This is a genomic window from Stenotrophomonas sp. Steno-Z4, from assembly GCF_056393145.1.
This window is the reverse complement of the sequence record NZ_JBWJPC010000007.1, coordinates 114,428-172,098: the sequence shown is the minus strand read 5'-3', so window position 1 is coordinate 172,098 and position 57,671 is coordinate 114,428. Positions and strand designations below refer to the sequence as shown.

The following is a 57,671-nucleotide window of genomic DNA, read 5'->3' as shown; positions in this document are numbered from 1 at the left end:
GGTGTTGGTTTCGCCGGTCACCTTGAGCACGGTGATGGTCAGGCTCTGCGGCACTTCCGGGCGGCTGGTGAACCACTCGGCATCGGCCCAGCTCTGCAGCACGCCCTGGGCGTTCGCGTTGCCGGCCTTGGCCTTTTCCTGCACGTCGTGGAAGGCATCGAACACCAGCAGGGTGTTCTTCAGCGCGGTGGCGGCGATCGCGCCGACCACGGCGTCGTCCAGCAGCTGCACCAGCGGCGCGACGTTGTAGCCGCCCAGCATGGTGCCCAGCAGTTCGGTGGCGCGCTCGCGCGAAATCAGCGCGTTGGTTTCGCTGCCGAAGGCAATGGCGGCCAGGTACGAGGCCTTGACCTTGGCGGCGTCATCGACGCCGGCCGGCACGCGGTGGGTGAGCAGGTCGAGCAGGAACTCGGCCTCGCCCGCCGGCGGGTTCTTCAGCAGCTCGATGACGTCGGCCGTCTGCTGGGCGCTCAGCGGCAGCGGCGGGATGCCAAGCGCGGCGCGCTCGGCTACGTGGTGGCGGTAGGCTTCCAACATGACAACTCCCGGGGAATTCTTTGAAAAGACTTCGGTTGAATACGGCGGTTGAGTTACGGGCTCAGGCTTGCGGCACGATCAGCTTCAGGCCCTTGAAGTAGTCGCGGTAAAATTTGTCGTTCCAGGTGATCAGGCCGTCGCACTGCAGCAGTGCGTGCGCGCCGACCATGAAATCGTCGATGCCACGCCTGCCGGTACCGCGCTGGCGGTGGCGGCGGTGCATTTCACCGGCACGCAGCGCCGACTTGGCTTCCAGCGCGTTGAAATGGACCCCCATTTCCTCCAGCGCCTCCAGCACCTCGGCACCGCCGCGCAGCGAGGCGCAGATCTCCGCCAGCGTCGCGCCGCACACCACCACCCGGCCACCCACCAGGCTCTGGCGGAGGCAGGCCTCGACGGCGTCGGCCTGCGGGCCGTTGCTCAGCAGTTCGACCAGGACCGGGGAATCGACGGCGATCATCACGTCTTATTCCTCGTCGCGCACCGCGCGGACGGCGGCCTCGGCCGAGTCGAAACCGTCCAGGGCGAACTTGCCGCGGGCGCGGGAAATGGCGTCATCCACGCTCTTGCGCAGGATGATCCGGCTGCCTTCCAGCTCCACTTTCAGCTGGGTGCCCTTGGTCAGCCCGAGCGCGTCCCGCACTGCCTTGGGGAGGGTGATCTGGCCTCGCTCTGCGACGGTGGCTTCCATACATACGCCCTGTTCGGTATGTACGAATTATACATACTTTTCGCACCATACCGCTACCGGCCCACCCGCACCCCAGAGATACGTACAGCCTCTTCTCAGGTTTCTAACCCGGTGCGGGCGAGCATGCTGCCAGGTCGAGCGATGACGGGGGTCACCGTTGCATGTTCCGGAGTGCCAGACATGACCGTCAATACCACCCACTACGACCACATCGGCATGGCGTTCGAGCCGCCCGCCATCTATGCCCCGCCCCGCTTCCACCGCAGCCAGATCGTCTACCTGCACACCGTACGTCCCCTGCCTGAAGGTGCCCGGCTGGACTACCTGTTGAATGGCGAATCCGGGCCGGTGGATGGCCTCAGCCTTCTCGTCACTCCCGAGGTGGTCAGCGTGTATTGCGCTGCTCTTTTCAAAGAAATGTATCGCGGTCCGTGGCCGGCGCTGATGGAGGTGCGCTACCTCAAGAACGACCTGCCAGCAGACCTGGTGCGGCTCCCCATACTGGACCCGGAAACCGCAGCGGCGACAAGCATGCGGGTGCACGTAGTGGGGAGTCCGGCTGCGGTGCCGCCGCAAGGATCTGAGGCCTACGTGCAGATCACGCCGCGACTGTTTGACTCGGACCTCGTACCGCTGCCTTTCATGTATGGAACTGATATCCAATTGCTGGATGCAACCGAGGGCATCGTATTGGACGAGAACATCCTCCGCGTCACCGACCAGGCCGTGCCGGGCGACTACCGCGTACAGGTTTCGACCCGGTGGGGGCTGGAACAGACGTTGACCATCCAAGTGAACTCGGCCCGTTGACCTGGACTGGGTGAGCAGCCTGGACCCGGGTTCGCCAGAACAGCTGACGCCCGGCCAGGCTGCCCTTCGCAGTGACGTAACAGGGATGCGGCCAGCATCGCTCGGAGGTCGAACGATGACGGGGGTCACCGTTTAACGTTCTGGAGAACGTCACATGACCATCCAAGCCTCGAACCACGACCATATCGGCATGGCGTTCGAACCGCCGGCGCTGTATGTGCCGACAAATCTCTTCGGAAGTGAGCTCGCCTACCTGCACACGGTGCTGCCTGTTCCAGAGGGCGCAGAGTTCGAATTTCTGCTGAATGGCGCAGAGGGACTGTTCCCCGGGCTCAGCCTGATTGTCGTCCCGACCGCTGTGGCTCTGCGCGTCGATCACCGGTTCCTGGAAAATTACGTCGGCCCCTGGCCCGCCGTCGTCGTCGTGCGTTACTTGAAGGAGGGAAGACCGGCCGATCTTGTGCAGGTACAGCTTCGAAATCTGCTGACCGCTGATGTTGCTACCCTGCGCGTCGATGTCCTCAACAGTCCCGCCACCATTCCGCCTGAGGGACAACTTGAGTTCGTGCAGACCAATCCGCGTGTATTCGATGCGGACATGATCCCGTTGCCCTTCGGCTACGGAACGGAAATACGTTTCCTGGACCATGCCCACGGCATTTACCAGTCCGATAATACTTTCGCGATCGATTCAGAGGCGACACCGGGAAGGTATCGGGTACAAGTCACCGGACCGAAGGACCTCGAACAGATCGTTGAATTCGTTGTACGCGGCGCTGGAGAGAAGTGACGTCGCGGGACACGGGCCTGAAAATGTGACGGAGGCGCCTGACGGCCACGCCCCGGGTGGCTGGAACGTCGGGACCGGCCGAACGGCCGGTCCTGAACACCGCATTGCTCAGACAAGGACATCCACGATACGCGCAACCGTTCTTACTACGGTGTCGTCCAGATCAGCCGTGACACGAAAACTACATACGAATGTATAACCTTGTGTTCCGGGCCTGCGGCGCTGGGCCCGCCCGGCATCGGCCATACTGGTGACCTGCCGGGCTGGGCACGGCGCCCGCCGGCCATCGCAAGCCGGCCTGGAAACGGGCCAGTGCAAGCCATTCGCATGAGGAGTTTTCCCGCATGAGCGATTCGTTCTCCACCCGCAGCCAGCTGGACGTCGGTGGCACCACCTACGACTATTTCAGCCTGCCCAAGCTCGGACAGCAGTTCGACATTTCCCACCTGCCCTATTCGATGAAGATCCTGCTGGAGAACCTGCTCCGGCACGAGGACGGTGGGGTCACCGTCGGCAAGGATCACATCGAAGCAGTGGCGCGCTGGGATCCCAAGGCCGAGCCGGACATCGAAATCGCCTTCATGCCCGCCCGCGTGGTCCTGCAGGACTTCACCGGCGTGCCCTGCGTGGTCGACCTTGCCGCCATGCGCGATGCGGTGGTCAAGCTGGGCGGCCGCCCCGAGCAGATCAACCCGCAGATCCCCTCCGAACTGGTCATCGACCACTCGGTGCAGGTCGACGTGTTCGGCACCCCCGACGCGCTGGATCTCAACGGCAAGATCGAATTCCAGCGCAACCAGGAGCGCTACGGCTTCCTGCGCTGGGGCCAGAAGGCGTTCGACAACTTCAAGGTGGTGCCGCCCAACACCGGCATCGTCCACCAGGTGAACCTGGAAAACCTCGCCCGCGTCGTGATGACCGCCGACAAGCGCGGCAAGCAGGTGGCCTATCCGGACACCGTCTTCGGCACCGACAGCCACACCACCATGATCAATGGCATCGGCGTGCTGGGCTGGGGCGTGGGCGGCATCGAGGCCGAGGCGGCCATGCTCGGCCAGCCCTCCTCCATGCTGATCCCGCAGGTCGTCGGCTTCAAGCTCACCGGGCGCCTGCCCGAAGGCGCCACCGCCACCGACCTGGTGCTCACCGTCACCCAGATGCTGCGCAAGCACGGCGTGGTGGGCAAGTTCGTCGAGTTCTTCGGCGAAGGCCTGCAGCACCTGCCGCTGGCCGACCGCGCCACCATCGGCAACATGGCGCCGGAGTACGGCGCCACCTGCGGCATCTTCCCGATCGACAACGAATCGCTGACCTACCTGCGCCTGTCCGGCCGCAGCGAGGAACAGATCGCGCTGGTGGAAGCCTACGCCAAGGCCCAGGGCCTGTGGCACGACGCCAACACCGCCCACGCCAGCTACAGCGCCACGCTTGAACTGGACATGGGCGAGGTCAAGCCCTCGCTTGCCGGCCCCAAGCGCCCGCAGGACCGCGTGCTGCTGGAAGACGTCAAGCAGAACTACCGCGACAACCTGGGCGGGCTGACCACCAACCGCGACAAGCGCAACGAAGAGATCTCCACGTTCGTCAACGAAGGCGGCGGCGCCGCGGTCGGCAACGAGCAGCTGGCCAAGGGCTATGCCGATGTCGAGCATGACGGCACCCGCTACCGGCTCAAGGACGGCGCGGTGGTCATCGCCGCCATCACCTCCTGCACCAACACCTCCAACCCGGCGGTGATGATCGGCGCCGGCCTGCTGGCCCGCAACGCGGCCGCCAGGGGACTGGACCGCAAGCCGTGGGTGAAGACCTCGCTCGGCCCAGGCTCGCGCGTGGTCACCGACTACCTTGAGAAAGCCGGCGTGCTTACCGAGCTGGAAAAGGTGGGTTTCTACGTGGTCGGCTACGGCTGCACCACCTGCATCGGCAATTCCGGCCCGCTCCCCACCGAAGTCAGTGCCGCCATCGCCAGTGGCGACCTGGTGGTCACTTCGGTGCTGTCGGGCAACCGCAACTTCGAGGGCCGCGTGCACCCCGAAGTGAAGATGAACTACCTGGCCAGCCCGCCACTGGTGGTGGCCTACGCCATCGCCGGCACCACCGACATCGACCTCACCACCGAACCGCTGGGCACCGGCAGCGATGGCCAGCCGGTGTACCTGCGCGACATCTGGCCGAGCAACAAGAAAATCGGTGATGTCATCGCCGCCACCATCGGCCCGGAGATGTTCAAGCAGAACTACGCCGACGTGTTCAAGGGCGACAGCCGCTGGAACACCATCCAGTCGCCCGATGGCGACCTGTATGAGTGGGATGGCAGCTCCACCTACATCAAGAACCCGCCCTACTTCGACGGCATGACCATGCAGGTCGGCCACATCGAGGACGTGCACGGGGCGCGGGTGATGGGCTTGTTCGGCGATTCGATCACCACCGACCACATCTCCCCGGCCGGCAACATCAAGAAGGATTCGCCCGCAGGCCGCTTCCTGCAGGAGCGCGGCGTGCAGCCGGCCGACTTCAACAGCTACGGCAGCCGCCGCGGCAACGACGATGTGATGGTGCGCGGTACCTTCGCCAACATCCGCATCAAGAACCTGATGTTCGGCGGCGAGGAAGGCGGCAACACCCTTTACTTCCCCAAGGCGGGCGGCGAGCCGCAGAAGCTGGCCATCTATGACGCGGCCATGAAGTACAAGGCCGAGGGCGTGCCGCTGGTGGTCTTCGCCGGCAAGGAGTACGGCACTGGCTCCTCGCGCGACTGGGCGGCCAAGGGCACCAACCTGCTGGGCGTGAAGGCGGTGATCGCAGAAAGCTTCGAGCGTATCCACCGCTCCAACCTGGTCGGCATGGGCGTGCTGCCGCTGCAGTTCCAGGCCGGCGAGAACGCCCAGAGCCTGGGCCTGGACGGCTCGGAAACGGTCGACATCACCGGCCTGGCCGATGGGGCCAGCAAGACCGCCACCGTGACCGCCACCAAGGCCGATGGCACCGCCAAGACCTTCCAGGCCCACGTGATGCTGCTGACCCCGAAGGAAGTGGAGTACTTCAAGCACGGCGGCCTGCTGCAGTACGTGCTGCGCCAGCTCGCAGCCGCCTGACCCCAGCCTGCTCCCCAAGGCGCCGGCCCCTGGCCGGCCCTCCCCGGAACCCCGCGCCACGCGGAGCTTCCGGCGGCCGCCACGCCCGATTTTCACGAATCCTTCGCGTTTTCCATTCGGCCCGGTATGCTGCCGGGGACCGAATCGACGGATACTCTCCGTCAGCATCACACCATCAACGTTTCCTGGAGGGGGAATAATGAGTCTGGAACGTCCCTGGCTGCAGAGCTATCCCAACGGCGTACCCGCCGAAATCGACGTCAACGAGTTCCATTCGGTGTCGGCCGTGTTCGATGCGTCGGTGGCCAAGTTCCGCGACCGTCCCGCCTACTCCAGCTTCGGCAAGGTCCTCACCTACGGTGAAACCGATGCCCTGGTCGAGCAGTTCGCCGCCTACCTGCTGGGCGAGCTGAAGCTCAAGAAGGGCGACCGCGTCGCCCTGATGATGCCCAACTGCCTGCAGTACCCGGTGGCCACCTTCGGCGTGCTTCGCGCCGGCCTGACCGTGGTCAACGTCAACCCGCTGTACACCGCCCGCGAGCTCAAGCACCAGCTGGTCGATTCCGGCGCCGCCGTCCTGGTGGTGGTGGACAACTTCGGCGACACCGTGCAGCAGGTCATCGCCGATACGCCGATCAAGCAGGTCATCACCACCGGCCTGGGCGACATGCTCGGCCTGAAGGGCGTGGTGGTGAACTTCGTGCTGAAGTACATCAAGAAGATGGTGCCCAACTACACCCTGCGCGGCGCGATCCGCTTCAACCAGGCGCTGAAGCTGGGCAGCGGCCACACCCTGCCGAAGGTGGAGCTGGACCACGACGACGTGGCCTTCCTGCAGTACACCGGCGGCACCACCGGCGTGGCCAAGGGCGCCATGCTGACCAACCGCAACCTGGTGGCCAACATGCAGCAGGCCTCGGCGTGGATCTCCGCGTCGGGCATCGAGATGGGCAAGGAGTGGATCATCACTGCCCTGCCGCTGTACCACATCTTCGCGTTGACGGCGAACGGCCTGGTCTTCATGAAGTTCGGCGGCTGCAACCACCTGATCACCAACCCGCGCGACATGAAGGGCTTCGTCAAGGAGCTCAAGGCCACCCGCTTCACCGCCATCACCGGCGTCAACACGCTGTTCAATGGCCTGCTCAACACCCCCGGCTTCGACGAGGTGGATTTCTCCTCGCTGAAGGTCACCCTGGGTGGCGGCATGGCGGTGCAGCGTGCCGTGGCCGAGCGCTGGAAGAAGGTCACCGGGGTGACCCTGGTCGAGGCCTACGGCCTGACCGAGACCTCGCCGGCGGCCTGCATCAACCCGCTGAACCTGGCCGAGTACAACGGCGCGATCGGCCTGCCGATCCCGTCCACCGACGCCTGCGTGAAGGACGACAACGGCGTCACCCTCGCTCCGGGCGACGTCGGCGAGCTGTGCATCCGTGGCCCGCAGGTAATGAAGGGTTACTGGCAGCGCCCGGAAGAAACCGCCAAGGCGATCGACGCCGACGGCTGGCTGCACACCGGCGACATGGCGCGCATGGACGAGCACGGTTTCTTCTACATCGTGGACCGCAAGAAGGACATGATCCTGGTGTCCGGCTTCAACGTGTACCCGAACGAAGTCGAAGACGTCATCGCGATGATGCCCGGCGTGCTGGAAGTGGCCGCAGTCGGCGTGCCGGATGAAAAGTCCGGCGAGATCGTCAAGGTGGTCATCGTCAAGAAGGACCCGAACCTGACCGCCGAGATGGTCAAGGAACACGCCCGCGCCAACCTGACCGGCTACAAGCACCCGCGCATCGTCGAGTTCCGCAAGGAACTGCCGAAAACCAACGTCGGCAAGATCCTGCGCCGCGAACTGCGCGATACACCGGCCGCGTAACTGCCGACACCAAGCAATTCCGGAACGCCCGCCTAGCGGGCGTTCTGCTTTCTGCCTACCGCGCTCACTGATACCCCAACTCACCCGTCACCCGCGAGCAAGCTGGGTCCGTATCCACATGGAACGACTCGGCGCCACCTGCAAGCCGCTGGGCGCTTCTCTCCGCCAGCAAACGGACAGAGAAGCCGCGCCCCGAACCTCCAACGTCTTCAGCATCAACCGCGTATGCGGTCGCATCCCACCCGCGTGTTCGCTTCACGTAATCACGAACAGTCTCCAGGCACTGCTCCGGTATCGCTGGCGTCGCCCGCCCCCTGTCACCCTCGGCAAGCGCTTGCGCAACCGGCAGGTTGAGCAACACCATCCCAATCATCCACCTCAGTGCGCACATCGCATCCTCCAACCATTGGAGCCAAGCCCGCTCGTCCCGACTTGAGCGCTGACCCGCATCGCTTGGGGGATCCTAGCATCGCCCGCTGGAGTGCCAATGGAAAGCGTCGACCGGGGCCTGGCGGTATAATTGGATTCGTGAACGCACCCAGCCGGCAGCGTACTGCTGGCTGCGGCTGAAAAAGCTGCCACTTCCGAGCAGGACCCGCGCAGATGCATCGAACTGCTTCCACATCTCTCACCATCGCAGACATCCTGTCAGTCGCGACCCCGTCAGAGTTGAGAATGCTGGGGCACTTCAATGTGCTGAAAACGTCACTCAGCGCATTGCTTGGCCTGACAATCGCGCCGCGCAGCTGGCAGTCGCTCTACCGCTTCGTTGGAGATCTCCAAGCGGTCATTCAAAGTGATCCGTCCATTCGCTCCCCTGGTCCGCATCCCGTCTCCGAGGCGGCAAGAACCAAGCTGTCGACCGTCCTGATGAGCGTAACGTCGGTCCGGATCCCCGCCGCGGATCCGGAGGCAGCCCTGTCGCACGCTGTTGCAACGCTTGTGGCTGCCGCCCGCGACCCTGCCGCTATGTACCAGGCCACGCGCACACGCAACTTTCATCACAGCTCCCGGCTCGAGGGCATAGACATGCGCAAGTCGAAGCCGGCGCAATCCCTGCAGACTGTACTCAACAGGTATCGAAAGCGCTGAGATGGACCTGTATGACGATGTAGACGACAAGTACTGCATTGGCGACTCAGGCGTCTTGAAGAACAAGCTGGGCATTACCCGGATGGACATTCTGGAAGCGGCCGAGCGCGACATCACGGCCGTCACGCATAGAACCATCCAATACTCGCCCCCGCCGTACAGCCTGCAGTCTCTTCAAGACATTCATCGAGCGCTGTTCGCCGACCTGTACGACTGGGCCGGCGAAGTACGGAATGTCGATATTTCCAAGGGCAGCACGCGCTTCTGTACCCATGGCCGGATCGGAGCCGAGGCGCGACGCTGCTTTGATGCCATGGCCGAGGACGGATGGCTGCAGGGACTTGGTCGGGATGCCCTCTGCAGCAAACTGGCCGAGCATTATTGCGAACTCAATATGATTCACCCATTTCGCGAAGGAAACGGGCGCGTCCAACGCATTCTGTTCGAGCAGCTGGCGCTGAGTGCGGGTCATTCGCTGGATTGGTCGACCATAGACCCTGGGGAATGGATCCAGGCGAATCTGGACGGCGTTCGAGTCGATTACCGGGCCATGCAGGCGATCTTCGAACAGATCATCCCCGGATAACAGTTTCATCAAATTCCTATGCTGACCCGTCAGCGTGCCCCCCTTCCGCGCGGCGCGATGTGAATCGCCCGATTCCCTTGCGGCATAAGGCTGAACGAGATTCCGGACGGTATTCTGGAAGCCGCTGGACATTATGCAGGGCGTTTGCATTCCGGCCCGGGTTGGCGGTGTAGGATCGCGGCGTGTGGACCCGTCCGGCCTGCCGCCCACCGTCCTCCCTGCAGGCCAACCCGCCGAGGTAATCCCCATGCAATCCATCGAAAAGCTCCCGTATTCCCACGGCTATGCGACCATCCGCACCGAATCGACCCCCGACAACGCCGCCCACTGGCTCTTCATGCACGCCGATGCCGCCACCGGCATCCGTCCCTGCTGCCGCAAGGACATGCTGGACGAGATGTGGAGCGTGATGAGCCAGATCACCCTGTCTCCTGCTGAGCGCAACAGCGGCAAGCTGCGCCACTTCGTGCTGGCCTCCGATGCCACCGCCTACAACCTGGGCGGCGACCTGGCCCTGTTCGCCCAGCTGATCCGCGAAGGCAACCGCGACCGCCTGCTGGCCTATGCCCAGCGTTGCGTTGAAGGTGTGCACCACCTGCATACCGGCTTCGGCGGTGACGTGCGTTCCATCGCCGTGATCCAGGGCGATGCACTCGGTGGCGGGCTGGAAATGGCGCTGGCCTGCCACACCATCATCGCCGAGGAAGGCTGCGGCATGGGGCTGCCCGAAGTACTGTTCGGGCTGTTCCCGGGCATGGGCGCGTACTCGTTCCTGTGCCGCCGCGTGGCCCCGCAGCTGGCCGAGAAGATCATCCTCGAAGGCCGCGTCTACTCGTCCGAAGAAATGTACGCCATGGGCGTGGTCGACGTGCTGGTGCCCAAGGGACAGGGCATCAAGGCCGCCGAAGACCTGATCCGCCAGCAGCAGCGCACCCCGCGCACCTACCTGGCGATGAACGCTGCACGCAACCTGGCCCAGGCGGTGGGCTATGACGAACTGCTGGAAATCACCAAGATCTGGGTGGATTCGGCACTGGCCCTGGAAGACAAGTCGCTGCGCACCATGGATCGGTTGATCAAGGCGCAGACCCGTCGTGCCCAGTCCGATGCCGCGTAACTGCGCCATCGCAAGCAGGGGGTTCCAGTAAAAAAGCCCGGTTGGAGCCGGGCTTTTTTTCAACGCATGTCGATGCCACCGTCGTCCGTGGACGAGGCACCCGGGCGCCTGCGCTCTTCCAGCGCCTGCTTTCCTTCCTTCACCGCCGTGCGGATCAGCTTCATCCGCTCGCGCCATTCGCTCTTGAGCTGCCAGTCGGCCATGTGCATCACCTCGCCGGCACGGTAAGCCACCCGCACCAGGCCCAGGTTGCTGGCCACGCCCTTGATGGCGTGCGCCTGCTCGCGCAGGTGCACCCAGTCGCCACGTTCGCCCGCTTCCCCCGCCACGCCCACGCACTGCGTGGCGTCGGCCAGGCACTGGCGGATGAACTCCTGCTCGAAGCCCTCGCCCATGCCCAGCGCGGCCAGTTCATCGAGCACGCCGGTATCGAGCACGCCCACGGCCACCGGCGTGGACGGCACCACGGCGGTGCGGGCTTTCAGGCCATCGTTGGCGGCGATCTCGGCGAGGGTATCCAGCAGCTTCACCGGCACCACCGGCTTGCCGAAAAAGGTGTGCGCGCCGGCCTGGGTGCACTGCTGGATCGACTCGGGGGTGACGTCGGCGCTGAGCACCAGCACCGGCGTGCGCGGGGCGCCACCGGCCTGCAGCACGCGCAGCTCCTTGAGCATGTCCAGCCCGCTCATGCCCGGCATGTGCAGGTCGACGATGGCCACGTCGTAGTCGCTTTCGGCCATCGCATCGAGCACCGCTTCGCCGCCGTTGACGCACACCACCTTGTGCCCGGCCTTCTGCAGCAGCCGCTGCAGCACCAGCCGGTTGGCCTGGTGGTCGTCAGCCACCAGCACCTTCATGCTGCGCACGCGAGCGCGGTGGCGCAGGAACGGGTCGGCGAAAGCGATTACATTGTCCTGCGCGCTCTGCAGGCCATTGCCGAGCACGGCCGGGGTGAACTCGCCGGCCACCACCGGTGGCAATGCGAACGGCAGTTCGAACCAGAAGCAGCTGCCCTGCGGCGGGTTCTCGGCATAGCCGATCTGCCCGCCCATGGCTTCCACCAGCCCGCGCGAGATCGAGGTACCCAGCCCGCTGCCTTCGTGGCGGCGGCCCAGGCTGACATCAGCCTGCTCGAAGGCCTGGAACAGGCGCGAACGCATTTCCGGGCCCACGCCAATGCCGGTGTCGAGGATGTCGAAGCGCAGCCGGACCTGGCCGTGGCCCTCCTCGCCTACCTGCGACACCCGGATCTCGATCCTGCCGTGCTCGGTGAACTTCACGGCATTGCCCGCCAGGTTGAGCAGGATCTGGCGCAGGTGACCGAGGTCGCCGCGCAGCAGGCGCGGCACGCCTGCGGCGACCTTGACCTGGTAATCCAGGTGCTTCAAACGCGCCTGCGGCATCAGGATCAGGCCAATCGACTGCACCACGTCGTCCAGCGAGAAGTCTTCGGCCACCACCCGCAGCTTGCCCGCTTCGATGGCCGAGATGTCCAGCACCTCCTCCACCAGCGCCAGCAGGCTGCGCGAGGATGCCTGGATGGTATTGACGCACTCACGCTGCTCTTCATCCAGCGTCGTGGTCGCCAGCACCTCGGTCATGCCTGACAGGCCATTGAGCGGCGTGCGGAACTCGTGGCTCATGTTGGCCAGGAAACGGCTCTTGGCCTCGCTGGCGCGGCGCGCCTCGTCCATCGCATGGGTCAACTGGCGCAGCAGGCTGGCGAAGTACAGCGGCACCGCCGCCAGGCCCAGCCACAGGCCGAAGCCCAGTCGCGCATTGGCCTGCCAGTAGCCGGTGGCGAGCACGGTTACCCCGAAACTGACCAGCGCCATGCCCACGGCGGCGTACAGGTACTTGTTGCCGTAGCGCATGCCGTTGCCCACCGTGACCCACATCACCACGATGTAGACCCACGACAGCGGCTCGCCCATCTGCACCATGCCGGCAGCAATGAGCCCGTAATCGGCCAGCATGCCGGCCACCCGGCGCGGGTCCGAACGACCGGGGCGCGCCAGCAGCCACGAAAACAGCAGCACCGACAGCGTCAGCCCGGTCAGCACGATGCCCAGCACCACCTGGTACTGGTGGTGCGGCAGGTCGTTGCGCACCCCCGGCATCAGCACGTAGCCCAGGATCAGCACGATCAGGACGATGCGTACGATCGCCTGGCCATGCTCGCTGTCAGGGCGGTTGCCCAGCTGGTGCCTGAGCAGCGCCAGGCCCGGGAGCGCGCCAAGCCGCTGCTTCAACACCTGGAACAGACCGGCCATGTCACATCCCCGGGCGGGAGGACGCAACGGAATGCTGCGCGCAGATGTCGTCCAGCTGCACGCGGCCGCGCAGCAGTGCGTCCACGCAGCGCGGGTCGAACAGGCGCCCGCGTTGTGCGTACAGATAGGCCAGGGTGGCTTCCATCGTCCATGCTTCCTTGTATGGGCGCGGCGAGATCAGGGCATCGAAGACATCGGCAACGGCCACGATCCGCGCTTCCAGCGGGATGGCTTCACCGACCAGACCGTCGGGATACCCGCTGCCGTCGTAACGTTCGTGGTGGCGCAGCGCGATCAACGCGCCGACCTGGATGAAACGGTTCTGGCTGCCACTGAGCAGCTCGTAACCGATACGCGGGTGCCGGCGCATGATGGCCAGCTCCTCGTCGTTGAGTTTGCCCTGCTTGAGCAGCACGGCATCGGGAATGGCGATCTTGCCCATGTCGTGCAGGGGCGCGGCCATCTCGATCAGTTTGACTTCTTCTTCCGGCAGCCCGAGCTGCTCTGCGATCAGCCCGGCCACGTGCGCCATGCGCTCGAGGTAGGCACTGGTGCCGGCATCACGGAACTCGATCGCGCGGGCCAGCCGCGACAGCGTCTCGCGCTCGCGTTCCTCGACCTCGTGCATGCTGGCCAGCAGCCGCTGTTCCAGCGACAGCGCGCGTTGCTTCACGTTTTCCGACTGCTGCCGCAGCTGCAGCAGGTTGTAGCAGCGCGCGCGCAGCTCGCGCGGGCGGATCGGCTTGACCAGGAAATCGATGACCCCCGCTTCCAGCGCGGCCTGGCGGATCGGCTCATCGCCGACCACGGTGATCAGGATCACCGGAATGTCGCGGTGCTTGGGCAGGCGGCGGAAACGCCGGGCGAATTCCAGCCCGTCCATTTCCGGCATGCGGTAGTCGAGCAGCAGCAGGTCCACCCCGTGCGATTCGCACCAGGCAAGCGCCGTCAGCGGGTCCCCGAAATCATGCACGCTCAGTTCCGGCGCGATGTCCTCGATGACATGCCGCAGCATCGTGCGCGCGGACGTCTGATCGTCAACGATGACAATATTCAAGGCTGTTTCCGTCGTCTTCCTGGACCACACTGGCACATGCTGCGGTAAGGATACCCCGCCGCTCTGCATACCGGCACCTTGCATGGAACCACCTCCGGTCACGATTCCCCAGTTCATGATCGTGGTCACAGTGTGATGCGCGTGTCACGCATGCCCCGTCCCACCTCATGCTCCATGGCCGGCGCGGATTGCGCCATCTAGGGCCACGGGGAAACCATACGCGTCCGGCCACCGCAGCGGAAGCCCGCCGGGACGGCCCCTGCGGGGCCATCCGGACCTACGTCTCAGTTTTCGGGACGCATGTAGGGGAACAGCAGCACGTCGCGGATCGAGCTGCTGCCGGTCAGCAGCATCACCAGGCGGTCGATGCCGATGCCCAGGCCGCCGGTCGGGGCCATGCCGTACTCCAGCGCACGGATGTAATCGGCGTCGTAATGCATGGCCTCGTCATCGCCACCTTCCTTGGCCGTGACCTGGGCCTGGAAGCGGGCCGCCTGGTCTTCCGGGTCGTTCAGCTCGGAGAAGCCGTTGGCCAGTTCCTTGCCGTTGATGAACAACTCGAAGCGGTCGGTGTAGCCGGGCTGGTCGTCGTTGGCGCGGGCCAGCGGCGAGACCTCGACCGGGTGGTCGGTGATGAAGGTCGGCTGCACCAGGGTGTGCTCGACGGTGGCTTCGAAGATCTCCAGCAGCAGCTTGCCCCAGCCGTAGGACGGCTTGACCCGGATCTTCAGGCGCTCGCAATGGCGCAGCAGTGCCTCGCGGTCGGTGCAGTCGGCCAGGCTGATTTCCGGGTTGTGGTGGCGCACCGCCTCGTCCATCCGCCAGCGGCGGAACGCCGGGGCCAGGTCGATGGTGGCGCCGTCCCACTCCACCGTGGTGGTGCCCAGCACCTTGCTGGCCACGTCACGGATCACGCCTTCGGTCAGGTCCATCACTTCGTTGTACGTGGCGTAGGCCTCGTACAGCTCCATCATGGTGAATTCCGGGTTGTGCCGGGTGCTGACGCCTTCGTTGCGGAAGTTGCGGTTGATCTCGTACACGCGCTCCAGGCCACCCACGACCAGGCGCTTGAGGTACAGCTCCGGGGCCACGCGTAGGTACAGGTCCAGGTCCAGCGCGTTGTGGTGGGTGGTGAACGGCTTGGCCGTGGCGCCGCCGGGGATGTAATGCATCATCGGCGTTTCGACTTCCAGGAAGTCGCGGTTGTCCAACCATGCGCGCATGGCGCGGATGATCCGAGAGCGCTTGATGAACACCTCGCGCGACTCCGGGGTCACGATCAGGTCCACGTAGCGCTGGCGGTAGCGCTGCTCGACGTCGGCCAGGCCGTGCCACTTGTCCGGCAGCGGGCGCAGCGACTTGGTCAGCAGGCGGATGCTGGTGGCCTTGACCGACAGCTCGCCGGTCTTGGTCCGGGTTAGCCCGCCTTCGACGGCGATGATGTCGCCCACGTCCCAGCCCTTGAAGGCGGTGTAGGCATCGCCCAGCGTGCTGCCCTGCAGGAACAGCTGGATGCGGCCGGATTCGTCCTGGATCTGGGCGAAGCTGGCCTTGCCCATCACCCGCTTGGCCATCAGCCGGCCGGCCATCTTGACCGTGCGGTCGGTGGCTTCCAGCGCTTCGGCGGTCCACTGCTCGGCATCGGCGAACTCGCCCTGCAGGGTGCCGGCGAAATCCTCACGGCGGAAGTCGTTCGGATAGGCGATGCCCTGCCCGCGCAGCGCGGTCAGTTTCGCGCGGCGCTCGGCGATGAGGCTGTTCTCGTCGACGGGGGTCTGCGGCGCGGGGATCTGATCGTTCATGGCGTGGGTCTATGTCTGGGGGGATATGGACGGGAATTACGAAACCCGGGGTGCCGGGATGGAGCGGATCGGGCCGCACGTGGCGGCCCGACCGTCAGGCGTCGAGGCGTTTGGAACCGACTTCCAGACCCGACTTCAGGCTGGCTTCGACGAATTCGTCGAGGTCGCCATCGAGCACCTTCTGCGTGTCCGAACGTTCGATGCCGGTGCGCAGGTCCTTGATGCGGCTCTGGTCCAGCACGTAGTTGCGGATCTGGCTGCCCCAGCCGATGTCGGACTTGGTCGCTTCGACCGCATCGCGCTCGGCGTTGCGCTTCTGGATTTCCAGCTCGTACAGCTTGGCGGCCAGCATCTTCATCGCGTTGTCGCGGTTCTGGTGCTGGCTGCGGCCGGTCTGGCAGGCCACAACCGTATTGGTCGGGATGTGCGTGATGCGCACCGCCGATTCGGTCTTGTTGACGTGCTGGCCGCCGGCGCCGGACGAGCGGTACACGTCGGTACGCAGGTCGGCCGGGTTGATGTCGATCTCGATGTTGTTGTCGACTTCCGGCGACACGAACACCGAGGTGAAGCTGGTATGGCGGCGGTTGTCCGAATCGAACGGCGACTTGCGCACCAGGCGGTGCACGCCGGTTTCGGTCTTCAGCCAGCCATAGGCGTAGTCGCCTTCCACGCGCAGCGTGGCCGACTTGATGCCGGCAACATCGCCACCGGACACTTCCATCAGTTCGGTCTTCCAACCGCGCGATTCGCACCAGCGCAGGTACATGCGCAGCAGGATTTCGGCCCAGTCCTGGGCTTCGGTACCACCGGCACCGGCCTGGATGTCGACGAACGCCGGGGCGTTGTCCATCTTGCCGGAGAACATGCGCTGGAATTCCAGCTGTTCCACGTGCTTCTGGTACTTGTCCAGGTCGGCGACCACGGCCAGGGCGGTGTCTTCGTCCTGTTCGCTTTCGGCCAGTTCCAGCAGTTCGCCGGATTCGGTCAGGCCATCAAGGATGGTGGCGATGCCGCCCACGGTCTTTTCCAGGCTGGAACGCTCGCGGCCCAGGGTCTGGGCATATTCGGCGTTGTTCCAGATATCGGGATTTTCCAGTTCCCGGGTTACTTCTTCCAGACGCTCTTTCTTGGCGTCGTAGTCAAAGATACCCCCTGAGCGAGAGCACGCGATCGGTGAGATCGGTGATTCGCTGGCGCACGGGATTGAGCTCGATCATATCGGCGGTAATGAAGGCTTGGGACAAGACCGGAATTGTAGCCCAGAGCGCTTGTTCATGTTGCTGTCGGCGTCGCTGCAGGCTCGGCCGGCGCAGACCCCTGCCCCAGCGCGGCGCGCAGCCCCGGCAGCTGGCGGCGGCTGCACGGCAGCGTGCTGCCATCTTTCAGGTGGGCCCGGGCCTCCCCGCTGTCCAGCGGCTCGATCGAGACCAGGAAGCCCAGGTTGAGCACGTAGCTGCGGTGGATGCGCACGAACCGGGCCGGGTCCAGCTGCGCCTCCAGCGCCGCCATCGTGCTGCGCAACGGGTACTCATGGCCGCGCACGTGCAGGTTCATGTAGTTGCCGGCGGCCTGGGCGTACTCGATGTCGGCGGTGGCCACCAGGAAATCCCGGCCCAGCTTGCGCACCAGGAAACGCTCGGGGCGCTCGACCGGCTCTTCCGGCGGGGCATCGTCGGGCGCGGCCAGCAGGTGCGCCTCGCCCTGCCGGCGGCGGCCGAACCAGCTGAAGAAGTGCTCCAGCGCCACGAAGCTGAAGAACGCGCGCACATCCTTCAGATACTCATACAGGAGCCGGGTCGGCCAGGCCGAGCCGTCGACGTAGTGCTCGCCCACGCTGGCATAGGCCAGGTGGCGCAGCAGCATCATCCCGGCCACGTGCAGCAGCGACCAGCACACGCTGGCCAGCAGGTACAGCGGCAGCCGCTGCTTCCAGGTATCGGCATGCAGCGGCCAGCGCTGGCAGCCCCACCACAGCAGCGGCAGGGTCAGCAGGATCATGCCGGCGCTGCTCAACTCCCAGGTCATCGGCTCCCACAGCGCCAGCACTTCGCCCCGGCGCTGGGCGTCCATCACCTCGACCACGGCATTGGCCACGCCGCTGCCGAGCAGGATGGCGGCCCATACCAGCAGGCGGCTGGTGGGCCGCCAGCGCGGAGAACTTCGGTGTGGCACGTTCGGGTCCATGCAGCGGGCGCCGGGGAATCAGCGCCCGATTCTACGGGCTGCGGCTCAGCGCACGTCGAACTCGCCCACCAGCACGGTGTCGGCACTGTCCTTCAGGCGCAGGGTCACCTGCTGGTCCTGTTGGCGGCGGCTGCCCCAGTGCGTGCTCAGGCGCAGGGTCAGCGTGGTGGCCCCGGTAACCAGCTGCTCGCGGCTGCCGAAGTAGTTCGCCTCCACCTTGTAGCGGCCGGGCTTGGCCTGGCGCAGCGAGAACTGTTCCGGACCGTAGCCGCCGGTGAAGTCGCGCGACATCTGTCCACCCTGGAAGGTCAGCCGATTGCCGTAGTAGGCGCGCTCGCCGTTGGGGTCGGTCACCCACAGGTCCATGTCGCTGTTGTCGCTGTCCCAGCTGAGCACCACGCGCAGGTCCAGCGGCATCGGCCGGCGCAGGCGCGGGTCCACCGCGCGTGCATCCACCCCGGTGCGCGCCACCAGCGTGGTCAGCTCGTCCAGCGCGATCAGCGAGATGCCGTCGAAGCGCTCGTCCCACGGCCGCACCACCACCTCATTGAACGCGGCCAGCGCCGCCTGCGGCTGGTTGTCGGCTTCCAGCGCCAAGGCCAGGTCCCGGAAGCTCTGCGGCTCTTCCTCGCCCAGCGCCAGCACGTCACGGAACACCGGTACCGCCAGCGCCGGTGCCTTGGCCTGCATCAACCGGTAGCCCAGCACGCGCAACACGTGGCGGTTCTCCAGCTGCATCTCGGCCAGGTTGGACAGCACCCGCAGCGCCAGCTCGCGTTGGCCGTGGGCGAACAGCATGTCGGCCACGTCCAGATAGAAGGCACTGCTGTCAGCGTGCTGTTCGCGTTCCTGCAGATACAGCGTGTACACCGCCTCCGGGCGTGCCGCGCGCAACCGGCGTGCGTAGGCCGAATCCGGTGCCCAGGCGGCGACGGCGATGCGCAGGCCGCCCTGGTTTGCCCGGTCATCGGCATCGCCTTCCACCGCCATCTCGGCGGCAGCATCGGCCTGCGTGCGGCGGGCCGCGGTGAGCTCCACGCGATCCAGCGTGGTGGACGCGGCCTCCGCTCGCTCGCGCTGCGCGCTTTCGGCCGCCACCATCATGGCCGGCGCGGGCGGTGCGGGTGCGGCAGCTGGCATCGGCGCCATCAACTGCTTGCTCGACGCCGCCGCTGGAGGTGCGCCTTTCGGCCAGGCCCGGTTCCACCATTGCTCGCGTTCGGCGAACTGCCGGGCCAGCGTGTCCAGGCGCGCGCGGCGGGCGCCGGCCTCGTCATCCAGCTTCACCGCGTGCAGCCGGTCGTAGTCCCGCTGTAACGGTGCAGCCGGGCGTATGCCGTAGCGCAGGTAGTCGTCCAGCGTTTCCAGCACCAGCAGCGAGGTATCGGGGCCCACCAGCCCGAAGCGCTGCGACAGCGCCTGGATGGCGGCACGGTTGCCTGCGGGATCTGCGGCCAGCTCGCGACGGCGCGCGTCTGCCCAGGCATGGGCGACCAGTGCACCTCCAGTATCGCGCGCCTGCCCCAATGGCACCGTCAGCGCCTGCCGGCTACCGCCCGCAGCCGGCACCTGCAACCGCAGCACGCCGTTCGCGTTCTGCATCCGGGCCAGCACGCGCACCCAGCCCTGGCCGGCGCGTTCGGCATCCACGATCAGGTCGTTCAGCCCGTCGCCTTCGGCCTGCACGTTGCCCGGGTTGTCCCGCAGCAGGCGCGCTGCCATCGATTCCACATCCTGGCTGCCGTTCAACACCAGCAGCTGGCCCTGCCCTGCACGCGCCCACGCACGCAGCCGGTCGCTGTCGGTGCGTGCACCGGCGCCACTGAGCGCATACAGGCGCTGGTTCGCACGCAATGCGGGGCGCTCGCGCTTGCCGTAGTTGGCCAGCCCGTCGCTGACCAGCAGGTACTCGTCGATATCGGGCTGCGCGGTCCAATCGCCCAGCGCACTGGCACCGTCGTAGGGCAACGCCTCCAGGTAGCGGCGCAGCGCGCTCCAGTCGCCGTTGCGGATCGCGAAACGACGGGCCGGCTCGGCGCGATCGCGCAGCACGGTCAGCTGTACCTCGCCATTGCCGATGGCGGCGAAGTAACGCTCAAGCACGGCCAGTTCCGCAGCCGTGTCGCGATGGCGGGCCGAGCCGGACGCATCCCACAGCAATCCAACGCGATGCGGCAAGGTGCGTTGGCGGGACTGCACCGGCACAGGCACCTGCACCATCACATAGTGGTCGCCATCGAAGTCACCCCGCACCGCATCCAAGCCGCGCGGCAGCGGCAGGGTCCAGCCCAGCTGATCCGGCAACTGCCTGCCGCTGCCCTGCCACTGGGCGCGCCAGGCGCCGTCGCGCAGGGCCAGGGCCAGCGTCGGCGGTCCGTGCGTCACCGGTACGCCGGTGGCAACCGCGTCCAGCTGCAGCTGTACCGCGTTGGCCTGGCCCACGAACTGCAGCGGCAGCGTCCAGCGCAGGCCCTCCCTGCCCACCGGCAGGGCCTCACGCACGGTCAGCGCGACCCGGCGCGTGCCCAGCGCTGGGATGGGGTAGATGCGCAGGCGGAACTGGTTGCCGGCGGTCTGCTCCAGCAGGCCCGGGTCAACCCGGCGCCGCTCGATTGCCTCGAACACCTGCCGTCCCTGCGCCTTGGGCACGGGCACCGCATCGCGCAGCACGCCGTCGATATCCAGCGCGAACGCGGTCACCTGCTGGCCCTCGGCCAACGGGAATTCCAGCGCCCCCTCCAGCACGCGCCGGTTCGGGTTGCGGAACACCAGTTCGATGCGGGTCTCGGCCAGACCGGCCGCCACATGGCTGTCGATGCGCGCCTGCTCCAGCTGCACCGGCTGTTCCGCACCGGCCACCTTCAGCAGCGGCTCGACCACGCGCTGCGCTGCCGCCGTCGACACACCCGCTCCCCCGCCCACCCACAGCAACAACCCCAAGCCAATACCGCGCAGCACGCTGCCCATGTGACGCTCCTTATCCGATGACGAAGGGTTGAACGCACCAGCACCGGAAACGGGGTTGGACAGCACGCCCCCTGCTGGTCCACGATCCCTCCCCCATGGAATGTTGCAGAAGAAGGATGTCCGCATGCGCCTGTCCCTGATCCCCCTGCTGATTGCCGGCCTGCTCCCGGTCGCACACGCTGCACCGGCCGGCGCGATCACGCCCGGCGTGGCATTCAGCCATGAGGACTGGACCCTGGCCTGCGACAACACCCGCACCTGCCGGGCTGCCGGGTACCAGAACGAGGACGCCGGCGGCGATCCGGTCTCCGTGCTGCTCACCCGGCGTGGCGGGCCGGACCAGCCGATCGGGGCCGAGCTGATGCTGGGCGAGTACGAGGAAAGCGACCTGCCGGCCACTGTCACCCTGCGCATCAACGGCACCGCGCTGGGCACCGTGGCGGACAACACCCGCTTCTCTACGGCGCAGGTAACGGCACTGCTCAAGGCCCTGGTGAAGGACAGCAGCATCGAGCTGATCGGCGACAACGGCCGCCAATGGACCCTCTCCGACCGTGGCGCATCGGCGGTGCTGCTGAAGATGGACGAATTCCAGGGTCGGCTCGGCACGCCGGGCGCGATCCTGCGCAAAGGCAGCCGGGCCGAAGCCAGCGTGCCCGCCTCGCTGCCGGTACCGGTGGTGACCCTGCCCCGGCGCGTGGCCACCCGCCCGGCCGACGAAGCCTTGGCTAACGCGCCGGCGCTTCGCGCCGCACTGGCCGCCGCGACCTCGCAGGACGACTGCGAATCACTGCACCCCACCGAGGGCACCTATGCGGACGAAGGCCCCCAGGCAATCGCGGTGAAGCGCCTGGACAACCGCCGGCTGCTGGTGTCCATGACCTGCTGGCGCGGCGCCTACAATGCGGGCAGCGGCTACTGGGTGGTCAACGACCGCGCGCCTTACCAACCCGCTTACATCACCAATCTGGGCGTGGACGACGATGCGCTGACCATCTCGTCCTCGCACAAGGGCCGCGGCCTGGGCGACTGCTGGTCCAGCGCCAGCTGGGCGTGGAACGGCGCCGCTTACGTCAAGACGTCAGACAGCACCACCGGCCTGTGCCGCCTGGTCGCCGCGGGCGGTGCGTGGGACCTGCCCACGCTGGTAACCGAGGTGAAGGAGGCTCCCTGAGCCGCCCGCAGGGTCAGAACGGGAACACGGTCGAGGTTGCCTGCGCGGCATTGAACAGGCGCTGCAGCAGCAGGTAATCGCCCTCGGCACTGTCGTTGGTGACAAAGCGATGGGCCTGCTGATCCATGCCGCCTCGATAGAAGACCATGAACTGGTTGGCTTCCAGATTCCGGTTGAAGTCGTGCCGCACGGTCATGCTGAACTCCGGTGTGCCCACCGAGACATCGTCACCCTCCGCATCGAACAGCCACGCCAGTTCGCCAGCCTCCGTCTTGAGGAGGACCTTTTCCAGGAACGTCAATAGACCGGTCGGCAGCATCATTCTTCCACTCCTCTTCGTTCCAGCGTCTCCACGCTTGACTTGATCCTGACCAGATAATCGCTGAGCGTGTGGCGGGCCGCCCGGCTCATCGTCGCGCTTGTCGTGTTATGGATTGCCTTCAGGATGATCATTTCCGCATCGTTCAACAGGGGCGTGAGCGAAGGGTGCTGGGTGAGGTCCTTCGCGTACCGCGCATCCAGCCGCGCCAGGAACCGGCGCGCCATCTGCAGTGCCCTCAAGGCCGCACTATAGTCTTTTCGCTGAACTTTCGAGCTCACGTCATCTATCAAAGAGATGACTTCGATAGCCAGAACCTTTGCTTGCTGGTGTGCGGCACGCGCAAAGGCCTTCCTTACTGCCTTTCCAGCGGTTCCGGCATGCACGATCTCCCCGATGGCAACGACCAGCGCCACCAATGTCGCGCCTCCGCACCAGTAGTTGAACACGTTGATGCTGTCGGAATTGCCCCACTCCCCCTTCAGATGGACGAGCGATGCGCAGACCAACAACGTGGCAACCAGGTAGGTCCAGCGAACATGCGACATGTCTTTCGCCACTCCCCAAGCCAAGATGGCGGGCAATGGCGTGACACTACGTGTCTCGATCCAGCGCCACAGTAGGCGCAGTCCCAATCACGCGTCGGCGCAGTGCTCGATGATCAGCTGGATCGCACCGCCGCCGCGGTAGTCGTCGCTGACCAGGCGATAGGCGATGTGCACGTTGTTGGCCGGCGCGTTGCCGCGCCAGCCACTGAAGTGGATGGCGTTGATCGGCTCGGCGTGGCCGGGCACGCGCAGGCTGAGCTTGAGATGCTTTTCCTTCAGCACCTGCCAGCGCGCCACCTGGAAGTGGCCGTCGAACAGCGGCTCCGGGAAGCCCTGCCCCCACGGGCCTGCCAGGCGCAACGCTTCGGCGTGCTGGAAATCCAGCTCGGCCGGGGCAAGTTCGCCATCGCTCATCAGCAGCTGCTGCAACGCAGCCGGATCCATGCTGGCTTCGACCACGGTGACGAAGGCGTGCTGGAACTCCTGCAGCCGTGCGTGCGGCAGGCTCAGGCCGGCCGCCATCGCGTGGCCGCCGAACTTGTCGATCAATCCAGGGTTCCCCGCGTTGACCAGCGCCAGCGCGTCACGGATGTGGAAACCGGCGATCGACCGCGCCGACCCCCGCAGCGAATCGCTGCCGGGTTCGGCGGGCGCAAACGCAATCACGGGCCGGTGCAGGCGATCCTTCATCTTCGATGCCACCAGGCCCACCACGCCCGGGTGCCATTCGGCATCGAACAGGCAGGCCGCAATCGGGCGCTCGCCTTCGGCAGTCAACACCGCGCGGGAGACCGCGAGTTCGGCGTCATCGGTCATCAACTGCTGCACCGCGCGCCGCTCGGCGTTGATCTGCTCCAGCGTCTGCGCGATCTCACGCGCCTGGCTGCGGTCTTCGGTGAGCAGCAGTTCGATGCCCAGCGCCATGTCTTCCAGCCGACCGGCCGCGTTCAGGCGTGGGCCAAGGGCGAAGCCGATATCGGTGGCACTCAGCCGCGCCGCATCGCGGCCACTGGCCTCGATCAGCGCCTGCAGCCCGACGCAGCCGTGGCCGGCCCGCAGCCGGCGCAGACCCGCCGACACCAGTGCCCGGTTGTTGGCATCCAGGGCGACCAGATCGGCCACGGTGCCGACCGCGACCAGGTCCAGCAGGGTCAGCAGGTCCGGCTCGGCACCCGCGGCAAACGCACCCTGCACCCGCAGGTGCCGGCGCAGGGCCATCAACACATAGAAAATCACGCCGACACCCGCCAGCGCCTTGCTCGGGAACGCATCACCGTTGATGTTGGGATCGACGATCGCATCGGCCGGCGGAAGCTGTTCGCCCGGCAGGTGGTGATCGGTAACCAGCACCTTCCAACCGAGCGCCTTGGCCGCGGAAACGCCGGCATGGCAGGCAATGCCGTGATCGACCGTCACCAGCAGGCCGGGCTGCAGCGGCGCCAGCTCGGCCACCAGCGACGGCGACAGGCCGTAGCCGTGCAGCATGCGGTTGGGTACCGCATGCACGACGTCGCGTGCGCCGAGCATGCGCAGGCCGCGCACGCCGACTGCGCAGGCGGTGGCGCCATCACAATCGAAATCGCCCACGACAAGGATGCGCTCATCGGCCGCAATCGCCGTGGCCAGCAGGTCCACGGCGGCCTGCATGCTGCCCATCAGTTCCGGCGCGTGCAGCTGGGCCAGCTTCGGCTGCGCCTGCGCCGCATCGGTAACCCCGCGCGCCGCGTACAGGCGCTGCAGCAGCGGCAGCATGTCGCCCGGCCACTCACCGAGGGCGGCAACGGGACGACGTTGGATCTGGAGCGAATCAGGAGAAGTCAAAGCGGGCTCGATAAACAGCGCGAACGCCGATGGCGACCATGATACGCGCGGTCAATCCACAAGGCAGGCGCTACGGGCGACCGATCACGCTTCGTGAAGTTGGACCGGTTTCTTCCAGAACCGCCAGCGCTGGCCCTTGTCCAGTTCGAACCGGGCGCCATCCTCGAAATCCAGCACCAGCCGACGCAGTTCGCCGCGCTGCAATGCCGACAACAGCGGCCGGATTGCATCGTTGCCCAGCTGTTCCAGCGAACGCAGTTGGCGCAGGTCCACCAGCGCATCCACCTGCTGGTCGCCATCGGCCTGCACGCCGGCCGCCTTGGCCAAGGCCTGCAGCAGCGCATCGCGGCTGCGGACCTGGGCGTGCGCGGTACGCACCGCCCCGGGCAGCTCACCGCCACCCCAGAACCACAGCGAATTGACCGCCCGCTTGCCGGCTGACAGGCGCTGCACGTTCCACGGGTGCTGGTGCAGCACCACCTGGGCTTCAGTCAACAACGCCCGCCAGCGACGCCCGGCGTCGCCTTCTGGCAGGTGCGCGAACAGGTCATCACCCAGCACGTCATCGGGCGCGGCAAACGCCGGCAGCGTGGTGCCTGGCGGCAAGCGCAGGTACCAGCGCGACGGCGTCGGCGCATCCAGGCTGAATCCATATCCGGCAAACAGCGGCTGCAGCGCCGGCAGCAACGCCGCCACGTCGTCGGCCTCAAGCCGCAGCGTGTCGCCGTGGCCCATCATCCGTGCGCCGTGCATGTCCGGCACCACGTTGGCCGGGTCCGCCCGCAGCCACACGCCATCGTGGGCATCGCCCACATCCAGCTGCCGGGTCAGTGCCGCCACCGGCCAATCGGCCGGCTGCAGCTGGAAATGCCGCTGCAGCTGGGCGCGCTCGCCGGCATCGACCCGGCTGCGCTCGGCACGGCCGAGCGCTTTGGCCACGTCATCAGGCAACGCCGCCGCCGGGAAGCGGCTGCGCGCCGGCAGCAACAGGGTTGCCGTGGCCATGGTCAGGTCAGTCCAGGTACTCGACGCTGACGATTTCGTACTCGCGTTGCCCGGCCGGGGCGTCGATCACGATGCTGTCGCCCTCGTTCTTGCCGATCATGGCACGCGCCACCGGCGAGGAAATCGCGATCAGGCCGAGTTTGATGTCGGCCTCCAGGTCGCCCACGATCTGGTAGCGCTTCTCTTCATCGCTTTCCACATCGGCCAGTTTGACGGTAGCGCCGAACACGACCTTGCTGCCGGCATTGAGCTTGGTGATGTCGATGATCTCGGCATGCGACAGCTCGCCTTCCAGCTGCTTGATGCGGCCTTCGATGAAGCCCTGCTCTTCGCGCGCGGCGTGGTACTCGGCGTTCTCCTTGAGATCGCCGTGCTCACGTGCCTCGGCAATGGCCGCGATGACCTTGGGGCGCTTGACCGACTTCAGCTGGTCAAGCTCTTCGCGCAGACGCTGCGCGCCCTTCAGGGTAATCGGTGCTCTCATGCGTTCAACTCCTTGTGCAGCTCCTGCAGCGACCAGACCGGGCCGGTACCGCGGAATTCCAGTGATTGCACCAGCGCCTTGGCGCCGGCAATGGTGGTCGAATAGGTGACGCGGTGCTGCAGCGCCTCGCGACGGATCGAGAACGAGTCGTTGATCGCCGCACGCCCTTCGGTCGTGTTGACGATATACACGATCTCGCCGTTCTTGATCGAATCGACGATGTGCGGGCGGCCTTCAACGACCTTGTTGACGATCTCGCACTGCATGCCGTGCTCCTGCAGCCACGCCGCGGTGCCGCGGGTGGCGACCAGGCTGTAACCGCGCTCAAGCAGTGCCTGTGCGACCGGCAGCACGCGCTTCTTGTCCGGGTCGCGGACCGACACGAAGGCCTTGCCCAGCGGCGGCGCCTTGATGCCGCCGGCTTCCTGCGCACGTGCGAAGGCGGCGCTGAAGCTGCGGCCCACGCCCATCACCTCACCGGTGGAACGCATTTCCGGCCCGAGGATCGGATCGACGCCCTGGAACTTGGCGAACGGGAAGATCGCTTCCTTGACCGAGTAGTAGTCCGGCACGATTTCCTTGGTCGCGCCCTGCTCGGCCAGGGTCTTGCCGGCCATGCAGCGCGCGGCGATCTTGGCCAGCGGCATGCCGGTGGCCTTGGACACGAACGGCACGGTGCGCGAGGCACGCGGGTTCACTTCCAGCAGGTACACGATGTCCTCGCCGTTGTCGCCGGCCTGGATCGCGAACTGGGTGTTCATCAGGCCGACCACGTTCAGGGCCTTGGCCAGCTCCACCACCTGGCGGCGCAGCTCGGCCTGGGTCTCGGCCGACAGCGAGTACGGCGGCAGCGAGCAGGACGAATCGCCCGAATGCACGCCGGCTTCCTCGATGTGCTCCATCACGCCGCCGATCAGCACGTTGCCGTCCTTGTCGGCAATGATGTCCACGTCCACTTCCACGGCGTTGTCCAGGAAGCGGTCCAGCAGCACCGGCGAATCGTTGGAAACCTTGACCGCATCGCGCACGTAGCGCGCCAGGTCGGATTCACCGTAAACGATTTCCATCGCACGGCCGCCCAGCACGTAGCTCGGGCGCACCACCAGCGGGTAGCCGATCTCGCGGGCCAGCAGCAGGGCTTCCTGGTCGTTGCGGGCGATGCGGTTCGGCGGCTGCTTCAGGCCCAGCTTTTCCACCAGCTGCTGGAAGCGCTCGCGGTCTTCGGCCAGGTCGATGGAATCGGGCGAGGTGCCGATCACCGGCACGCCATTGGCTTCCAGCGCGCGCGCCAGCTTCAGCGGGGTCTGCCCGCCGTACTGCACGATCACGCCCTTGGGCTGTTCCAGCTCGACGATTTCCAGCACGTCTTCCAGCGTCAGCGGCTCGAAGTACAGGCGGTCGGAGGTGTCATAGTCGGTCGAGACGGTTTCCGGGTTGCAGTTGACCATGATGGTTTCGTAACCGTCATCGCGCAGCGCCAGTGCCGCGTGCACGCAGCAGTAGTCGAACTCGATGCCCTGGCCGATGCGGTTCGGACCGCCGCCCAGGATCATGATCTTGTCGCGGTTGCTCGGCGCCGCTTCGCACTCGTCCTCGTAGGTCGAATACAGGTAGGCGGTGCTGGTGGAGAACTCGGCGGCGCAGGAATCCACGCGCTTGTACACCGGGCGCACCTTGAGCGCACGGCGCAGTGCGCGCACGCCCGCTTCATTGGTGCCGGTCAGCTCGGCCAGGCGGGCATCGGAGAAACCGGCGCGCTTGAGCTTGCGCAGGCGGGCGGCATCGAGTGCGTCCAGGCCATCGGCGGCCAGCTGGGTTTCGGCCTGGATGATTTCTTCGATCTGGTCCAGGAACCACGGGTCGATGTGCGACAGCGCGAACACGTCTTCCACGCTGAAGCCGGCGCGGAATGCATCACCCACGAAGAACAGGCGCTCCGGGCCCGGGGCCTTGAGTTCGCGCTTGAGGGTGGTGATGTCGTCTTCGTTGGCCAGGTCCAGGCCGGTCGGGTCGAGGCCGATCTTGCCGGTTTCCAGGCCACGCAGGGCCTTCTGCAGCGATTCCTGGAAGGTGCGGCCCATCGCCATCACCTCGCCCACCGACTTCATCTGGGTGGTCAGGCGGGCATCGGCAGCCGGGAACTTCTCGAAGGCGAAGCGCGGGATCTTGGTGACGACGTAATCGATCGACGGTTCGAACGAGGCCGGGGTCAGGCCGCCGGTGATTTCGTTCTTCAGTTCGTCCAGGGTGTAACCGACCGCCAGCTTCGCGGCGACCTTGGCGATCGGGAAGCCGGTGGCCTTGGAGGCCAGCGCCGACGAACGCGACACGCGCGGGTTCATTTCGATGACAACGACGCGGCCGGTGGTCGGGCTGATGCCGAACTGCACGTTCGAACCGCCGGTATCCACGCCGATCTTGCGCAGCACGGCGATGGAGGCATCGCGCAGGCGCTGGTACTCCTTGTCGGTCAGGGTCTGGGCCGGGGCGACCGTGATCGAGTCACCGGTGTGCACGCCCATCGGGTCCAGGTTTTCGATGGAGCAGACGATGATGCAGTTGTCGGCGGTGTCGCGCACCACCTCCATCTCGAATTCCTTCCAGCCCAGCACCGATTCTTCCACCAGCACTTCGGTGGTCGGCGACAGTTCCAGGCCGCGGGTCACGATATCGACCAGCTCTTCGCGGTTGTAGGCGATGCCGCCACCGCTGCCGCCCAGGGTGAAGCTGGGGCGGATGATGGTCGGGTAGCCGACGCGGGTCTGGATCTCGATGGCTTCTTCCAGCGTGTGGGCCACGGCCGCACTCGGGCACTCCAGGCCGATCTCGCCCATGGCCACGCGGAACAGCTCGCGGTCTTCGGCCATGCGGATCGCTTCGCGCTTGGCGCCGATCAGTTCGACGTTGTACTTCTCCAGCACGCCGTTGTCGGCGAGGTCCAGCGCGCAGTTCAGCGCGGTCTGGCCACCCATGGTCGGCAGCAGTGCGTCGGGCTTTTCCTTGGCGATGATCTTTTCGACCGTCTGCCAGTTGATCGGCTCGATGTAGACGGCGTCGGCCATCTCCGGGTCGGTCATGATGGTGGCCGGATTGCTGTTGACCAGCACCACGCGGTACCCCTCGTCACGCAGGGCCTTGCAGGCCTGGGCGCCGGAGTAATCGAACTCGCAGGCCTGGCCGATGACGATCGGGCCGGCACCGATGATGAGGATGGTCTTTAGGTCAGTGCGCTTGGGCATTGTCTTCTCTAAGTCAGTACAGCGTGTCAGGGGTCGCAGCGCCGCGCCGAAGGCAGCGGCGTCTCGAATCAGGCCTTGGCCTGCGCCATCAGGGTGATGAAGCGGTCGAACAGCGGGCTGACGTCGTGTGGGCCCGGCGAGGCTTCGGGGTGGCCCTGGAAGGAGAACGCCGGCACGTCGGTGCGGGCGATGCCCTGGTTGGTGCCGTCGAACAGCGAGCGGTGGGTCACGCGCAGGGTGGCCGGCAGCGTGGCTTCATCCACCGCGAAGCCGTGGTTCTGCGAGGTGATCATCACGCGGCCGTCGTCCAGGTCCTGCACCGGGTGGTTGGCACCGTGGTGGCCGTGGCCCATCTTGACCGTCTTGGCGCCGGAGGCCAGCGCCAGCAGCTGGTGGCCCAGGCAGATGCCGAACACCGGCACCTTCCTGTCCAGGAACACCTTGATCGCTTCAATGGCGTAGTCGCACGGTTCCGGGTCGCCCGGGCCGTTGGACAGGAACACGCCATCGGGGTTCATCGCCAGCACTTCGGCAGCCGGGGTCTGGGCCGGTACCACGGTGATGTCGCAGCCACGCTCGGCAAGCATGCGCAGGATGTTGAGCTTGGCGCCGAAGTCATAGGCCACCACCTTGTACTGCGGGGCGGCGCTGACGAACGTGTTGGAATCCAGGTCGAGCTGGCCCTCGTTCCAGCTGTAGGCCTTGTCGGTGCTGGTCACCTTGGCCAGGTCCATGCCCTTCAGGCCGGGGAACTTGCGTGCGGCTTCCAGGGCGATGTCGACGTTGATGTCGTCACCGGCCATCAGAGCGCCGTTCTGCGCGCCGCGCTCGCGCAGGATGCGGGTGAGCTTGCGGGTGTCGATGCCGGAAATGGCGACCACGCCACGCTGCAGCAGCCAGTCCTGCAGCGAGACCTGGCTGCGCCAGTTGCTGGGACGGCGCGGCACGTCGCGCACGATCAGGCCCGCCGACCACACTTTGCGGGCTTCGTCGTCCTGGTCGGTAAGGCCGGTATTGCCGATATGCGGGTAGGTCAGCGTGACCATCTGCCGGGCGTAGGAGGGATCAGTCAGCACTTCCTGGTAACCGGTCATGGCGGTGTTGAACACCACCTCACCGACGGACAGGCCGGGCGCGCCTACGGATTCGCCCTCGAATACGGTGCCGTCTTCGAGGACGAGGATTGCGGCTTGGGTCACGGGAATCTCACTTTGGCTACCGAGGGGTCACCGAAGTCACGCCACGCTTCACGGAAAAGCGGTTGCAAAAAAGCGCGGACTGCGGTGCGGGACCGGTCCGGCTGTCGTGATTCGGCGAGCGGGAATTGTAAAGGCAACCCCCCTCCAACGCCAGCGTTTGCTTGCAATGGGCAGCGTACGGGAGCGTCCGGCCACCCTGGGGTTCAGGCGTGGCCGGTGTACGCGTTCAGGTTGCGCTGGCGGCGAGCAGGTCGCGCACGCGGTAGCTGGCGGGGGCGCGCCCGTTCAGCTGCACGGCGGCGAACAGGGCACCACGGGCGAAGATGTCGCGGTTGGTGGCGCGGTGGGTCAGTTCGATGCGCTCGCCGAGGCCGGTGAACTGGACGAGGTGTTCGCCGACGATGTCGCCGGCGCGCAGGCTGGCGTAGTGCGGCTGGGCGCCGCCCTTCTGGGCGGCGGCGCCGAGGGTGAGTGCGGTGCCGGAGGGGGCGTCCTGTTTGTGGACGTGGTGGGATTCGACGATGTCGCAGTCCCAGCCGGCCAAGGCGGCGGCGGCACGTTCGACCAGTTCATCGAGCACGGCCACGCCGAGGCTGAAGTTGGAGGCCCACACGAGCGGGATCCGGGTGGCGGCCTGGATCAGGGCCTGGCGCTGGGTTTCGCTGATGCCGGTGGTGCCGGAGACGAGGCCTGCGCCGCGCTCGACACACAGGGCCAGCACGGGATCGAAGCCTTCGGGCAGGCTGAAGTCAATGGCGACGTCGAACTGGGGCGCGCCGTGGAGTTCGCTGGCGGCGAAATGCGGGACGCCGTCGACCACGCGCTGGGCGGGCGAGCGGCGGGTGACGGCGGCAACGACCTGCAGGTCGTCGCGTTCGGCGGCCAGGCGCAGCAGGGCCTGGCCCATGCGGCCGGAGGCGCCGTGGATGAGCAAACGGATGGGGGGAGTAGTCATGCCCGCAGGCTAGCGAATGGGCTTGGATTGGGCAATCGTCAACGTCAACATCAAGGTCAACCGCGTCGGCTCTGCGTTGCCGTCTGGCTGGGCGGGTCCGGGGCAGGCCCGCGGGGGACGCCGTGAACCCGTCCATGGGGGCTTGGTCGCGGCATCCATGCCGCTCACACCCCCGCAAACCTGCCCCGGCCCCGCCCTCTACAGGTTGTCGGTGACGGAGAACAAGAGCTTGGAGCTTTACTCGATCAATGTTGCTTGGGCTGAGTTGGGCCGCAGCTGTCGCAACCACCACAGGCGCCGCCACCGCCGGTGGCCGGCGGTGCGATGCGGCGCCCTAGTGCTTGCAGCCAGCTGGCGCGCTCCGGCTTGATCAGCCCAAGCGCTATCGCGCCACGCGCTTTGCGCACGGTGCCGGGGAATTGCTTTTTCAGCACTACCCAGGCGCTGATCAGGACGATCAGCGCGACCACGATGTACTGCAGGAGCAGGCCGGTGCTCATCAGCCGCCGCCCAGGGCCACGGTCACCTGGTAGGTGACCAGCGCGGCGACGTAGGCGGCCGCGAACAGGTAGAAGGTGGCAAAGCCGACCTGCTTCCAGGAGTTGGTTTCGCGCTTGATGGTGGCCAGGGTGGAGATGCACATCGGGGCGTAGATGAACCACACCAGCAGGGACAGGCCGGTGGCCAGCGACCAGCCGTTGGCGACCACCGGGGTCAGGGCCTGGATGGTGGCGTCATCGTCGGCGGCGGACAGGGCGTAGATGGTGGCGAGCGAGGACACAGCCACTTCGCGGGCGCCCATGCCGGGGATCAGTGCGATGCAGATCTGCCAGTTGAAGCCCAGCGGGGCAAAGAACACGGCCATGGCGTGGCCGATCTGGCCGGCGAAGCTGTAGTCGATGGCCGGCATGGTGGCGTTTTCGGGGGCACCCGGGAACGACAGCAGCACCCACAGCAGGATGGTCAGCGAGAGGATGATGCCGCCCACGCGCTTGAGGAAGATCATGCCGCGCTCGTACAGGCCCACGGCCAGGTCGCGCGGGTGCGGAATGCGGTAGGACGGCAGTTCGAGCATCAGCGGGTGTTCGCTCTTGTCGCGGCGCCACTTCTTCATCACCCACGACATCGCCAGTGCGCTGAAGATGCCGGCCGCATACAGGGCGAACAGGATCAGGCCCTGCTGGCTGACGAAGCCCCACAGGGTCTTCTGCGGGATGAACGCGCCGATCAGCAGGGCGTACACCGGCAGGCGTGCCGAGCAGGTCATCAGCGGGGCGACCAGGATGGTGGCGAGGCGGTCACGCGGGTCCTGGATGCTGCGGGTGGCCATGATGCCGGGCACCGCGCAGGCGAAGCTGGACAGCAGCGGGATGAACGAACGGCCCGACAGGCCGGCCGAGGCCATCATGCGGTCGAGCAGGAACGCGGCACGCGGGAGGTAGCCCGACTCTTCCAGGGCCAGGATGAAGGCGAACAGGATCAGGATCTGCGGCAGGAACACCACCACCCCGCCCACGCCGGCGATGATGCCGTCGGTGAGCAGGCTGGTCAGCGGGCCGGGCGGAAGGTTGGCGCCCACCACCTCGCCCAGCCAGCCGAAGCCGGCCTCGATGCCGTCCATCATCGGCGTGGCCCAGGCGAAAACCGCCTGGAAGATCAGGAACATCACCACGATCAGGGTCATCAACCCGAACACCGGGTGCAGCAGCCAGCGGTCCAGTGCGTCGTCGATCTTCGCAGTGCGGGTGGGCATGCTGACCGCGGCGGCGAGGATGCCGCGCACCTGGGCGTGGTAGTCCGTTTCCCCGGCCACCGCCGCCACCAGCGGGGCATCCAGGTGCGGCACCATCGCATCCAGGCGTTCGACCAGCGCCTGGGCGCCGTTGCGGCGCACGGCCACGGTTTCCACCACGGGCACGCCCAGGGCCTGCTCCAGCGCCGGCACGTCGATCTTGATGCCACGGCGCTCGGCCGCATCCACCATGTTCAGCGCCACGATCATCGGCTTGCCCAGCTCGCGCAGTTCCAGCGCGAAGCGCAGGTGCAGGCGCAGGTTGGTGGCGTCGATCACGCACAGCAGCACGTCGGGGGCGGCCTCGCCCGGGTAGAAACCCCGGCACAGGTCGCGGGTGATTGCTTCGTCCAGGCTGGCCGGCTGCAGGCTGTAGGCGCCCGGCAGGTCGAGCACGGCGAATTCACGGCCAGATGGCGCGCGCAGGCGGCCTTCCTTGCGCTCCACGGTCACGCCGGTGTAGTTGGCGACCTTCTGGCGGCTGCCGGTGAGCTGGTTGAACAGCGCGGTCTTGCCGCTGTTGGGGTTGCCGACCAGGGCAATGCGCAGGGTGGCGGCGCTCATGCGGCCGCTCCATCTGCAACGGCGGTGATGTCGATGCGCCTGGCTTCGGAAATCCGCAGGGCGAAACGGGTGAACCCGACCTGCACCAGCAGCGGTTCGCCGCCGATGGGACCACGGGCTACCAGACGCACATCTTCACCCTTGACGAAGCCCAGTTCCCTGAGCCGGCGGGCGATGGCGTCGTTTGCATGGAGGTCGCGCACCGATTCCACCAGAGCGGAGCCGTGCAGCGGCAGATCGGACAACGTCACAGGTCGCCTTCGGTCGATAAGAATGGTTATCAATTCTAGCATCGCCGCGCCGCGTCATGGCCCGGGCCGCATGGGCCGCTATGATCCATACATGTATGGAGCAGGCGCAGGCCCCCGATGAGTGACGCTTTACGAATTGAACGCAGCGCGGCCGTGCTGACCCTGTGGCTGAACCGCCCTACCCTGCACAACGCCTTCGACGCCGGGCTGATCGCGCAGCTCACCGCCGCGCTGGACGCGGCCGGCCGCGATGCGCAGGTCCGCGCGGTGGTGCTGGCCGCCACCGGGGCTTCTTTCTCGGCCGGCGCGGACATGCAGTGGATGCGCGGCATGGCTGCGGCCAGCGAGGAGGACAACCGCCAGGATTCGCTGGCGCTGGCCCGGCTGATGCGCACCCTGGATGAGCTGCCCAAGCCGACCATCGCCCGCGTGCACGGGGCGGCGTTCGGCGGAGGGGTCGGCCTGGTGGCCTGCTGCGATATCGCCATTGCCAGCACCACCGCCCGCTTCGGCCTGACCGAAAGCCGGCTGGGCCTGCTGCCGGCGGTGATCTCCCCTTATGTGATCGATGCGATCGGCCCGCGCCAGGCGCGGCGCTGGTTCGCCACCGGCGAGCATTTCGACGCCGACACCGCCCTGCGCATCGGCCTGGTCCACCAGCTGATCGAACCTGAACGGATCGACGAAGCGGTCCAGCGCCAGCTGGGCCTGCTCGACAAGGCCGGCCCGATCGCATCTTCGTCGGCCAAGGAACTGGTGCGCCGGGTCACCCTGGGGCGCGACCGCGACGCAACCGACCGGGACAATGCCGCCCTGATCGCCCGCCTGCGGGTGTCCGAGGAAGGCCAGGAGGGCCTCGGCGCTTTCCTGGACAAGCGCTCGCCGCATTGGGTTACCCAGGACTGAAGAGCCCCCGGCCCACGCACCCGCGGGCTGGCCGCTTTGCCGCCCATCCCGCGTATCCCCCTTTCATGGCCCACAGGGAAACCTGGGTCGCTCCACTTCGCCAGGAACGTTCGTGACTCCATCCCCCACCCGTCCACTGCAGGCTGTGCGTCTTCCCTCCCATGGGGAGCATCGGCATGGATGATCTCGTACGCATCGTCGAAGTCGGTCCGCGCGACGGACTGCAGAACGAAGCCCAGCCGGTGGCCACCGCCGACAAGATCGAGCTGATCCGCCAGCTCTCGCTGACCGGCCTGCGCACCATCGAAGCCACCAGTTTCGTCAGCCCGCGCTGGGTACCGCAGCTGGCCGATGCGGCCGAGGTCTATGCCGGCATCGAACGCCGCCCGGGTATTGCTTACCCGGTGCTGGTGCCCAACGAGCAGGGCTACGACCGGGCCCGCGCGGTGGGCGTGGAGGAAGTGGCGGTGTTCACCGCCGCCTCTGAAACGTTCAACCGTACCAACACCAATGCCGGCATCGACGAATCGCTGGCGCGCTTCGCACCGATCCTCGAACGCGCCCGCGTCGACGGGGTGAAAGTGCGCGGCTACGTGTCCACCGTGCTCGGCTGCCCTTACCAGGGCGAGGTCGCCGTCAGCGAAGTGGTGCGCGTCGCACGCGCGCTGCACGAGATGGGCTGTTACGAAATCTCGCTGGGCGACACCATCGGCGTCGGCACGCCGCGCAAGGCCCGCGCCATGCTGCGCGCGGTGGCCAGCGAAGTGCCGATGCCAGCCCTGGCCGTGCATTTCCACGATACCTACGGCCAGGCGCTGGCCAACATTGATGCATGCCTGGAGGAAGGCGTGCGCGTGGTCGATTCGGCCGTGTCCGGTGCCGGCGGCTGCCCCTATGCCAAGGGTGCCAGCGGCAACGTGGCCAGCGAAGACGTCGTGTACCTGCTGCATGGCATCGGCATGCGCACCGGCATCGATCTGCCGGCGCTGGCCGCCACCGGCCGCTGGCTGGCCGCGCGGCTCGGCCGCGAAACCGGCAGCAAGGCCGGCAGGGCCCTGGCCGCGACATGAGCCGACGCCGCCCGCGCACGGATGCAGCGGTCGGTGATCACCTCACCGGGCACGTCGACGCGCTGGCGGCCCTGGAAGAGGCGCTGGCGCGCCCGCCCGGCGACGATCTGCATGCCCTGCTGCGCGATGTGCAGCAGGCGCTGCAGGAAGCGATGGACGAACGCCAGCTGGCGCTGCGCCGCTACGCGGCACTGTTTGATGCGGTACCTGATCCGGTCAGCATCCTCAGCGAATCCGGCGTGGTGCTGGATCTCAACAAGGCCGGCATCCGCGCCTATGGCCGGACCCGCGAAGACATCATCGGCCAGCCGATCGAACTGCTGAATCCGGACCTGCCCAGCGATCACCTTGATCCGGTCTGGGAAGCGTTGCGCCGGGGCGAAACCTACGTCATCGAAGTCACCAACATGCGCGGCGACGGCAGCCGCTTCCCGGTCGAAGTGCACTCTGCCGGCTTCGAGCACCAGGGCGAGCACTGCATCGTGGCGGTGGCGCGCGACCTGAGCAGCCGCTGGCAGGCCGAATCGCGCTACCGGCTGCTGATGGAATCCATCGACAAGGGGGTGATCCTGTTCGACCGTAACCTGCACGTGGTTTCAGCCAACCCGGCCGCGCACCGCATCCTCGGCACGCAGGGCAACGGCGGCAGCCTGCAGGCGATGCTGGCCCCGGACGACTGGATCAGCGTGGACGAACACGGCCACCCGCTCACCCGCGAGCAGTGGCCGGCCAGCGAATCCCTGAATCGCGGGCGCATCATCCGCAGCACCATCGTGGGCCTCTACCACCGGCCGCGCGGCCGCATGATCTGGATTTCCACCACCAATGTGCCGGTGTACGGCAACGGCCGCGACATTCCCGACCACGTGTTCGCGCTGTTCAGCGACATCACCGAACTCAAGCGCAACAACACCCTGTTCGACCGCGCGCAGTCGCTGGCGCACATTGGCGGCTGGGAATGGGACCGCGGCCTGCAGCGCCTGTACCTCACCGATGAAGCCGCGCGCATTCTTGGCCAGGAGCTGCCGCTGCAGGACATGGCGCACCTGATGGACTGCCTGCGCCTGGACGACCGCGCGCAGCTGCAGCAGGCGCTGCTGGACGTGATCGACCGGCAGGTGCCGTTCGAGCTGGAGCTGCAGGGGCAGCGCAGCGACGGGCATTCGTTCTGGGTGCGCATGATCGGCGAGGCCGAGGCCGGCGACGTCAACGCCGCGCGCATCGCCGGCACCGTGCAGGACATCACCTCGCGCAAGCATGCCGAGGAAACCCTGCGCATCCAGGCCCGGACCGACCCGCTCACCGGCATCATGAACCGCGATGCGGTGCTCACCGACCTGGCCACCCGCATGGGCAGCCCCACCCACTGCAAGGTGGGCGTGCTGTACATCGACCTGGACCGCTTCAAGACCGTCAACGACCTGCTCGGCCACAACGCCGGTGATGAACTGCTGATCGATGCCAGCCGGCGCATTTCCACCGCGATCGGCACCGAGGGGCTGGTGGCACGGTTTGGCGGCGACGAATTCCTGGTGGTGTGCGATACCCGCGACCAGCCCGACCAGCCCGAGCGCCTGGCCGAGGCGATCACCCGCGCCTTCTCCACCCCGTTCCGGTTCGGCAGCGACGAGTTCTCGGTCACCACCAGCATCGGCATCGCCCGCGCGCCGCAGGACGGGCTGCGCCCGCAGCAGCTGATCCAGAACGCGGACATCGCCATGTATGACTGCAAGCGGCGCACCCGCAACGGCTGGCAGGTGTTTTCCCCGGAGCTGGCGCAGCGCCAGCACGACCGGCTGCAGATCGAAAGCCGCCTGCACCGCGCGCTGGACGACGACGAGTTCCACCTGGTCTACCAGCCGCAGGTGAACCTGCATACCGGCCAGCTGGTGGCCGCCGAAGCACTGATCCGCTGGCGCAACTCGCAGCTGGGGGAACTGCGCCCGGACATCTTCATCGGCCACGCCGAAAGCACCGGTGACATCGTGCGGATCGGGCTGTGGGTGCTCAACGAGGCCTGCCGCCAGGTACGCCAGTGGCAGGACGATGGCCTGGGCATCGTGCGGGTGGCGGTGAACGTGTCCTACCGCCAGTTCGTCGGCGAAGACCTGGCCCGCAACGTGCGCCAGGCGCTGGACCAGTACGGCCTGCCCGGCAGCGCGCTGGAGCTGGAATTCACCGAGCGGGTATTGATCGAGGACGCGCCCGATACCCTGCAGACCTTTGCGCGGCTGCGCGAGATGGGGGTGCTGCTGACCATCGACGATTTCGGCGAAGGCTACAGCGCGCTCAATTACCTGCGGCGGTTGCCCATCCACGGGCTCAAGCTCAGCCAGATGTTCGTCGAGGGCGTGCCCGGCAACCGCTCGGACGTGGCGGTCTGCGAGGCCGTTTGCGGCATCGCCCGCAGCCTGGGACTGGGGCTGGTCGCCGAAGGCATCGAATCGGAGGAGCAGCGCCGCTTCCTGCACGGCATGGGGGTCACCGTCGGCCAGGGCTTCCTGTTCGCGCCCGGACTGTCCCCGGACGAGTTCGCCCGCCGCCTGCCGCCGCGCCGCTGAGCGCCCGTCTGCGCTGCACAACGGCGAACGGGCCGGCATCCGCTAGAATCGGCGGCTCTTGAACCTGCGGGATCGTGCAATGCAGCTGTCTTCCGTCCGCGCCGTCGTCACCGGCGGTGTTTCCGGCCTCGGCCTTTCGGTGGCCCAGCACCTCGTCGCCCAGGGCGCCAAGGTGGCCCTGTTCGACCTCAATGACGACAAGGGCGCCGCCGCCGTGGCCGAGCTGGGCGCTGCCAACGCCCGCTACTTCAGCACCAATGTCAGCGACGAAGCCGCCGTGGCCGCGCAGATCGACGCCGCGCACGACTTCCTGGGCGGCCTGAACGCCGTGGTCAGCTGCGCCGGCATCCTCGGCGCGGGCCGCGTGCTCGGCAAGGAAGCGCCGATGCCGCTGGCCACCTTCCAGAACACCGTCATGGTCAACCTGGTGGGCAGCTTCAACGTGGCCAAGGCCGCGGCCAACCGCATGCAGCACAACGCCGCCGGCGACGATGGCGAGCGCGGCGTGATCATCAACACCGCCAGCGTGGCCGCCTACGAAGGCCAGATCGGCCAGGCCGCCTATGCCGCCTCGAAGGGTGGCGTGGTCGGCATGACCCTGCCGATGGCGCGCGAGTTGTCGCGCTTCGGCATCCGCGTGATGACCATCGCCCCGGGCATTTTCTGGACCCCGATGGTCGATGGCATGCCGCCGGCCGTGCAGGAATCGCTTTCCGCCTCCATCCCGTTCCCGCCTCGCCTGGGCAAGCCGGAAGATTTCGCCGGCCTGGTCGGCCACATCCTGACCAACACCTACCTCAATGGCGAGACCATCCGCCTCGACGGTGCGGTGCGCCTGGCACCCAAGTAAGCAAGCACCACTACCTCCCACGAACCGACCTTCATTACATGAAAGCCAACGACATCAAGAAAGGCAACGTCGTCGAATACAACAACGGCGTGTACCAGATCCGCGACATCGAGCGCAGCTCCCCGCAGGGTCGCGGCGGCAACGTCCGCTTCCGTTTCATCATGTACAGCGTGCCGGGTGGCAACAAGCTGGACGCCAGCTTCGATGCCGACGACAACCTGCCGGAAGTCGAACTGCTGCGCCGCCAGTCCACCTATTCGTACAAGGACGGCGATGCGTTCGTGTTCATGGACGATGAGGATTACACCCCCTACACCCTCGATGCCGATGTCATCGGCGATGACGCCGGGTACATCACCGATGGCCTGACCGGCATCTACGTGCAGGTCATCGATGACCAGCCGGTGGCCGTGCAGCTGCCGAGCAGCGTGGTACTGGAAGTGGTCGAGACCCCGCCGGAACTGAAGGGCGGCACCGCCACCAAGCGCCCGAAGCCGGCCAAGCTCAACACCGGCATTGAAATCATGGTGCCGGAGTACATCTCCAACGGCGAGCGCGTGCTGGTCAATACCGCGACCGGTGAATTCGCCGGCCGCGCGGACTAAGGTAGCGCGCTGAATCAGGGGCGCTCGGCCAAGGCCGGCGCCCCTGCGAAATCGCCACAGCCGTGGTACTGGCGTGCGCCCACCGTGAGCATCACGGTAGCGCCGAATGCCTGCCCGCTCATGTCGTCATGGCAGACCGTGCGCTGGAAGCTGACCTTGATGTCGGTGCCATCGGCGGCCTTGCCCGACCAGCCATCCTTGCCCTGGGTCGGCGCGACCACTTCAAACTTCTGCTCGCCGTAACCGGTCTCCACGCGCAGCACCGGTTTTTCGCCTGCGCTCACCTGGGCCAGCCAGCCCGGCTCGTTGCCGGTGGCACGGAACCCGGGCGGCGCTGCTGCGCTCGCGGCGGCGGCAGCGATCTCGCCTTCCTTGCCCGATCCGGTGCAGCTGCGGTCCGGCTCGCCCTTGAGGGTCAGCGTGCCTTCGGTGGTGCCCTTGGTCCAGAACGCGTTGCCCTGCCCGTCGCTGAACTTCGCGCCGGAGGCGGCAGTGTCCGAGGCCATCACGAACGTACGCCCGCCGACGACCACCGTGGCCGAATCCTGGCCGCGATAGGTGGCCTGCACCGGCAGATCGCCGCACTGGAAGGCATAGACGCGTTCGTCGGACGTCGGCGCGGCCGCCGGCGGCGGGGTTTCATTCCCGGCCGCAACGGGATCGGGTGCCGCGCTGTCGGCCTGCTGCGCGGGCTGGCACGCGGCCATGCCGGTGGCGATGGCCAGGCTGAGAATAAGGGGAGATGCGCGCATGTTCGACTCCTTGCCGATGTTCTGGTTCAACCGGGGATCGTAGCCCTGCACGTGTGAGCGAAGGTGAAACGCCGCGTAGGGACACGCCATGCGTGTCTGCTCTTCGCCGGGCACCGCGCAGACACGCGCGGCGTGTCCCTACACCCCTTCGCGTGCCAGCTGGCGCATACGGCTTCCCAGCCGGGCCAGCGTGTCGTCGATCGTGGCCAGTTCCTGCTGCTGCGCCGCAGGCAATCGCGCGCGCATCTGCGCCTGCAACGCCGTCCATGCCGGAACGCCGCGTGCGCTGATCTGTTTTGCAGCCTCGGCCGCAATGATGCGCTCCTCCGTGCTCGGCAAGCCATAGCCGTCACCGCCCACCAACCCGGCCGGATTCACCAGCTGCCCGGCATCGTCCAGCAGCGCGAGCAACGCCGCATGCGCTGCATCATCGCCCGCATCCGAACCGCCCAGCGCCCGCTTCAACCCATCGCGCGCACGCAGTTCTTCGCGGTACCGCGCCGCCTGCTCCAGCAACAACAATGCCGAAGTGGCACGCAATCCGCCGCGGTCCGCCCAGTGCGCACGCTGCGCCGCCGGCAATGCCAACCACGCGGTCACTTTCGCCGTCGGCAATGCCAGTTCCGAACGCGCCACATCAAACAACTGCTGGTAATGCGCCTGCGCCGACGGGAAGTAGTAGCCCATGCGCATCGCTTCGCGCCTGTCCTCCAACACCGCGCCATCCGCACGACCCTGCCGCTCCAGCCGACGCAGCAGGCCACCGGGGCTGAGCCGGTTCAGGCCGGGATCGGCCCAGCGTGGCACGCCTTCCTGCAGCAGCTTGCCGGTTTCCACCGCGCAGTTGTTGCTGACAAAACGATACCGCCCGTCATAGCTCCAGTGCACCTGCCCTACGCGTTCCAGCAGACCCGCGATGTCGCTTTCATCAAGCGCCAGCGGCACCGACTTCAGCCCGCGCAGCTCCAGCTGGGTGTACTCGTTGATCACCTGGTTGAGCGGCAGCACGAACAGCCGCGACGGATACGCGCCGGTCAGCCCGCGCCAGCTGGAAATCTGCACATCGCCGACGAACGCGCGGAACGACAGTACCCGGTGATGGGCCAGATCCAGCCGGCACGCCGGGCCGCGCGGACGCCCCGGCGCGCAGATCACCAGCCGCAGCATGCTGTGGCCCCAGCGGCTCATCAGCTGGTCGTTGCCCTCGGCCAGCAGGTAGTCCACCGCATATACCCGCTGCGGATCCAGCTCCAGCAACGAGGCTTCGCCGGTGACATCACCGGCCTGCACCAGCGCCACGCGCGGGTCGCACGCGGCCTGCGGCCCGGGGCCAAGGTGATCTGCAAACCACGCCGCCAGCGCCGGCCGACGGCACGCGAACCCGGTGTCGAGCAGGTAATGCTCGGCATTCACCGCCAGGTATTCGGCCGGGCTGTGGCGCTCGTACGGGTCGGGGCTGCGTTCGGTGAACGCGTTGTCACCACGCCCCCAACGCCACGGGTGCTGCTGCCAGCCGGCCAGGTCACGCCAGCGGGCGCTGTACGACCAGCGGCCATCAACGGCGCGGTCCAGCACGTGGGTCAATTCATGGATCAGCGCCGCCTGCACCGCGCGTGGCAGTGGTTGGCCGGGTTGTACCTCGTCCAGCAGGCTGCGCCGCAGGGTGATCGCATTCCTGCGGGTGCGGCCATGCACCGTGTCGGGAAGCTGGTCCGACCAGGACAGGGTCACCGGGGCGACGAAGCGCGCCTGCCATGACGCAGGCAGCAACGCAGGCGCCTGCTGCAGCACCTGCTCGGCGTTCGCCCGCTGACCAGGATCGAGTCCGTCCGCCTGCAGCTGAAGCTGCAGGGCGGCATGGGCGGCCGGGGCGACCAGCAACGCCGCCAGGACCGCCGCGCACCGGCGCAGGGCCCTGCGGCGCAGTTGCATCAGCGGGCCAGCAGGGCCTGGGCCAGCTGCATGTCGCTGGCGTCGCGCTGGGCGGCACCGGTTTCGCGCAGGTGCACGAGCGCCGCTTCCAGGCGGGCGCCACGGATGGCGCCGTCGGTGGCCACGAACGCCGCTGCGTCTTCGCGGGCGTCCACCACCACCTTGTCATCGTCCGAGCTGGACGAACCGGCCGAGGAGGCACCGGACGCCGAACCCGCCGAGGAGCCGGCGAAGCTGGAGGCGAATGCCGAAAGCGGCAGGGCGAGCACGGCAAACAGCAGGATCGATCGCTTCATCTTGGGTTCGTTGAGGACAGGAAGAGGCAAAGCGTATCGGCTGCGTGAAATTCTGTCGCCTGCTACAGGTCGAATACCTTGCCCGGATTCAGCAACCCTTGGGGATCAAACGCACGTTTGACCGCCTTCATCAGCGCGATTTCCGCCTCGCCGCGGGTGCTGTCCAGGTAGCCCTTCTTGACCAGGCCGATGCCATGTTCGGCCGAAATGCTGCCATCGAAGTCCTTCAGCACCTGCGCCAGCAGCTTGGTCACGTGCTCGCACTGCTGCAGGAACTCCGCGTCGTCGGTGGCATCGGGCTTGAGCACGTTGATGTGCAGGTTGCCGTCGCCGATATGGCCGAACCAGACCACGTCGAAGTGCGGGTACGCCTGCCCGATCAGCGCCTGGGTGCGCGCCATGAACGCCGGCATGGCCGAAATCCGCACCGACACATCGTTCTTGTACGGCTTGTAGCGCGCCACCGCCTCGGTGATCCCTTCGCGCAGGCGCCACAGCTGGGCGGCCTGCGCATCGCTCTGGCTGACCACGCCGTCGCTGACCCAGCCCTGCTCCATGCAGGCCTCGAACGCGGCCATCGCCGCAGCCTCCTGCACCTCATCGCCAGCGGCGAACTCGGTCACCACGTAGAACGGATGCACCTCGGCGAACGGCGCCTGCGCGCCATGCGCCAGCACGTGTTCCAGCGCCCGGTCGGTGAAGAACTCGAAGGCCTGCAGCTGCATGCGTTCACGGAACGCGGCAAACACCTGCATCAGCACCTCGAACGACGGCAGCGCCAGCAGCATCACATTGCTGGCCGGCGGCGGATCGGTCAGCTTGAGCGTAGCTTCCACGATCACGCCCAGCGTGCCCTCGGAGGCGATCAGCAGCTGGCGGAAATCGTAGCCGCTGGAATTCTTGATCAGGCCCTTGTTCAGCTCGAGCAGCTCCCCGTTGGCGGTGACCACCTTCAGGCCGGCAATCCACTCGCGGGTGTTGCCGTAGCGGATCACCCGGATGCCACCGGCATTGGTGGCGATATTGCCGCCGATCGAGCAGGAGCCGCGTGCGGCGAAGTCGACCGGATAGATCAGGCCGTGTTCGAGCGCTGCGTTGTGGACGGCTTCCAGCGCCATGCCGGCCTGCACGGTCAGCGTGCGGTCCACGGCATCGAAGTCCAGCGGCTTGTTCATCCGCTCCAGGCTGAGCACCAGCTCGCCGTTGGCCGCGACCGCGCCGCCGCTCAGGCCGGTACGGCCCCCGGAAGGCACCACCGCCACGCCCTGGGCACTGGCCCAGCGCAGGATGGCCTGCACCTCGTCCACGCTGCCCGGCAGCGCAATGGCCAGCGGTGCCGGCGTCCAGCGCCGGGTCCAATCGCGCCCGTAATGCTCCAGCTCGGCCGGCTCGGTGGTGAGCCGCAGCCCGGGGCAGTCCTGCAACAGCAAATCAAGGCGCGGATCAGTCATATGAACAGAGAGGCCAAGGCAATCCCAAAGGGTAGCGCACGACTGTTGGTCGTGCGACCTCGCCAACAATTGGTCGCATCTGAAACCGTCAAACCGGCCCCATGGCGCACCGCACCATCCCTGCCCCGATCTGGCATAGTGGGCAGCTCCCGCCCAACATGCTGCCGCTTGCCCATGTCGCCGAAGAAGACCTCATTCCCGAAGCAGGATATCCGCGTGCTGTTGCTGGAGGGGGTGAGCCAGACGGCCATCGACGTGTTCAGTGTGGCCGGCTATTCGCAGATCGAACTGCACAGCAAGGCGCTGCCCGAAGACGAACTGAAGGCGCGCATCGCCGAAGCGCACATCGTCGGCATCCGCTCGCGCACCCAGCTCAGCGCCGACGTGCTGGCCCATGCCAAGCGCCTGATGGCGGTGGGCTGCTTCTGCATCGGCACCAACCAGGTGGACCTGGAGGCAGCCGAGCTGGCCGGCATTCCGGTGTTCAATGCGCCCTATTCCAACACCCGCAGCGTGGCCGAACTGGTGATCGCCGAAGCCATCATGCTCACCCGTGGCATTCCGCAGAAGAATGCCGAATGCCATCGTGGCGGCTGGTCCAAATCGGCCGCCGGCAGCCATGAAGTGCGCGGCAAGACCCTGGGCATCATCGGCTATGGCCATATCGGCACCCAGGTCGGCGTGATGGCCGAAGCCATGGGCATGCAGGTGATCTTCCACGACATCGAAACCAAGCTGTCGCTGGGCAACGCCCGCGCTGCCATCGACCTGGACGACCTGCTCGCCCGCGCCGATATCGTCACCGTGCACGTGCCCGAAACGCCGGCCACCCAGTGGCTGATCGGCGCGCCGCAGCTGGCCCGCATGCGCCCGGGCGCGCACCTGATCAATGCCGCACGCGGCACCGTGGTCGACATCGATGCGCTGGATGCGGCGTTGCGCTCGGGCCACATCGGTGGCGCGGCGCTGGACGTGTTCCCGGTGGAACCCAAGGGCAACGGCGATGCCTTCGTGTCGCCGCTGACCGCGCACGACAACGTCATCCTCACCCCGCACGTGGGCGGCAGCACCCTGGAAGCACAGGACAACATCGGCGTGGAAGTGGCGGCCAAACTGGTGCGTTACAGCGACAACGGCAGCACCCTGTCGGCGGTCAACTTCCCCGAAGTGACCCTGCCCGAGCATGAAGACAGCCTGCGCCTGCTGCACATCCACCAGAACGTGCCGGGCGTGCTGTCGAAGGTCAACGAGATCTTCTCGCGCCACAATGTCAACATCGATGGCCAGTTCCTGCGCACCGACCCGAAGGTCGGCTACGTGGTGATCGACATCACCGCCAGCGAAGCACAGGCCGCGGCCGTGCGCGAAGAGCTGGCGGCGATTCCGGGCACGCTGCGGACGCGCGTTCTGTATTGATCGCACTGCCGGCCGCGGACGTGCGCATCAACGCGCACGTTTCGCTCCGCGGTAGGGTCGCATCCCAATCGACTGCCGATAACGGTGATCGGCGCGATGGCGGCATGACCTCTGGACGAAACGCGCTTCTTCGCCAAATGGTCATGCCCTACCGAACGTGGAAACACGGCCGGTGGTCGATCGGGATGCGACCCTACCAGGGCGGGGACTTATCGCGCGCGCTTGGGCACGTGGTCCTGGTAGCGGTACGGCACCGGGATGGGCGTTTCATCCAGCGTCAGCGTGATCCGCTTCGGTTCCACCTGCACCATCACGCGCCCGCCTACGGGCAGTTCAAAGCGGTCCAGCCACATGCCGCGCAGCACCACGCACGGAATGCGCCCGCCGTCGGGCAGCCGATGACCACCGGGATGCTTGAACGAGCCGATCCGCAGATGTTCCGGCGCGTGCAGGCCGATGCCGGTTTTGGGTTGTTCGTTTGAGGGTAAAGCAGAATTCGTACGACGCATTTGCCACCTCCGAGGAAGTCTCCCTCGCCGGAATGGCGAGGGAGTCGGGAGGCTGAAACCGTGCAAAACGTCGGCATGGTGTATTTCCGCGAGGGTGTTGTATTTCACCACCCTCCCGACGAAGAACTTCCACGTTGCGTCTGTTTCACGGAGATTTCAGGCTCCTGAGCAAACCATGCGCGATATGGAACGCGATGGGAAATTGCTTGTTCCGAAGGATATTGGAGTTTCAGTAGGCTGTGTCTACTGCATGACGCAATCGGTGCGGTTGCACGCGCATTTCTTCGCCAACGGTCATGCCGCAACCGAACGCTGAAACACCGTCGGCAGTCGATTGGGATGCGACTCTACCGGTGCATTGCGTGCTGGTCGATCACGTTCGGCGACTCATTGGTAGGGTCGCATCCCTATCGACCGCCGATAACGGTGATCGGCGCGACGAAGGCATCACCTCCGAACGAAACGCGTTTTTTCCGCCAACGGTCATGCCACAACCGGACGCTCGAACACGGTCGGCGGTCGATCGGGATGCGACCCTACCGGGTCACCGTGCGAGCCAGCGCTTGGCCATTCGCGGCAACGAATCGTCCCCGTCCGGCGTCTCGATCGCGGCATCGGCCACGTCGACGACGTCGCGCCAGGCCAGCGCCAGCGACTCCTCGCTGATCGCGAAAACCTCACTCCCCACCGCCCGCACCACGTAGCGGGCGTCGTAGTGCCAGTGGCCGGGCACGTCATGCCGTTCCGGAATCCAGTGCTTATCGATATCGAACAGCACCGCCCCGTCCTCCAGCACCAGCCCGGTCAGGCCGGATTCCTCCTCGGCCTCGGTCAGCGCCACCTTGGCCAAGTCGCGGACGCCGTCAGCGTGCCCGCCCAACTGCAGCCAGCGGTTCAACTTCCGGTGATGGGTCAGCAGCACCCGCGCCCCATCGGCGCTGACCAGCCAGGCGCTGCCGGTGAAATGGCCGGCCAGCCGGTCACGCAGGAAAGGGTTTTCCGGGTCGTCCAGCAATGTGCTGAATTCGTCAGCCAAGGCGGCGTGTTCGGGGTGCCGGCGGGCGTAATCGGCCAGTTGGCCGCGCAGGGCGGCGTCAAGTGCTACAACGGATTCAGGGTTTGACGACATGGCAACCGGGCAATCAGGCGGATTTGGCAGATTATCGCCCGGCATGCTGCATTTGCGCTTGTGCGCAGGCTTCAGCTTTGGCTAAGGTACAGCGGGCCGTTCCTTTGGGGCGGCCGGTCACTACTCAAGGGCGCGGCAACGTATCGCGCACTTGCCTTTCGATTTCGCGGGGCCCGCCCCGCACCAACGTCCACCTGGGAAGCACTGCATGCTGAAGTCTCTGTTGAGGGTCAAACCGGTCGAGCCGGCCGGGCACGTCGATGCCGGCGAACCGATTGAAGGCAGCCTGGACGGCGAAGCCTCGCTGAAAAGGACCCTCACGGCGAAACATCTCATCATGCTGGGTATTGGCGCCGTGATCGGTGCGGGTATCTTCGTGCTGACCGGCCAGGCGGCCGCCAACCACGCCGGCCCGGCGGTGATGCTGTCGTTCGTGATCGCCGGCTTCGCCTGCGCCCTGGCGGGCCTGTGCTACGCCGAGTTCGCGGCGATGATGCCGGTCTCGGGCAGCGCTTACTCCTACTCCTACGCCACCCTGGGCGAAGGCATGGCCTGGTTCATCGGCTGGTGCCTGGTGCTGGAATACCTGTTCGCTTCGGCCTCGGTCGCGGTGGGCTGGTCGGCGTACCTCATCAGCTTCATCACGACCACGCTGCACATGCCGTTCCCGGACGCGCTCAGCGCGGCGCCGATCAGCTGGACCGGGCAGGAGTTCATCTCCTCCGGCAAGCTGTTCAACCTGCCGGCGGTGCTGATCGTGGCGGCGGTGTCGGGCCTGCTGTACGTGGGCGTGACCCAGTCGGCGTTCGTCAACGCAATCATCGTGGCGATCAAGGTCACGGTGATCTGCCTGTTCATCGGCTTCGGCGCGCAGCACATCGACATGGCCAACTGGACCCCGTTCATTCCGGAAAACACCGGCGTGCCGGGCGAGTTCGGCTGGAGCGGCGTGTTCCGTGCGGCCACCATCGTGTTCTTCGCCTATATCGGCTTCGATGCGGTTTCCACCGCGGCCGGTGAAACCAAGGACCCACAGCGCAACATGCCGATCGGCCTGCTTGGCTCGCTGGCGGTCTGCACCATCGTCTACATCATCGTGTGCGCGGTGCTGACCGGCATGATGCCGTACCACCTGCTGGGCACCGACAAGCCGGTGGCGACCGCGCTGGAGCCGTATGCCAGCCTGTCCTGGCTGAAGACCGCCGTGGAGATCGGCGCCATCGCCGGCCTGTCCTCGGTGGTGCTGGTGATGATGATGGGCCAGACCCGCATCGCCTACACGATCTCGCGTGATGGCCTGATTCCGAAGCTGTTCGGCAAGGTCCACCCGCGCTTCCGTACGCCTTACTGGGCCACGATCGTGGTGGGCGTGCTGGCTGCTGGGCTGGCGGGCCTGATGCCGCTGAACGTGCTGGGCGAGCTGGTCTCGATGGGCACCCTGCTGGCCTTCGCCACGGTCTGCATCGGCGTGCTGGTGCTGCGCTACACGCGCCCGGAACTGACCCGGCCGTTCCGGGTGCCGCTGGTGTGGGTGATCTGCCCGGTGGGCGCGCTGTCGTGCCTGTTCCTGTTCTGGCAGGCGTTCGTGGTGCATTGGCACCTGTTCGTGGGCTGGACGGTGCTGGGCCTGCTGATCTACTTCGGCTACGGCATCCGCCACAGCAAGCTCAACAAGGTGTCGTGATCCCATGCTGAAGCAACTGTGGGCCACCAAGCACCCGCACGCCGCCCATGAAGATGCGAACGGGCTGAGCCTGAAGCGCACCCTGGGTCCCTGGGGCCTGACCGCGCTGGGCATCGGCGCGGTGATCGGCGGCGGCATTTTCGTCATCACCGGGCAGGCGGCGGCCAACCACGCGGGTCCGGCGATCATGCTGAGCTTCGTGCTGGCGGCGATCTGCTGCGCGTTCTGCGCGATGGCGTATGCGGAATTCGCGTCGATGGTGCCGGTCTCCGGCAGCGCCTATACCTATACCTATGCGACCTTCGGCGAGCTGGCGGCGTGGTTCATCGGCTGGATGCTGGTGCTGGAATACGGGGTGTCGGCGTCGGCGGTGGCGGTCAGCTGGACCGGTTACTTCCTGAGCCTGCTGAGTCATTTCGACATCTACCTGCCATCGGCGCTGGTCAGTGCGCCGCTGGATGGGCAGCTGCGCCCCACGGGGGCGATCGCGAACCTGCCGGCGGCGATCCTGGTGCTGCTGCTGACGTGGCTGTGCTATCTGGGCATCAGCAAGTCGTCGGCGATGAACATGGCGATGGTGGTGCTGAAGACGGGCCTGATCATTCTGGTGATCGTGGTCGGCTGGAAGTACGTGGACCCGGCCAACTGGACGCCGTTCATTCCGGCCAATGAGGGCCCGGGCAAGTTCGGGTTCGAGGGCGTGCTGCGCGGTGCGGCGATGGTGTTCTTCGCCTACATCGGCTTCGAGGCGGTGTCGGTGGCGGCGCAGGAATCGCACCGGCCGCAGCGCGACATGCCGATCGGCATGCTGCTGTCGCTGGTGATCTGCACGATCCTGTACATCGCGATGGCGGCGGTGATGACGGGGCTGGTGCCGTACACGCTGCTGGGCACGGACGAGCCGGTGGTGACGGCGGTGGCGGCGCACCCGACGCTGGGCTGGTTGCGGGTGGTGGTGGAGATCGGTGCGTTGATCGGGCTGTCGTCGGTGGTGCTGGTGATGGTGATCGCGCAGCCGCGCATCTTCATGATCATGGCCAACGACGGTCTGTTGCCGAAGGTGTTCACGACGATCCACCCGAAGTACCGCACGCCGCACATCAATACGGTGATCACGGGCATCGGCATTGCGCTGCTGGCGGCGCTGTTCCCGCTGGACGTGCTGGGCGAGCTGACCTCGATGGGGACGCTGATCGCGTTCGCGGCGGTCTGCGCGGGCGTGCTGATCCTGCGCCGAACGCAGCCGGACCTGCCGCGCCCGTTCCGCATTCCGGCGGCCTGGCTGATCTGCAGCCTGGGCGTGCTGAGCTGCCTGGCCCTGCTGTCGGCGATGACGATGCACAACTGGATGCTGATGGGGATCTGGACCGTGATCGGGTTCGCCATCTACTTCGGCTACAGCTTCAAGCACAGCCGCCTGCGCGGCTGAACGTCCGATGCAACGGCCAGAGCCAGAGCGTCGGCTCTGCCGTTAGCGTCGTTCAGGGCGGGTCGGGTTGGGTTTGCGGGGGACGCCGTAAACCCGTCCATGGGGGCTTGGTCGCCGCATCCATGCGGCTCACACCCCCGCAAACCCAACCCGCCCCACCCTTCGACAGGCTACGGGTGACGGCGCCAAGGGCCAAAGCGGTAGGTCACGACCGTTGGTCGTGACGTCCTGACCGGCCCGGGAACCTGCTTTTAACGCCAGACGCCGTTAAAATGCCCGCCATGAACGACACCCCTTACGACACGGCTCGTCTGAGCGAACTGGCCCAGGTGCTGATCGACAACATCCGCGAACTGGCCCAGGCCGGGTGGACGCCGGCGACCAGCAGCAATTTCTCGCACCGCCTGGATGACCAGCATGCGGCGATCACGGTGTCCGGCAAGGACAAGGGCCGGCTGATCGAGGACGACATCATGGTGGTGGACTTCGACGGCAAGGCCGTGGGCCGGCCGCTGCGTCCGTCTGCCGAGACGCTGCTGCATACGCAGCTGTATCGCCGGTTCCCGGAGATTGGCTGCGTGCTGCATACCCATTCGCCGGTGCAGACCATTGCCTCGCGGCTGTATGCGGCCAATGGGCATATCCGGTTGGAGGGGTATGAGCTGCTGAAGGCCTTCCACGGCAACAGCACCCATGAAACCGCCGTGGACGTGCCGGTGTTCGCCAACACCCAGGACATGGACGAGCTGGCCGCCAAGGTCGAGCAGAAGCTCGACGAGGGCTGCATGTGGGGCTATCTGATCGACGGGCATGGGCTGTACGCCTGGGGCCGGGACATGGCCGAAGCACGCCGCCACATGGAGGCGTTCGAGTTCCTGCTGCATTGCGAGCTGGAGCTGCGCAAGCTGCGCGGACCCTGAGCTACATGCTCCAGCGTCATCAGGTCGCGCCCCCATTCAGGGCCGGCCGCTGATACTCTTTGAGGTCCCCCTCGCCGTTCAAGCTGCCGCCATGAGCCGACTGCGCATTTACGATCACGATGAACCCCAATCCCCGCTGCTGGATACCCAGGACGGCGCGCTGATTGCCGCCGAGCTGGAGAAGATCGGGGTGACCTTCGAACGCTGGCAGGCGGCCCATGAGGTTTCGCCGGGCGCGAGCCAGGACGAGGTGTTCGCTGCCTACCGCAGCGACATCGACCGGCTGGTGGCCCAGCACGGCTTCAAGAGCGTTGACGTGGCCTCGATCGCGCCGGACAACCCCAACCGCGCCGAGCTGCGGAAGAAGTTCCTGGACGAGCACTTCCACAAGGAAGATGAGGTCCGTTTCTTCGTGGCCGGCTCGGGGCTGTTCACACTGCACGTGGACGACAAGGTCTATGAGATCGAGTGCGTGAAGAACGACCTGATCGCGGTGCCGGATGGCACCACGCACTGGTTCGACATGGGCGATGAGCCCAGCTTCGTGGCGATCCGCTTCTTCACCGAGCCGGATGGCTGGGTCGGGCACTTCACCGGCACCGACATCGCCCAGAAATTCCCCCGTTACGTTCCGACCAAGGCGTCCTGATCCATGCCCCACCCCACTGTCATCCTCACCGACATCGAAGGCACCACCAGCAGCATTTCGTTCGTGAAGAACGTGCTGTTTCCGTATGCGCGCAAGGCGTTGCCGGCGTTTGTCGCCGCGCATGGCCAGCAGCCGGAGGTGCGTCGCTGGCTGGATGCGGTGGCGGTGGAGATCGGCGGAGCCTGCCAGGACAGCCTCATCGTGGAAACGCTGCAGGGCTGGATCGACCAGGACCGCAAGCACACCGCGCTGAAGGCGCTGCAGGGCATGATCTGGGAAGCCGGCTACCGCAATGGCGACTACAAGGCGCACTTCTACCCGGAAGTGGCCGCTGCGCTGCGCGGCTGGCATGCGCAGGGCAAACCGCTGTATGTGTACTCCTCCGGATCAGTGCCCTCGCAGAAGCTGTTCTTCGGTTTCAGCGAGGCCGGCGACCTGACCAGCTTGGTGTCGGGCTGGTTCGACACCGAGATCGGCGGCAAGCGTGAGGCGGACAGCTACCGCAACATCGTCAAGGCCATTGGCGTTTCGTCCGGCGAGATCCTGTTCCTGTCGGACGTAGTCGAAGAGCTGGATGCCGCGCGCGAAGCCGGCCTACAGACCCGGTTGCTGGATCGACGCGAGGATTATGCGATGCCGCGTATCGGCGCCGCCGCCAATGGCCACGACCGCGTCGAGAATTTCCAGCAGATCACGCTGAAGTAACGCTGTCAGGAAGGTTGGTTCCCGAACGACGTCGCGCATGGATGCACAAGTGGTGCGGCCGCCTGCGCTCGCTGCACGATGACGCCGGCTGTCACTGTATCGAAGATCGACATTTGACTCCGGAATCAACCTCGGCTGTTAGTGCCCCGGCTCACCCGCAGTCCCATACTCCGCACTTCGCGCTTGGCTGATGAGATCGACAACTTCAGCACGACTCCTGCCGTCGATTGCCCAACCTGTCCCCTGGCCAACAACCTTCCCATCCTTCAGCACGTAGAAGGTCGGCGTCGACCAATGCTTGAAATTCCATTGCGAGGTTCTATCGACAAGCCGCACGGGCACGGTGGGATGATCCGAGTTCCAGCTGCCCATCAGGTCAAAATTCAGGTCGCGCTCCGGCGGGACGACCCATAAGACGGGTAGACCGCGCAACTCAGGGTCTGACTCGAATGCAATCATTGCGGCCCTGGAGAACCTGCATGCGGGATGGGAAATCACCACAAGCCGCATTCCTCGCGAGACATCAACCGACTGACGAACAAGCGACTTCGATGTGACATCGACATGCCACAGAGCCTTCTCGGCAGAAGTTCGCTCTTCAGGGATGACGATGGAAGGCAACGCCGGAAGCCAGTCGTTGAAACGCATTTGTACCAGCGCCGCCTGATCGAAATCCCGCGCCAGAATCAGCGAACGGAAAAAGGTATCCCAATCGCTCTGCGTATCTTGGCCAGCGGACGCCAGCGCCCCTACTGCCGCATGCATGGCTGAAACATCGCGGACATCATGGGTGTAGAAATGCCGTGCCGCAGTGGCTCGAATGAAGAAGTGAAGAGCCTCCGGGGGACTTTTCTCCAGCCCCTGATTCTCCAAGAACCCAAGGTAGGAAGCGTCAAACAGTTTCGCCGCCTCCCTGGCCGCAGACGTGGCGTCTGAACCGTCAATCCTGCGCATCTTTCCATAGTATTCATTGAACGTGGCTTCCCAGCTCGACATGTCCCCGGCCGTAACCGGGGATGACATCAGAAGCCCGAACGCCATCAACACGTAAACTTTCACGTCTTCCTTCCGATGGTGCCGTGCACGGAGCTAGCAGCCAGGCGCAACGCAAATGTCTTCAAGCTTTCTCGTACAGGTCGACGTGGTGCGGCACCAATAGTCCATGTAATCCGTATTGCGGAGGCCATCGGACACCTTGGCGATCATTCGATCCTCATCGGACTCAATCCGAATTCCGCGGATGGACGCAGCCGTTGCCTCCCGCCCAAACAACGCAAGCAGTTGGTACGCTTCCGACAACGTGAGCTCATTACGGATATCTGCGTAGGTGAAACTGCCGAGACCGTTGGGCGTGAACACCAAGCTGTCGATGAAACGTCTCTTTGCCCCTGGAGACAGTCGATCCAGCGGCGTCTGCATCGCGCGCATGGACGCCAAGTAAGCGTGGAGGTCGGCCTCGCTCTTGATTCTGGCCAACTTTCCGGAGATCTCACGCTGCAACGCCGCTCGGCTCTCAGCGTCCTGTAATTGCGCGGGGTTCACGGAAGCATCCGTAGTGTCCGCTTGAGCGGAACCTGCCACGAATCCAGATAGCAGTAAAGACATAAGGACAGTTTTCACAGTCAACCTCACTAGTTGGGAGTCGATGTTCACGGCTTCTGTCCGCGGACTCTACGCCCGCATATGCACGAATCAAGAGCCGTTTCCGACGTCGCAACAGCTGCATCAGCGTTCCGTCGCCGACACAGGTCGTAGGGTGTTTGACGTATGGTCTGAGAGCGGCAGACCTCTCCGATGGAGGTCATGCTTTCCAGCGCCGATCAGCGGTGCGTGCGGTCGTTTGGGAACCGACCCTACCGATCCCCATCTGTGCAGTCATTCCATCCGGCAAAAAGTCGTCGGTTACCGACTTGCCATCGCGTCTGCAACTGAGCGCATCCGCAGCGCCTTGCGCAGCGTTTCGAGCCCGGCACCGGCATTCACCTTGATCCGCACCGGTTCGCCGGGGACCAGGTCGATGGCGTTGTCGTCCAGGGTGGCGTCCATTCCCTCGAATTCGACCCATACGCCGCGCGCGAGCTGCGACGAGCGCAGCTCCAGCACGATCTCATCGCTGTGCTGCGTCCAGTGGCTGTCGATCTGCGCCTTCGGAAGCTGCATGTCCTTGGCCGCCGTGAAGTAGACCACCTGGCGCGACAACACCCGGGTGCCATCCAGCAGTTCCACCACCGCGACCGTGCGCGCGGGGTCGGCCGTGCCGAGCAGCTCGGCATCACCGAAACGCCCGACCTCCAGCGACGACAGAGCAGGCACCGTCACCGCGTGCTGCTGTTTTGAAACCTGGCCGCCATCCACATCCATCACCCGCAACCGCCACTGCGCTTTCAGGGGCTTCTGCAGGTCATTGAGCAGGCTCACGCGGGTAACGCCCTCATCGCGCAATGCCGCCACGGCATGGTCGGCGAAGAACCGCTTTGCATGGAAATGCAGGGCCTTCCAGCGCCCGGCGTAATCGATGCTGGACCAGGACGCCCCCGGCCACACGTCATTGAGCTGCCAGTACAGCGAACCCATCGTGTACGGGCGAGAGGCGCGATGATGCAACGCGGCCAGTTCAATGCCTTCGGCCTGCATCACCTGGCTCAGGTAAACGAAATCAGCGAAGTCGCGCGGCGTGCCGAATTCCCGCTCGACGTACTGGAGCAGACGCTGGTTGCCCTCGCCTGCCATGAATTTCTGGTGGGCCTTTACGGTAGCGCTGTCGACCTTCCGTTCGCCCGCGGGAATGATGCCATCCAGCGTGCGCAGCACCGGCCACGCCTGCAGCCCGTATTCGGACATGAAACGCGGGGTCTCACGCAGGTAGGCCTGCACCGGCAGCGCCGGATTGCCCCATACCTGCCAATAGTGCTTGTCGCCGCGGGTGGAGTCGTTGGCCACGGTATCGAGGTCGTTGCTCGGCGAGCTGGACCAGTACGGCACGCCCAATCCTTCCTCGGCCACCACCTTGCGCAGGTCGTTGCCGAACAGGTCGACGTAGCCCTGCCAGACACGTCCGGCAAACGCCGGATCGGCCGCCTTCAGGTCGCGGCCATGGCCCCAGTCCTTCCACGCGGTCTCCTCTTCGTTGTTGCCACACCACAGCACCACGCTGGGATGCGCACGCAGCCGACGCACGTTGTCGCGCGCCTCGGCCACGACGTTGGCGCGGAACGCCGGATCGTAACCCGGCTGCATGCCGCCGCCGAACATGAAGTCTTGCCATACCAGCAGGCCCAGTTCGTCGGCGATGTCGAAGAACACCTGGTCCTCGTAATAACCACCGCCCCAGTTGCGCAGCATGTTCATGTTGGCGTCGCGCGCGGCCGTCAGCTCGCGGCGGATGCGCGCCGGATCGACCCGCGCGGGGAACATGTCGAACGGAATGACGTTGGCACCCTTGGCGAAGATCGGCACGCCGTTGATGACGAAGGCGAAGCCCTGCCCGCCTTTGGCGTCGTTCTCCCGGCGCAGCTCCACCGTGCGCAGCCCGGTTCGCATGCGGTATTCGGACTCATCGGCGGTTCCCGCGTCGGCAACCACGCGCACGGTGTAGCGCGCCTGTTCGCCATGGCCTGCCGGCCACCAGCGCCGCGGCCGGTCCAGCGTCACCGGCACCGACAGCACCTGCTGGCCTGCACGCAGCGACGCCGTCTGCTGCACCGTCGCCGCCACCTGCCCATCCGGATCAAGCAGCGACACACTGAGCGGCAGGTTGCGCGGTGCCGCGCTGTCCAACTCCACCGCCACCGTCAGATCCGCGCGGCGCGCATCCAGCGCCAGCGTCTGCACGGCCACGTCGGTGATCCGCTGCGCGTTCCAGCTCTCCAGCTGCACCGGGCGCCAGATCCCGGCAGTCACGTAACGCGGGCCCCAATCCCAGCCGAAGTGGTAACCGGGCTTGCGCACGAAGTTGCCGACCATCGCATCGCGCGGCTCATCGCCATACGGCGAGGGGTAATTGCCGGCGATCTTGTGCGGCATTGCCTGCACGCCGGGCAGCAGCGTGGTGATCGGCGAACGGAACACGATCCGCAATACGTTGCCGGTCGCCTTCAGTTGACCATCCACCCGCGCCCGCCAGATGCGGTGGCTGTTGTCGGCGCGCAGCAGCGCCCGATCGTTGAGGCTCACTTCCGCAAAGGTATCCAGGCCTTCAAATGCCAGTTCGGCATGCGCGTCGGCCAGGGTGGCGGCGTCCACGTCGAAACGCGCCTGGTACTCCCAGTCGGCCAGCCCGATCCACTGCAGCCCGGCTTCGGGCGCACCGGCGTACGGGTCCGGAATGAGCTTGTGGGCCAGCAGGTCGGTATGCACCGACCCCGGCACCGACGCGGGCCGCCATTGGCCCGCCTCCGGATGCGCCTTGAGCTGCGCGTTGCCCGGCAGCAGCCGGAACGACCACTGCGCACGCAGCTGCGCCGCGCCCGCGGGGAGCGCATGAAGCGCAAGCAACAGAACCAATCCAACGCTCCACGCCCAACGCTTCATGCATCGCCTCACTGTAAGGTCAACTCAACGCACCACGTTGAGA

General features: G+C 66.2%; 49 protein-coding genes (2 of these 49 running past the window's edge). 19 read left to right on the top strand and 30 right to left on the bottom strand.

The features are described from left to right. From acnB to AC06E7_RS16435, 3 genes are all read right to left on the bottom strand, one after another. Positions 1-537 carry the start of a bifunctional aconitate hydratase 2/2-methylisocitrate dehydratase gene (acnB, locus tag AC06E7_RS16445; RefSeq protein ID WP_068851565.1) on the bottom strand. 2,049 nt of this gene lie to the left of the window's left edge, so only the first 537 of its 2,586 coding nucleotides appear in the window; it begins with the start codon at positions 535-537; its stop codon lies off the left edge, out of view. Positions 538-598: 61 nt separating this feature from the next. Then, on the bottom strand, positions 599-997 hold the full coding sequence (locus tag AC06E7_RS16440; protein WP_210132788.1) for a type II toxin-antitoxin system VapC family toxin: 399 nt from the start codon (positions 995-997) through the stop codon (positions 599-601). A gap of 6 nt (positions 998-1,003) precedes the next feature. Then, a complete protein-coding gene (locus AC06E7_RS16435) occupies positions 1,004-1,228 on the bottom strand; it encodes an AbrB/MazE/SpoVT family DNA-binding domain-containing protein (RefSeq protein ID WP_019182937.1) in 225 nt (74 codons plus the stop codon). 180 nt (positions 1,229-1,408) lie between these two features. On the opposite strand from AC06E7_RS16435, the gene AC06E7_RS16430 reads away from it, so the two are divergent. The 7 genes from AC06E7_RS16430 to AC06E7_RS16400 all read left to right on the top strand — a co-directional run bounded on the left by AC06E7_RS16430 (position 1,409) and on the right by AC06E7_RS16400 (position 10,597). Beyond that, positions 1,409-2,038 carry a hypothetical protein gene (locus tag AC06E7_RS16430; protein ID WP_478065359.1) on the top strand — a complete coding sequence of 210 codons (630 nt, stop codon included), beginning with the start codon at positions 1,409-1,411 and terminating at the stop codon, positions 2,036-2,038. 154 nt (positions 2,039-2,192) lie between these two features. Next, a complete protein-coding gene (locus AC06E7_RS16425; protein ID WP_478065358.1) occupies positions 2,193-2,828 on the top strand; it encodes a hypothetical protein in 636 nt (211 codons plus the stop codon). 344 nt (positions 2,829-3,172) lie between these two features. Beyond that, positions 3,173-5,926, top strand: coding sequence for an aconitate hydratase AcnA (acnA, locus tag AC06E7_RS16420; protein WP_478065357.1), 2,754 nt, complete (start codon positions 3,173-3,175; stop codon positions 5,924-5,926). A 199-nt stretch (positions 5,927-6,125) separates the two neighbouring features. Next, the gene (locus AC06E7_RS16415; protein ID WP_093536271.1) at positions 6,126-7,802 is read left to right on the top strand and encodes a long-chain fatty acid--CoA ligase; all 1,677 of its coding nucleotides are present in this window, start codon (positions 6,126-6,128) and stop codon (positions 7,800-7,802) included. Positions 7,803-8,405: 603 nt separating this feature from the next. Then, positions 8,406-8,894, top strand: a complete 489-nt coding sequence (locus AC06E7_RS16410; protein WP_184123733.1) for a YhfG family protein — start codon at positions 8,406-8,408, stop codon at positions 8,892-8,894. A 1-nt stretch (position 8,895) separates the two neighbouring features. Then, positions 8,896-9,480, top strand: a complete 585-nt coding sequence (locus AC06E7_RS16405; RefSeq protein WP_478065356.1) for a putative adenosine monophosphate-protein transferase Fic — start codon at positions 8,896-8,898, stop codon at positions 9,478-9,480. Positions 9,481-9,727: 247 nt separating this feature from the next. Then, the gene (locus tag AC06E7_RS16400; protein ID WP_068851549.1) at positions 9,728-10,597 is read left to right on the top strand and encodes a crotonase/enoyl-CoA hydratase family protein; all 870 of its coding nucleotides are present in this window, start codon (positions 9,728-9,730) and stop codon (positions 10,595-10,597) included. A 59-nt stretch (positions 10,598-10,656) separates the two neighbouring features. On the opposite strand, the gene AC06E7_RS16395 is transcribed toward AC06E7_RS16400, so the two are convergent. The 6 genes from AC06E7_RS16395 to AC06E7_RS16370 all read right to left on the bottom strand — a co-directional run bounded on the left by AC06E7_RS16395 (position 10,657) and on the right by AC06E7_RS16370 (position 20,883). After that, on the bottom strand, positions 10,657-12,870 hold the full coding sequence (locus AC06E7_RS16395; RefSeq protein ID WP_478065355.1) for an ATP-binding protein: 2,214 nt from the start codon (positions 12,868-12,870) through the stop codon (positions 10,657-10,659). Between the two features lies 1 nt (position 12,871). Then, entirely contained in the window at positions 12,872-14,011 is a 1,140-nt protein-coding gene (rpfG, locus tag AC06E7_RS16390) for a cyclic di-GMP phosphodiesterase response regulator RpfG (protein WP_068851546.1), read from the bottom strand. Positions 14,012-14,211: 200 nt separating this feature from the next. Further along, positions 14,212-15,729, bottom strand: coding sequence for a lysine--tRNA ligase (gene lysS / locus AC06E7_RS16385; protein ID WP_184123737.1), 1,518 nt, complete (start codon positions 15,727-15,729; stop codon positions 14,212-14,214). Positions 15,730-15,823: 94 nt separating this feature from the next. Continuing rightward, positions 15,824-16,949 (bottom strand): peptide chain release factor 2 gene (prfB, locus tag AC06E7_RS16380; protein ID WP_099047393.1). Its coding sequence is split into 2 segments (ribosomal slippage): positions 15,824-16,873 and positions 16,875-16,949, totalling 1,125 coding nucleotides; the frame shifts between segments, so codons are not numbered across the junction. A gap of 55 nt (positions 16,950-17,004) precedes the next feature. Continuing rightward, positions 17,005-17,916 carry a LytTR family DNA-binding domain-containing protein gene (locus AC06E7_RS16375; protein ID WP_478065354.1) on the bottom strand — a complete coding sequence of 304 codons (912 nt, stop codon included), beginning with the start codon at positions 17,914-17,916 and terminating at the stop codon, positions 17,005-17,007. Between the two features lie 45 nt (positions 17,917-17,961). Further along, complete coding sequence (locus AC06E7_RS16370; protein WP_478065353.1) at positions 17,962-20,883, bottom strand: VIT domain-containing protein; 2,922 nt, start codon at positions 20,881-20,883, stop codon at positions 17,962-17,964. A gap of 124 nt (positions 20,884-21,007) precedes the next feature. On the opposite strand from AC06E7_RS16370, the gene AC06E7_RS16365 reads away from it, so the two are divergent. Next, the gene (locus AC06E7_RS16365) at positions 21,008-22,057 is read left to right on the top strand and encodes a DUF1176 domain-containing protein (protein WP_478065352.1); all 1,050 of its coding nucleotides are present in this window, start codon (positions 21,008-21,010) and stop codon (positions 22,055-22,057) included. Between the two features lie 13 nt (positions 22,058-22,070). On the opposite strand, the gene AC06E7_RS16360 is transcribed toward AC06E7_RS16365, so the two are convergent. The 11 genes from AC06E7_RS16360 to AC06E7_RS16310 all read right to left on the bottom strand — a co-directional run bounded on the left by AC06E7_RS16360 (position 22,071) and on the right by AC06E7_RS16310 (position 34,234). Further along, a complete protein-coding gene (locus tag AC06E7_RS16360; protein ID WP_141236255.1) occupies positions 22,071-22,379 on the bottom strand; it encodes a hypothetical protein in 309 nt (102 codons plus the stop codon). Next, on the bottom strand, positions 22,376-22,924 hold the full coding sequence (locus tag AC06E7_RS16355; RefSeq protein ID WP_095363837.1) for a hypothetical protein: 549 nt from the start codon (positions 22,922-22,924) through the stop codon (positions 22,376-22,378). Before AC06E7_RS16355 ends, AC06E7_RS16360 begins: the two co-directional genes overlap by 4 nt. 87 nt (positions 22,925-23,011) lie before the next feature. Then, positions 23,012-24,745: a single-stranded-DNA-specific exonuclease RecJ gene (gene recJ, locus AC06E7_RS16350; protein ID WP_478065351.1), complete on the bottom strand. Its 1,734-nt coding sequence runs from the start codon at positions 24,743-24,745 to the stop codon at positions 23,012-23,014. A gap of 84 nt (positions 24,746-24,829) precedes the next feature. Next, a complete protein-coding gene (locus AC06E7_RS16345; RefSeq protein ID WP_478065350.1) occupies positions 24,830-25,750 on the bottom strand; it encodes a phosphoglycerate mutase in 921 nt (306 codons plus the stop codon). 7 nt (positions 25,751-25,757) lie between these two features. Continuing rightward, positions 25,758-26,222 (bottom strand): transcription elongation factor GreA, encoded by a 465-nt coding sequence (greA, locus tag AC06E7_RS16340; RefSeq protein ID WP_473168961.1) that lies wholly within the window; start codon positions 26,220-26,222, stop codon positions 25,758-25,760. 8 nt (positions 26,223-26,230) lie between these two features. After that, the gene (gene carB, locus AC06E7_RS16335; RefSeq protein ID WP_478065349.1) at positions 26,231-29,473 is read right to left on the bottom strand and encodes a carbamoyl-phosphate synthase large subunit; all 3,243 of its coding nucleotides are present in this window, start codon (positions 29,471-29,473) and stop codon (positions 26,231-26,233) included. A gap of 68 nt (positions 29,474-29,541) precedes the next feature. Further along, entirely contained in the window at positions 29,542-30,672 is a 1,131-nt protein-coding gene (gene carA / locus AC06E7_RS16330; protein ID WP_184123746.1) for a glutamine-hydrolyzing carbamoyl-phosphate synthase small subunit, read from the bottom strand. 226 nt (positions 30,673-30,898) lie between these two features. After that, positions 30,899-31,627, bottom strand: coding sequence for a 4-hydroxy-tetrahydrodipicolinate reductase (dapB, locus tag AC06E7_RS16325; protein WP_283938978.1), 729 nt, complete (start codon positions 31,625-31,627; stop codon positions 30,899-30,901). Between the two features lie 245 nt (positions 31,628-31,872). Then, complete coding sequence (locus AC06E7_RS16320) at positions 31,873-32,127, bottom strand: DUF6587 family protein (protein ID WP_478065348.1); 255 nt, start codon at positions 32,125-32,127, stop codon at positions 31,873-31,875. Further along, positions 32,127-33,983 carry a ferrous iron transporter B gene (feoB, locus tag AC06E7_RS16315; protein ID WP_478065347.1) on the bottom strand — a complete coding sequence of 619 codons (1,857 nt, stop codon included), beginning with the start codon at positions 33,981-33,983 and terminating at the stop codon, positions 32,127-32,129. The genes AC06E7_RS16320 and feoB overlap by 1 nt, the downstream gene beginning before the upstream one ends. Next, the gene (locus tag AC06E7_RS16310) at positions 33,980-34,234 is read right to left on the bottom strand and encodes a FeoA family protein (RefSeq protein WP_068851506.1); all 255 of its coding nucleotides are present in this window, start codon (positions 34,232-34,234) and stop codon (positions 33,980-33,982) included. Before AC06E7_RS16310 ends, feoB begins: the two co-directional genes overlap by 4 nt. 117 nt (positions 34,235-34,351) lie before the next feature. Between AC06E7_RS16310 and AC06E7_RS16305 the strand changes: the two genes are divergently transcribed. The 5 genes from AC06E7_RS16305 (at position 34,352) to yeiP (ending at position 40,226) form a co-directional block, all read left to right on the top strand. Continuing rightward, the gene (locus AC06E7_RS16305; RefSeq protein WP_478065346.1) at positions 34,352-35,140 is read left to right on the top strand and encodes an enoyl-CoA hydratase-related protein; all 789 of its coding nucleotides are present in this window, start codon (positions 34,352-34,354) and stop codon (positions 35,138-35,140) included. Positions 35,141-35,316: 176 nt separating this feature from the next. Further along, positions 35,317-36,210: a hydroxymethylglutaryl-CoA lyase gene (locus AC06E7_RS16300; RefSeq protein WP_478065345.1), complete on the top strand. Its 894-nt coding sequence runs from the start codon at positions 35,317-35,319 to the stop codon at positions 36,208-36,210. Then, on the top strand, positions 36,207-38,771 hold the full coding sequence (locus AC06E7_RS16295) for a sensor domain-containing protein (protein ID WP_478065344.1): 2,565 nt from the start codon (positions 36,207-36,209) through the stop codon (positions 38,769-38,771). The genes AC06E7_RS16300 and AC06E7_RS16295 overlap by 4 nt, the downstream gene beginning before the upstream one ends. A 79-nt stretch (positions 38,772-38,850) precedes the next feature. Beyond that, a complete protein-coding gene (locus tag AC06E7_RS16290) occupies positions 38,851-39,621 on the top strand; it encodes an SDR family NAD(P)-dependent oxidoreductase (RefSeq protein ID WP_478065343.1) in 771 nt (256 codons plus the stop codon). Positions 39,622-39,659: 38 nt separating this feature from the next. After that, positions 39,660-40,226 (top strand): elongation factor P-like protein YeiP, encoded by a 567-nt coding sequence (gene yeiP / locus AC06E7_RS16285; RefSeq protein WP_068851495.1) that lies wholly within the window; start codon positions 39,660-39,662, stop codon positions 40,224-40,226. Between the two features lie 14 nt (positions 40,227-40,240). On the opposite strand, the gene AC06E7_RS16280 is transcribed toward yeiP, so the two are convergent. The 4 genes from AC06E7_RS16280 to AC06E7_RS16265 form a co-directional block, all read right to left on the bottom strand. Then, entirely contained in the window at positions 40,241-40,978 is a 738-nt protein-coding gene (locus tag AC06E7_RS16280; RefSeq protein WP_478065342.1) for an MliC family protein, read from the bottom strand. 138 nt (positions 40,979-41,116) lie between these two features. Then, positions 41,117-42,910, bottom strand: coding sequence for a DUF7844 domain-containing protein (locus AC06E7_RS16275; protein WP_478065341.1), 1,794 nt, complete (start codon positions 42,908-42,910; stop codon positions 41,117-41,119). Further along, on the bottom strand, positions 42,910-43,206 hold the full coding sequence (locus AC06E7_RS16270; protein ID WP_145477799.1) for a DUF2388 domain-containing protein: 297 nt from the start codon (positions 43,204-43,206) through the stop codon (positions 42,910-42,912). The genes AC06E7_RS16275 and AC06E7_RS16270 overlap by 1 nt, the downstream gene beginning before the upstream one ends. Before the next feature lie 62 nt (positions 43,207-43,268). Beyond that, complete coding sequence (locus AC06E7_RS16265) at positions 43,269-44,657, bottom strand: FAD-binding oxidoreductase (protein ID WP_478065340.1); 1,389 nt, start codon at positions 44,655-44,657, stop codon at positions 43,269-43,271. Between the two features lie 174 nt (positions 44,658-44,831). On the opposite strand from AC06E7_RS16265, the gene serA reads away from it, so the two are divergent. Further along, positions 44,832-46,073, top strand: coding sequence for a phosphoglycerate dehydrogenase (serA, locus tag AC06E7_RS16260; protein ID WP_478065339.1), 1,242 nt, complete (start codon positions 44,832-44,834; stop codon positions 46,071-46,073). A 209-nt stretch (positions 46,074-46,282) separates the two neighbouring features. On the opposite strand, the gene AC06E7_RS16255 is transcribed toward serA, so the two are convergent. Together AC06E7_RS16255 and AC06E7_RS16250 are read right to left on the bottom strand one after the other, a co-directional pair. Next, the gene (locus AC06E7_RS16255; protein WP_478065338.1) at positions 46,283-46,582 is read right to left on the bottom strand and encodes a SymE family type I addiction module toxin; all 300 of its coding nucleotides are present in this window, start codon (positions 46,580-46,582) and stop codon (positions 46,283-46,285) included. 544 nt (positions 46,583-47,126) lie between these two features. Next, positions 47,127-47,711 carry an NUDIX hydrolase gene (locus AC06E7_RS16250; protein WP_478065386.1) on the bottom strand — a complete coding sequence of 195 codons (585 nt, stop codon included), beginning with the start codon at positions 47,709-47,711 and terminating at the stop codon, positions 47,127-47,129. 208 nt (positions 47,712-47,919) lie between these two features. On the opposite strand from AC06E7_RS16250, the gene AC06E7_RS16245 reads away from it, so the two are divergent. The 5 genes from AC06E7_RS16245 (at position 47,920) to mtnC (ending at position 53,098) form a co-directional block, all read left to right on the top strand. Further along, complete coding sequence (locus AC06E7_RS16245; RefSeq protein ID WP_184123760.1) at positions 47,920-49,395, top strand: amino acid permease; 1,476 nt, start codon at positions 47,920-47,922, stop codon at positions 49,393-49,395. Positions 49,396-49,399: 4 nt separating this feature from the next. After that, a complete protein-coding gene (locus AC06E7_RS16240; protein ID WP_478065337.1) occupies positions 49,400-50,824 on the top strand; it encodes an amino acid permease in 1,425 nt (474 codons plus the stop codon). A 281-nt stretch (positions 50,825-51,105) separates the two neighbouring features. Continuing rightward, the gene (locus tag AC06E7_RS16235; RefSeq protein ID WP_093534509.1) at positions 51,106-51,744 is read left to right on the top strand and encodes a methylthioribulose 1-phosphate dehydratase; all 639 of its coding nucleotides are present in this window, start codon (positions 51,106-51,108) and stop codon (positions 51,742-51,744) included. A 91-nt stretch (positions 51,745-51,835) separates the two neighbouring features. After that, positions 51,836-52,393, top strand: coding sequence for a 1,2-dihydroxy-3-keto-5-methylthiopentene dioxygenase (locus AC06E7_RS16230; protein WP_093534507.1), 558 nt, complete (start codon positions 51,836-51,838; stop codon positions 52,391-52,393). Between the two features lie 3 nt (positions 52,394-52,396). After that, on the top strand, positions 52,397-53,098 hold the full coding sequence (mtnC, locus tag AC06E7_RS16225) for an acireductone synthase (protein WP_478065336.1): 702 nt from the start codon (positions 52,397-52,399) through the stop codon (positions 53,096-53,098). Between the two features lie 138 nt (positions 53,099-53,236). Here the strand turns inward: mtnC and AC06E7_RS16220 are convergent, their stop codons facing one another. The 4 genes from AC06E7_RS16220 to AC06E7_RS16205 all read right to left on the bottom strand — a co-directional run. Continuing rightward, positions 53,237-54,157, bottom strand: a complete 921-nt coding sequence (locus AC06E7_RS16220; RefSeq protein ID WP_478065335.1) for a hypothetical protein — start codon at positions 54,155-54,157, stop codon at positions 53,237-53,239. Between the two features lie 30 nt (positions 54,158-54,187). Further along, on the bottom strand, positions 54,188-54,751 hold the full coding sequence (locus AC06E7_RS16215; RefSeq protein ID WP_478065334.1) for a hypothetical protein: 564 nt from the start codon (positions 54,749-54,751) through the stop codon (positions 54,188-54,190). A gap of 249 nt (positions 54,752-55,000) precedes the next feature. Next, positions 55,001-57,628 carry a beta-mannosidase gene (locus AC06E7_RS16210; RefSeq protein WP_478065333.1) on the bottom strand — a complete coding sequence of 876 codons (2,628 nt, stop codon included), beginning with the start codon at positions 57,626-57,628 and terminating at the stop codon, positions 55,001-55,003. A gap of 24 nt (positions 57,629-57,652) precedes the next feature. Beyond that, on the bottom strand, positions 57,653-57,671 hold the final stretch of the coding sequence (locus AC06E7_RS16205) for an AGE family epimerase/isomerase (protein ID WP_478065332.1). The gene runs 1,175 nt beyond the window's last position; the window shows 19 of its 1,194 coding nt (coding positions 1,176-1,194); its start codon lies off the right edge, out of view; the stop codon is at positions 57,653-57,655.

Bases quoted from the DNA above. Each gene is read 5' to 3' on its own strand.
- AC06E7_RS16440 (WP_210132788.1), bottom strand. From the start codon at position 997: ATGATCGCCGTCGATTCCCCGGTCCTGGTCGAACTGCTGAGCAACGGC.
- AC06E7_RS16435 (WP_019182937.1), bottom strand. From the start codon at position 1,228: ATGGAAGCCACCGTCGCAGAGCGAGGCCAGATCACCCTCCCCAAGGCA.
- AC06E7_RS16430 (WP_478065359.1), top strand. From the start codon at position 1,409: ATGACCGTCAATACCACCCACTACGACCACATCGGCATGGCGTTCGAG.
- AC06E7_RS16425 (WP_478065358.1), top strand. From the start codon at position 2,193: ATGACCATCCAAGCCTCGAACCACGACCATATCGGCATGGCGTTCGAA.
- acnA (WP_478065357.1), top strand. From the start codon at position 3,173: ATGAGCGATTCGTTCTCCACCCGCAGCCAGCTGGACGTCGGTGGCACC.
- AC06E7_RS16415 (WP_093536271.1), top strand. From the start codon at position 6,126: ATGAGTCTGGAACGTCCCTGGCTGCAGAGCTATCCCAACGGCGTACCC.
- AC06E7_RS16410 (WP_184123733.1), top strand. From the start codon at position 8,406: ATGCATCGAACTGCTTCCACATCTCTCACCATCGCAGACATCCTGTCA.
- AC06E7_RS16405 (WP_478065356.1), top strand. From the start codon at position 8,896: ATGGACCTGTATGACGATGTAGACGACAAGTACTGCATTGGCGACTCA.
- AC06E7_RS16400 (WP_068851549.1), top strand. From the start codon at position 9,728: ATGCAATCCATCGAAAAGCTCCCGTATTCCCACGGCTATGCGACCATC.
- AC06E7_RS16395 (WP_478065355.1), bottom strand. From the start codon at position 12,870: ATGGCCGGTCTGTTCCAGGTGTTGAAGCAGCGGCTTGGCGCGCTCCCG.
- rpfG (WP_068851546.1), bottom strand. From the start codon at position 14,011: ATGCAAGGTGCCGGTATGCAGAGCGGCGGGGTATCCTTACCGCAGCAT.
- lysS (WP_184123737.1), bottom strand. From the start codon at position 15,729: ATGAACGATCAGATCCCCGCGCCGCAGACCCCCGTCGACGAGAACAGC.
- AC06E7_RS16375 (WP_478065354.1), bottom strand. From the start codon at position 17,916: ATGGACCCGAACGTGCCACACCGAAGTTCTCCGCGCTGGCGGCCCACC.
- AC06E7_RS16370 (WP_478065353.1), bottom strand. From the start codon at position 20,883: ATGGGCAGCGTGCTGCGCGGTATTGGCTTGGGGTTGTTGCTGTGGGTG.
- AC06E7_RS16365 (WP_478065352.1), top strand. From the start codon at position 21,008: ATGCGCCTGTCCCTGATCCCCCTGCTGATTGCCGGCCTGCTCCCGGTC.
- AC06E7_RS16360 (WP_141236255.1), bottom strand. From the start codon at position 22,379: ATGATGCTGCCGACCGGTCTATTGACGTTCCTGGAAAAGGTCCTCCTC.
- AC06E7_RS16355 (WP_095363837.1), bottom strand. From the start codon at position 22,924: ATGTCGCATGTTCGCTGGACCTACCTGGTTGCCACGTTGTTGGTCTGC.
- AC06E7_RS16345 (WP_478065350.1), bottom strand. From the start codon at position 25,750: ATGGCCACGGCAACCCTGTTGCTGCCGGCGCGCAGCCGCTTCCCGGCG.
- carB (WP_478065349.1), bottom strand. From the start codon at position 29,473: ATGCCCAAGCGCACTGACCTAAAGACCATCCTCATCATCGGTGCCGGC.
- dapB (WP_283938978.1), bottom strand. From the start codon at position 31,627: ATGACTACTCCCCCCATCCGTTTGCTCATCCACGGCGCCTCCGGCCGC.
- AC06E7_RS16320 (WP_478065348.1), bottom strand. From the start codon at position 32,127: ATGAGCACCGGCCTGCTCCTGCAGTACATCGTGGTCGCGCTGATCGTC.
- feoB (WP_478065347.1), bottom strand. From the start codon at position 33,983: ATGAGCGCCGCCACCCTGCGCATTGCCCTGGTCGGCAACCCCAACAGC.
- AC06E7_RS16305 (WP_478065346.1), top strand. From the start codon at position 34,352: ATGAGTGACGCTTTACGAATTGAACGCAGCGCGGCCGTGCTGACCCTG.
- AC06E7_RS16300 (WP_478065345.1), top strand. From the start codon at position 35,317: ATGGATGATCTCGTACGCATCGTCGAAGTCGGTCCGCGCGACGGACTG.
- AC06E7_RS16295 (WP_478065344.1), top strand. From the start codon at position 36,207: ATGAGCCGACGCCGCCCGCGCACGGATGCAGCGGTCGGTGATCACCTC.
- AC06E7_RS16290 (WP_478065343.1), top strand. From the start codon at position 38,851: ATGCAGCTGTCTTCCGTCCGCGCCGTCGTCACCGGCGGTGTTTCCGGC.
- yeiP (WP_068851495.1), top strand. From the start codon at position 39,660: ATGAAAGCCAACGACATCAAGAAAGGCAACGTCGTCGAATACAACAAC.
- AC06E7_RS16280 (WP_478065342.1), bottom strand. From the start codon at position 40,978: ATGCGCGCATCTCCCCTTATTCTCAGCCTGGCCATCGCCACCGGCATG.
- AC06E7_RS16275 (WP_478065341.1), bottom strand. From the start codon at position 42,910: ATGCAACTGCGCCGCAGGGCCCTGCGCCGGTGCGCGGCGGTCCTGGCG.
- AC06E7_RS16270 (WP_145477799.1), bottom strand. From the start codon at position 43,206: ATGAAGCGATCGATCCTGCTGTTTGCCGTGCTCGCCCTGCCGCTTTCG.
- AC06E7_RS16265 (WP_478065340.1), bottom strand. From the start codon at position 44,657: ATGACTGATCCGCGCCTTGATTTGCTGTTGCAGGACTGCCCCGGGCTG.
- serA (WP_478065339.1), top strand. From the start codon at position 44,832: ATGTCGCCGAAGAAGACCTCATTCCCGAAGCAGGATATCCGCGTGCTG.
- AC06E7_RS16255 (WP_478065338.1), bottom strand. From the start codon at position 46,582: ATGCGTCGTACGAATTCTGCTTTACCCTCAAACGAACAACCCAAAACC.
- AC06E7_RS16250 (WP_478065386.1), bottom strand. From the start codon at position 47,711: ATGTCGTCAAACCCTGAATCCGTTGTAGCACTTGACGCCGCCCTGCGC.
- AC06E7_RS16245 (WP_184123760.1), top strand. From the start codon at position 47,920: ATGCTGAAGTCTCTGTTGAGGGTCAAACCGGTCGAGCCGGCCGGGCAC.
- AC06E7_RS16240 (WP_478065337.1), top strand. From the start codon at position 49,400: ATGCTGAAGCAACTGTGGGCCACCAAGCACCCGCACGCCGCCCATGAA.
- AC06E7_RS16235 (WP_093534509.1), top strand. From the start codon at position 51,106: ATGAACGACACCCCTTACGACACGGCTCGTCTGAGCGAACTGGCCCAG.
- AC06E7_RS16230 (WP_093534507.1), top strand. From the start codon at position 51,836: ATGAGCCGACTGCGCATTTACGATCACGATGAACCCCAATCCCCGCTG.
- mtnC (WP_478065336.1), top strand. From the start codon at position 52,397: ATGCCCCACCCCACTGTCATCCTCACCGACATCGAAGGCACCACCAGC.
- AC06E7_RS16210 (WP_478065333.1), bottom strand. From the start codon at position 57,628: ATGAAGCGTTGGGCGTGGAGCGTTGGATTGGTTCTGTTGCTTGCGCTT.